Source organism: Paenibacillus rhizolycopersici, from assembly GCF_014947195.2.
GTDB classification, from domain to species: Bacteria; Bacillota; Bacilli; order Paenibacillales; family Paenibacillaceae; genus Fontibacillus; species Fontibacillus rhizolycopersici.
The window spans coordinates 1-57671 of sequence record NZ_JADCNN020000026.1; the positions used below are offsets into that span (position 1 = coordinate 1).

The 57671-nt window shown below is 53.8% G+C and carries 53 protein-coding genes and 1 pseudogene (1 of these 54 running past the window's edge); 16 read left to right on the forward strand and 38 right to left on the reverse strand.

The window, feature by feature from the left end:
* Positions 1-107 precede the first annotated feature (107 nt).
* The 5 genes from IM700_RS20165 to IM700_RS20185 all read left to right on the forward strand — a co-directional run bounded on the left by IM700_RS20165 (position 108) and on the right by IM700_RS20185 (position 3587).
* Positions 108-788 carry a DNA-3-methyladenine glycosylase family protein gene (locus tag IM700_RS20165; protein ID WP_193417068.1) on the forward strand — a complete coding sequence of 227 codons (681 nt, stop codon included), beginning with the start codon at positions 108-110 and terminating at the stop codon, positions 786-788.
* A 96-nt stretch (positions 789-884) separates the two neighbouring features.
* The gene (locus IM700_RS20170; RefSeq protein WP_193417067.1) at positions 885-2183 is read left to right on the forward strand and encodes a glycosyltransferase family 39 protein; all 1299 of its coding nucleotides are present in this window, start codon (positions 885-887) and stop codon (positions 2181-2183) included.
* Entirely contained in the window at positions 2180-2905 is a 726-nt protein-coding gene (locus tag IM700_RS20175) for a glycosyltransferase family 2 protein (RefSeq protein WP_193417066.1), read from the forward strand. The genes IM700_RS20170 and IM700_RS20175 overlap by 4 nt, the downstream gene beginning before the upstream one ends.
* Positions 2906-3259, forward strand: coding sequence for a DUF2304 domain-containing protein (locus IM700_RS20180; protein ID WP_193417065.1), 354 nt, complete (start codon positions 2906-2908; stop codon positions 3257-3259).
* The gene (locus IM700_RS20185; RefSeq protein ID WP_155604896.1) at positions 3243-3587 is read left to right on the forward strand and encodes an EamA family transporter; all 345 of its coding nucleotides are present in this window, start codon (positions 3243-3245) and stop codon (positions 3585-3587) included. The genes IM700_RS20180 and IM700_RS20185 overlap by 17 nt, the downstream gene beginning before the upstream one ends.
* A gap of 269 nt (positions 3588-3856) precedes the next feature.
* On the opposite strand, the pseudogene IM700_RS20190 reads toward IM700_RS20185, so the two are convergent.
* Positions 3857-5146, reverse strand: a pseudogene (locus IM700_RS20190) (methyl-accepting chemotaxis protein); the annotation flags it as partial.
* A 115-nt stretch (positions 5147-5261) separates the two neighbouring features.
* Positions 5262-5714 carry a V4R domain-containing protein gene (locus tag IM700_RS20195; protein ID WP_193417063.1) on the reverse strand — a complete coding sequence of 151 codons (453 nt, stop codon included), beginning with the start codon at positions 5712-5714 and terminating at the stop codon, positions 5262-5264.
* A gap of 195 nt (positions 5715-5909) precedes the next feature.
* Here IM700_RS20195 and IM700_RS20200 point away from each other — a divergent pair, with 195 nt between their 5' ends.
* Positions 5910-6620 (forward strand): Crp/Fnr family transcriptional regulator, encoded by a 711-nt coding sequence (locus IM700_RS20200; RefSeq protein ID WP_193417062.1) that lies wholly within the window; start codon positions 5910-5912, stop codon positions 6618-6620.
* 271 nt (positions 6621-6891) lie between these two features.
* Here IM700_RS20200 and IM700_RS20205 read toward each other — a convergent pair whose 3' ends face one another.
* The 6 genes from IM700_RS20205 to cidR all read right to left on the reverse strand — a co-directional run bounded on the left by IM700_RS20205 (position 6892) and on the right by cidR (position 14495).
* Positions 6892-8793, reverse strand: a complete 1902-nt coding sequence (locus IM700_RS20205) for an ABC transporter ATP-binding protein (protein WP_272491493.1) — start codon at positions 8791-8793, stop codon at positions 6892-6894.
* On the reverse strand, positions 8790-10517 hold the full coding sequence (locus IM700_RS20210) for an ABC transporter ATP-binding protein (RefSeq protein ID WP_193417061.1): 1728 nt from the start codon (positions 10515-10517) through the stop codon (positions 8790-8792). Before IM700_RS20210 ends, IM700_RS20205 begins: the two co-directional genes overlap by 4 nt.
* 33 nt (positions 10518-10550) lie before the next feature.
* Positions 10551-11018 (reverse strand): MarR family winged helix-turn-helix transcriptional regulator, encoded by a 468-nt coding sequence (locus IM700_RS20215; RefSeq protein ID WP_193417060.1) that lies wholly within the window; start codon positions 11016-11018, stop codon positions 10551-10553.
* A 178-nt stretch (positions 11019-11196) separates the two neighbouring features.
* Positions 11197-11982 carry a delta-lactam-biosynthetic de-N-acetylase gene (gene pdaA / locus IM700_RS20220; protein ID WP_193417059.1) on the reverse strand — a complete coding sequence of 262 codons (786 nt, stop codon included), beginning with the start codon at positions 11980-11982 and terminating at the stop codon, positions 11197-11199.
* Between the two features lie 100 nt (positions 11983-12082).
* Positions 12083-13480: an amino acid permease gene (locus IM700_RS20225; protein WP_193417058.1), complete on the reverse strand. Its 1398-nt coding sequence runs from the start codon at positions 13478-13480 to the stop codon at positions 12083-12085.
* 121 nt (positions 13481-13601) lie between these two features.
* Positions 13602-14495 carry a cidABC operon transcriptional activator CidR gene (gene cidR, locus IM700_RS20230; RefSeq protein ID WP_155604888.1) on the reverse strand — a complete coding sequence of 298 codons (894 nt, stop codon included), beginning with the start codon at positions 14493-14495 and terminating at the stop codon, positions 13602-13604.
* Between the two features lie 141 nt (positions 14496-14636).
* On the opposite strand from cidR, the gene IM700_RS20235 reads away from it, so the two are divergent.
* The 4 genes from IM700_RS20235 (at position 14637) to IM700_RS20250 (ending at position 18699) form a co-directional block, all read left to right on the forward strand.
* Positions 14637-15008, forward strand: a complete 372-nt coding sequence (locus tag IM700_RS20235) for a CidA/LrgA family protein (protein WP_418888799.1) — start codon at positions 14637-14639, stop codon at positions 15006-15008.
* Positions 15005-15688: a CidB/LrgB family autolysis modulator gene (locus tag IM700_RS20240; RefSeq protein WP_155604886.1), complete on the forward strand. Its 684-nt coding sequence runs from the start codon at positions 15005-15007 to the stop codon at positions 15686-15688. Before IM700_RS20235 ends, IM700_RS20240 begins: the two co-directional genes overlap by 4 nt.
* A gap of 173 nt (positions 15689-15861) precedes the next feature.
* On the forward strand, positions 15862-17250 hold the full coding sequence (locus IM700_RS20245) for an MBOAT family O-acyltransferase (protein WP_193417056.1): 1389 nt from the start codon (positions 15862-15864) through the stop codon (positions 17248-17250).
* Positions 17251-17280: 30 nt separating this feature from the next.
* The gene (locus IM700_RS20250) at positions 17281-18699 is read left to right on the forward strand and encodes a copper amine oxidase N-terminal domain-containing protein (RefSeq protein WP_193417055.1); all 1419 of its coding nucleotides are present in this window, start codon (positions 17281-17283) and stop codon (positions 18697-18699) included.
* Positions 18700-19010: 311 nt separating this feature from the next.
* On the opposite strand, the gene IM700_RS20255 is transcribed toward IM700_RS20250, so the two are convergent.
* The 3 genes from IM700_RS20255 to IM700_RS20265 form a co-directional block, all read right to left on the reverse strand.
* Positions 19011-19745: a Crp/Fnr family transcriptional regulator gene (locus IM700_RS20255; RefSeq protein ID WP_193417054.1), complete on the reverse strand. Its 735-nt coding sequence runs from the start codon at positions 19743-19745 to the stop codon at positions 19011-19013.
* A 12-nt stretch (positions 19746-19757) separates the two neighbouring features.
* Positions 19758-22067, reverse strand: coding sequence for a nitric-oxide reductase large subunit (locus tag IM700_RS20260; RefSeq protein ID WP_193417053.1), 2310 nt, complete (start codon positions 22065-22067; stop codon positions 19758-19760).
* Between the two features lie 136 nt (positions 22068-22203).
* Entirely contained in the window at positions 22204-23181 is a 978-nt protein-coding gene (locus IM700_RS20265; protein ID WP_193417052.1) for a Gfo/Idh/MocA family protein, read from the reverse strand.
* 180 nt (positions 23182-23361) lie between these two features.
* Here IM700_RS20265 and IM700_RS20270 point away from each other — a divergent pair, with 180 nt between their 5' ends.
* Both IM700_RS20270 and gdhA read left to right on the forward strand, forming a co-directional pair.
* Positions 23362-24012: a nitroreductase family protein gene (locus tag IM700_RS20270; RefSeq protein WP_193417051.1), complete on the forward strand. Its 651-nt coding sequence runs from the start codon at positions 23362-23364 to the stop codon at positions 24010-24012.
* A 272-nt stretch (positions 24013-24284) separates the two neighbouring features.
* On the forward strand, positions 24285-25661 hold the full coding sequence (gdhA, locus tag IM700_RS20275) for an NADP-specific glutamate dehydrogenase (protein ID WP_193417050.1): 1377 nt from the start codon (positions 24285-24287) through the stop codon (positions 25659-25661).
* 73 nt (positions 25662-25734) lie between these two features.
* Here the strand turns inward: gdhA and IM700_RS20280 are convergent, their stop codons facing one another.
* From IM700_RS20280 to IM700_RS20330, 11 genes are all read right to left on the reverse strand, one after another.
* A complete protein-coding gene (locus IM700_RS20280) occupies positions 25735-26913 on the reverse strand; it encodes an NAD(P)/FAD-dependent oxidoreductase (RefSeq protein ID WP_193417049.1) in 1179 nt (392 codons plus the stop codon).
* Positions 26914-26928: 15 nt separating this feature from the next.
* Entirely contained in the window at positions 26929-27369 is a 441-nt protein-coding gene (locus IM700_RS20285) for a DUF1641 domain-containing protein (RefSeq protein WP_155604877.1), read from the reverse strand.
* A 218-nt stretch (positions 27370-27587) separates the two neighbouring features.
* Positions 27588-28487, reverse strand: a complete 900-nt coding sequence (locus tag IM700_RS20290) for a LysR family transcriptional regulator (RefSeq protein WP_155604876.1) — start codon at positions 28485-28487, stop codon at positions 27588-27590.
* A 342-nt stretch (positions 28488-28829) separates the two neighbouring features.
* Positions 28830-30575 (reverse strand): thiol reductant ABC exporter subunit CydC, encoded by a 1746-nt coding sequence (cydC, locus tag IM700_RS20295; protein ID WP_193417048.1) that lies wholly within the window; start codon positions 30573-30575, stop codon positions 28830-28832.
* Positions 30572-32308 (reverse strand): thiol reductant ABC exporter subunit CydD, encoded by a 1737-nt coding sequence (gene cydD / locus IM700_RS20300; protein ID WP_193417047.1) that lies wholly within the window; start codon positions 32306-32308, stop codon positions 30572-30574. Before cydD ends, cydC begins: the two co-directional genes overlap by 4 nt.
* Positions 32308-33324, reverse strand: a complete 1017-nt coding sequence (gene cydB / locus IM700_RS20305) for a cytochrome d ubiquinol oxidase subunit II (protein WP_193417046.1) — start codon at positions 33322-33324, stop codon at positions 32308-32310. Before cydB ends, cydD begins: the two co-directional genes overlap by 1 nt.
* Entirely contained in the window at positions 33311-34720 is a 1410-nt protein-coding gene (locus tag IM700_RS20310) for a cytochrome ubiquinol oxidase subunit I (RefSeq protein WP_418888798.1), read from the reverse strand. Before IM700_RS20310 ends, cydB begins: the two co-directional genes overlap by 14 nt.
* 148 nt (positions 34721-34868) lie before the next feature.
* Positions 34869-35282: a nitrous oxide-stimulated promoter family protein gene (locus IM700_RS20315; RefSeq protein ID WP_193417045.1), complete on the reverse strand. Its 414-nt coding sequence runs from the start codon at positions 35280-35282 to the stop codon at positions 34869-34871.
* Positions 35272-36939 carry a hypothetical protein gene (locus IM700_RS20320; protein WP_193417044.1) on the reverse strand — a complete coding sequence of 556 codons (1668 nt, stop codon included), beginning with the start codon at positions 36937-36939 and terminating at the stop codon, positions 35272-35274. The genes IM700_RS20315 and IM700_RS20320 overlap by 11 nt, the downstream gene beginning before the upstream one ends.
* Before the next feature lie 3 nt (positions 36940-36942).
* Positions 36943-37731 (reverse strand): ABC transporter ATP-binding protein, encoded by a 789-nt coding sequence (locus IM700_RS20325; RefSeq protein ID WP_193417043.1) that lies wholly within the window; start codon positions 37729-37731, stop codon positions 36943-36945.
* A gap of 132 nt (positions 37732-37863) precedes the next feature.
* Positions 37864-39327, reverse strand: coding sequence for a catalase (locus tag IM700_RS20330; RefSeq protein WP_193417042.1), 1464 nt, complete (start codon positions 39325-39327; stop codon positions 37864-37866).
* Between the two features lie 219 nt (positions 39328-39546).
* Between IM700_RS20330 and IM700_RS20335 the strand changes: the two genes are divergently transcribed.
* On the forward strand, positions 39547-40371 hold the full coding sequence (locus IM700_RS20335) for an aldo/keto reductase (RefSeq protein ID WP_193417041.1): 825 nt from the start codon (positions 39547-39549) through the stop codon (positions 40369-40371).
* Between the two features lie 160 nt (positions 40372-40531).
* Here the strand turns inward: IM700_RS20335 and IM700_RS20340 are convergent, their stop codons facing one another.
* The 5 genes from IM700_RS20340 to IM700_RS20360 all read right to left on the reverse strand — a co-directional run bounded on the left by IM700_RS20340 (position 40532) and on the right by IM700_RS20360 (position 45481).
* Entirely contained in the window at positions 40532-41527 is a 996-nt protein-coding gene (locus IM700_RS20340) for a siderophore ABC transporter substrate-binding protein (protein ID WP_193417148.1), read from the reverse strand.
* Positions 41528-41574: 47 nt separating this feature from the next.
* On the reverse strand, positions 41575-42339 hold the full coding sequence (locus IM700_RS20345; protein ID WP_193417040.1) for an ATP-binding cassette domain-containing protein: 765 nt from the start codon (positions 42337-42339) through the stop codon (positions 41575-41577).
* A complete protein-coding gene (locus IM700_RS20350) occupies positions 42333-43283 on the reverse strand; it encodes an iron chelate uptake ABC transporter family permease subunit (RefSeq protein ID WP_193417039.1) in 951 nt (316 codons plus the stop codon). The genes IM700_RS20345 and IM700_RS20350 overlap by 7 nt, the downstream gene beginning before the upstream one ends.
* Entirely contained in the window at positions 43273-44226 is a 954-nt protein-coding gene (locus IM700_RS20355) for an ABC transporter permease (protein ID WP_193417038.1), read from the reverse strand. The genes IM700_RS20350 and IM700_RS20355 overlap by 11 nt, the downstream gene beginning before the upstream one ends.
* 247 nt (positions 44227-44473) lie before the next feature.
* Positions 44474-45481 carry a Gfo/Idh/MocA family protein gene (locus IM700_RS20360; RefSeq protein WP_193417037.1) on the reverse strand — a complete coding sequence of 336 codons (1008 nt, stop codon included), beginning with the start codon at positions 45479-45481 and terminating at the stop codon, positions 44474-44476.
* 159 nt (positions 45482-45640) lie between these two features.
* Between IM700_RS20360 and IM700_RS20365 the strand changes: the two genes are divergently transcribed.
* Complete coding sequence (locus IM700_RS20365) at positions 45641-45769, forward strand: DUF4023 family protein (protein ID WP_155604938.1); 129 nt, start codon at positions 45641-45643, stop codon at positions 45767-45769.
* A gap of 57 nt (positions 45770-45826) precedes the next feature.
* On the opposite strand, the gene IM700_RS20370 is transcribed toward IM700_RS20365, so the two are convergent.
* Positions 45827-46012 (reverse strand): hypothetical protein, encoded by a 186-nt coding sequence (locus IM700_RS20370; protein WP_155604864.1) that lies wholly within the window; start codon positions 46010-46012, stop codon positions 45827-45829.
* Positions 46013-46222: 210 nt separating this feature from the next.
* Between IM700_RS20370 and IM700_RS20375 the strand changes: the two genes are divergently transcribed.
* The gene (locus IM700_RS20375; RefSeq protein WP_193417036.1) at positions 46223-46732 is read left to right on the forward strand and encodes a hypothetical protein; all 510 of its coding nucleotides are present in this window, start codon (positions 46223-46225) and stop codon (positions 46730-46732) included.
* Positions 46733-46800: 68 nt separating this feature from the next.
* On the opposite strand, the gene IM700_RS20380 is transcribed toward IM700_RS20375, so the two are convergent.
* Complete coding sequence (locus IM700_RS20380; protein ID WP_193417035.1) at positions 46801-47883, reverse strand: Gfo/Idh/MocA family protein; 1083 nt, start codon at positions 47881-47883, stop codon at positions 46801-46803.
* A gap of 82 nt (positions 47884-47965) precedes the next feature.
* Positions 47966-48913 (reverse strand): 1,4-dihydroxy-2-naphthoate polyprenyltransferase, encoded by a 948-nt coding sequence (gene menA, locus IM700_RS20385; protein ID WP_155604862.1) that lies wholly within the window; start codon positions 48911-48913, stop codon positions 47966-47968.
* 189 nt (positions 48914-49102) lie between these two features.
* Between menA and IM700_RS20390 the strand changes: the two genes are divergently transcribed.
* On the forward strand, positions 49103-49402 hold the full coding sequence (locus IM700_RS20390; protein ID WP_193417034.1) for a hypothetical protein: 300 nt from the start codon (positions 49103-49105) through the stop codon (positions 49400-49402).
* A 1-nt stretch (position 49403) separates the two neighbouring features.
* Here the strand turns inward: IM700_RS20390 and IM700_RS20395 are convergent, their stop codons facing one another.
* From IM700_RS20395 to IM700_RS20430, 8 genes are all read right to left on the reverse strand, one after another.
* Positions 49404-50795 carry a sensor domain-containing diguanylate cyclase gene (locus IM700_RS20395; protein WP_193417033.1) on the reverse strand — a complete coding sequence of 464 codons (1392 nt, stop codon included), beginning with the start codon at positions 50793-50795 and terminating at the stop codon, positions 49404-49406.
* Positions 50796-50998: 203 nt separating this feature from the next.
* The gene (locus IM700_RS20400) at positions 50999-51550 is read right to left on the reverse strand and encodes a hypothetical protein (protein WP_193417032.1); all 552 of its coding nucleotides are present in this window, start codon (positions 51548-51550) and stop codon (positions 50999-51001) included.
* A gap of 149 nt (positions 51551-51699) precedes the next feature.
* The gene (locus tag IM700_RS20405) at positions 51700-52989 is read right to left on the reverse strand and encodes an NCS2 family permease (protein WP_193417031.1); all 1290 of its coding nucleotides are present in this window, start codon (positions 52987-52989) and stop codon (positions 51700-51702) included.
* Between the two features lie 98 nt (positions 52990-53087).
* On the reverse strand, positions 53088-54125 hold the full coding sequence (gene hemH / locus IM700_RS20410; RefSeq protein ID WP_193417030.1) for a ferrochelatase: 1038 nt from the start codon (positions 54123-54125) through the stop codon (positions 53088-53090).
* Positions 54126-54319: 194 nt separating this feature from the next.
* Positions 54320-55831: an MDR family MFS transporter gene (locus IM700_RS20415; protein ID WP_193417029.1), complete on the reverse strand. Its 1512-nt coding sequence runs from the start codon at positions 55829-55831 to the stop codon at positions 54320-54322.
* A 188-nt stretch (positions 55832-56019) separates the two neighbouring features.
* Positions 56020-56589, reverse strand: coding sequence for a TetR/AcrR family transcriptional regulator (locus tag IM700_RS20420; RefSeq protein ID WP_193417028.1), 570 nt, complete (start codon positions 56587-56589; stop codon positions 56020-56022).
* 102 nt (positions 56590-56691) lie between these two features.
* Positions 56692-57549 (reverse strand): GNAT family N-acetyltransferase, encoded by an 858-nt coding sequence (locus IM700_RS20425; RefSeq protein WP_193417027.1) that lies wholly within the window; start codon positions 57547-57549, stop codon positions 56692-56694.
* A gap of 22 nt (positions 57550-57571) precedes the next feature.
* Positions 57572-57671: the 3' portion of an aldo/keto reductase gene (locus IM700_RS20430; RefSeq protein ID WP_193417026.1), read on the reverse strand. It continues 881 nt past the right edge of the window; only the last 100 of its 981 coding nucleotides appear in the window; the start codon falls outside the window, past its right edge; the stop codon is at positions 57572-57574.

The following is a 57671-nucleotide window of genomic DNA, read 5'->3' on the forward strand; positions in this document are numbered from 1 at the left end:
GGGGGGGGGGGCCCCCGGCCCCCCCCCCCCCCCCCCCCGCGCCGACGAACTCCTCCAGCAGTACGTGACGCTGCTGGAGGAGAATCCAAACTGAAGGAGGTTATCCCATGAACCACGGGAAACCCGTATTCGAGCTGCACCCGAACGAACGCCGGGTCCAGGCGCTAGCCAGCGCCGATCCCCGGATGGGCCGGCTGATCGCCCTGATCGGAAGCCTTGCAACCAAACCGCAAGGCCCCTTGTTCACGGAGCTGGCTCGATCCATCATCAGCCAGCAGATCTCGGTCAAGGCCGCTTCCACCATTCGCGGCCGCGTCATCGAGCTGGCCGGGGAGCTATCCCCGGCCGCCCTGTTGGCCCAAAGCGACACCGACCTGCGGGCGGCCGGGTTGTCCGCTTCAAAGGTCGCCTACCTGAAGGATTTAAGCGATAAAGTACGATCCGGGCAAATTGACCTCGACAGGTTGCAGGAGCATGACGATGAGGAGGTCATTGAGAAGCTTGTCTCCATCAAAGGCATCGGTCGCTGGTCGGCCGAAATGTTCCTCATCTTCGCCCTGGGCCGGGAGCATGTTGTGTCCTACGGGGATGCCGGTCTACAGAGGGCTGCCAAATGGGTGTACGACATGGAAGAGCGCGCTGACCGTAAATACTTGCAGCAAGCCGCCACGCGGTGGCCGTCTTACGGTTCCATTGCCTCGCTCTATTTGTGGGAATCCATTAATCGGGGCCACGTCGATTCGGGGGAGACCTTCAGCGAGCGGCTAAATGGCGTCCAAATAGATTGAGCTTGTCACAGGAAGATATTGGATATATTATAAATTAGAAGGGGATCATGCCTGTTTTTAGAGATAAAATAAAAATTAAAGTGGGGTTGAATCGCTGTGTTCTCGTTATCCGAAGTCCATCGCCCGGTCAAGTGGTATCTGTTCGGTCTGATGGCATTTGTGGGAATTGTATCGTGTCTTGTCGTCCTGGTGTACAACGATTACTTCCTATTAGGCGACCCGGTTCGCCCGAACAACGATGACGTGAAGTACATTCAGACCTCCCGCCTTCTGCTGAACGAAGGTGTACTTGCTTACAATACCAAAGAGGCGCCTTCCGCCTTCATCATGCCCGGGCTGCCGCTCATGCTGTCCGGGTTCATGGCCGTTTTCGGCCAGGATCAGGGCGGCATTATTGCCTTTCGCCTGTTCCAATGTCTTCAGCAAACACTGTGTATTTACCTCATCTTCTGGATAGGCCGGCGGATCTTCAACACCCGTGCGGCTTTGATCGCCTGCACGGTGTCTGCTTTGTATCCACCGGATTACTTCTCTTCCGGGGTCATTCTCTCGGAAACGACTTTCCGCACCTTACTGCTGCTCCTCGTCTGTTGCACGATCCTGGCCAAGGACCGCGGCGGATCTGCCCTATACATCCTCATCGGCGGCCTTACTGCCACGGCGGCCTATTTGAAGCCTCACGCTTCTCTGTACCCTGCCGTTCTTCTGGTCTTATGGCTACGAGTGAAGCTTCCTTGGCGGACGATGTTGAAATACACGCTGCTAATGGGAAGTACCTATGCATTGTTGCTGACGCCTTGGTGGATTCGCAACTGGGTGACGTTTCATGAATTCATCCTGTTTACAAATTCCGGCGGAAGCCCGTTCCTGTTGGGCACGCGAATCCGTTGGCAGTTGCCTCCGGCCGGCTTCTTCGAGGCCTACCCCCAGTATGATCCCAAAACGATATTCGAAGGCGCCGATTCCGCGGCGATCCGCAAAGGTTTGGACATCCTCCGTTACGGTTTTGCGCATGAGCCGATGAAATACTTGTATTGGTATACCCTGGGGCGATGGGTAGAGCTCTATGTCCATCCGTTTTATTCCCGGCCGTTTTGGCCGGTGAGCCGTCCCGTGATGAACGTTGTCCAAGAAGTGCTGATGTACGTGAACACGGCTGGCATCCTGTGGGCCGTAACAACGCATCGCTTGAAGCTGGACCGCTTGCTGCCGCTCTTGTTGGCTTTAGCTTACTTCACGTTAATTTACATACCGTTCGTTGCGTTTAACCGCTACGGTTATCCTAATATGACCATGCTGATTCTATTCGGATCTTTTCTTCTCGGCGACCTAACCTCCCGATTCAAGCGCCGCTCTCATCATCGGCCGGAACGAAAGGAGGCCGTCGCCTCATGAACTTGGACTCACAGCACATTCTCGTTATCATCCCCGCATACAACGAGGAAGCCAGCATCGGCTCAGTGATCCGGGAAGTCCGGAAGCACGTACCGGAGGCCGATATCCTCGTGGTAAACGATGGTTCCTCCGACCGCACGGAATGCTGCGCCCGAGAAGCCGGAGCCAAGGTGCTGACGCTTCCTTACAACGTGGGAATCGGCGGGGGGATGCAAACCGGTTATCTTTACGCCAAACAAAGGGGCTATGACATCGCCGTGCAAATGGACGCCGATGGCCAGCATCCAGCCGGAGAATTGCGAAGATTGATTGCCGGAGTTAAGGAGCATGACCTCGTCATTGGCTCCCGATTCCTGGGGGCCGCGTCCTTCCGGTCATCTGCGGCAAGACGGGTGGGCATCGTCTTCTTCTCCCGGCTTGTCTCCTGGGTTACCGGCGAACGCTTCACCGATACGACCAGCGGGTTCCGCGCCGCCGGACGCAAGGTCATCGAGTTGTATGCCGGGTATTATCCAACCGATTATCCCGAAGTGGAGTCGATCGTGTATTTGAAACGCCAAGGCTGCAGGATAGCGGAAATCCCAGTCGAAATGCGTCCCCGAACAACCGGGAGATCGTCCATTACGCCGTTGCGTTCCGCATATTACATGGTGAAGGTGACCTTATCCGTACTCATGAGCGCACTGCGTCGCCCGCTCCAGCGAACGACGGTGACCGAATAAATGGCGATTTATATCCTCTCGGTTTTTGTTGCCGCGTTGTTTCTCCTATTCGTCCTGGAACTGGTCCGTCGGCAAAAGCTGCGGGAGCAATATTCCCTGCTCTGGATCCTGTTCAGCGCGATCCTGCTGATCTGCTCGATGAACGTCCCTCTCATCGAATGGATCGCTAAACAGTTAGGTGTTAAGTATGCACCGGCCGTGCTGTTTCTGTTCGGCTTGCTCTTCTGTTTTGCGTTTATCCTGCACCTAACGATCGTCATAACCCGGCTGACGACCCAAGTACTGCGCTTAACTCAAGAAATCGTCATCCTTAAAGAACGTGAGGCGGTCCACGAACATGGACAAAACCATTAGTTACATCCTGCTATTAGGCAATATTCTGCTCCTCGTGACCGGGCAAATCCTGTTCAAAATCGGTTTAGGGCGTTCTGGCGGCCTTCACTGGGGGAAGCTTGCGACCTCCCCGGCGGTCATCGGAGGGGTTGCGTTGTACGGCATAGCTACGTTGTTATGGTTCGCGGTGTTGTCCCGCCTTCCGCTAAGCGTCGCCTACCCGCTTCAAGCACTCGCTTACGTCCTAGCGTTGATTCCGGCCTATTTCCTGTTCCACGAATCGATCACCCTAACCAAACTGGCCGGTGTGGCTGTCATATTACTTGGCGTGTATTTGCTGGCAAAGTAACAAACACAAACGGCCTGATCCCTTGGATCAAGCCGTTTATTTCTAAGCATATCCTTTTATGATTACGCCTGCGATTTCATTGCGACCAACTGTTTGACAGCCTGGTCGGTTTCCTCGATCCGGCGAACCATCGGCAGGTTTTGCGAAGTCAACGTATCGACGGTGGCTAATAGTTCTTGCAGGGTAGCTGAGGACTGTTCCACCACGGCCACAAAGTCGTTGACCGCCTGCTCGATCTCGTCAGTTTTCTCATGCACCGAACTGGCAACGCTGCTGATGTCGGCCGCTCCCTGCGCGAGATCCTCCACATTAGCGTTGATCGACATAAACGCGCCTTCCGTTTTTCTGACCAATGCCAAGCTTTGTTCCATGTCGTTGACGTTTTCCTCCAGCCGCACCTGGGACAAATCGGCCTGACGAGTAGCTTGCCCCACGTTGTCCGTAATCTGTTTCGCGGATTCGTTCGTTAAATCGGCCAGCTTGCGAATTTCATTCGCCACCACTTCAAACCCGCGACCCTGCTCACCCGCTCGAGCCGCCTCGATGCTCGCATTTAAAGACAGCAGCCCCGTCTGTTCTGCAATTTCACGGATGGAGGCAGTGAGCTCGGCAATCAGGTGGATATTTCCGATCAGCGCTCCGATATCTTCCTTCATGCCATTCATGTTTGTGTGGAAACGATCGATGGTGCCTGTCAATTGCCCGATCACTGCCGCCCCTTCGTCGGAAGCCGTTTTCGTTTCCGACACCGTTTCGACCAGTTCGCCCAGGGCAGTCGTCATCCGGTTGATATACCCGTTAGAGGTGACGATATTCTCCGAAATCCCCCCGATAGTCTCCGTTTGTACCGCCGCACCCGAAGCCATCTCTTGAAATGCCGTAGCCATCTCTTGAAACGCCTGGTAGTTATCCTGACTGTTCCCCCGAATCTCTCCGATGCTGGCCGCGATCGTCTGGGTAGCCTCGGAAGTCACTTTCTCCCGTTCCAATTCACGTGCTAAGAGTTCCGAAGTTTCCTTGAACATACTTGCCGAGTGTGCGTGCATTTTGCGTCCCAGCGAGGATTGGGCCAACAATACCCAAGCGGTCACGATGAAGAAATACATCAGCACCGCAATATTGGAACCTTCCCCTGCCGGTTCATGGAACACTGTATATTTGACCAGGATGACCACCAATGCCGCGACTAAACCCGTCATGGTTACCTTAAAATCATGGTACATGATACCAACGCTTAGGACGAAGAATGCGGATACTGCTCCAAGCGGGCCTCCGCCTCCTTGAAAAACGGTGATCATCGCAGTAATGAATATGCCCACGATAGAGATATACGGGATCCAATGTTCCTTCTTCCGGGTCACGTGCCCCCCCCAAACCAGCAACAATATCAACAAGTTCGGGATAACGATCAATGTGATAATCTTTGCGCTCGTATGTAGTCCCAAAAGGATGGCGAGGCTGAGAATTACCGTCGTCGTTAAAGTCGAACAGATCAACAGGTTCCTCTTTCGTAAATCTTTGTACAGAAAATCGTTGACATCTTGACCTGTCATTTCCATAACCTCCTGCGCTTCTCTTTAGAAGTATTGACGTATGAAATCAATATCGGCAGGAGGTGTCGGATTATGTAGAATAATTTACTTTATTTAGTGTTATATTCGACATAATTCGATTTTATTCATAGATCCGGACTTCGTACTCGCAGTGTTCGTCCCCGCAAACATTACATTTCGTTTCCCGTACGCTAACCTTCCGGTTTAACATTTTGCCGAGCGCCCCTTCCAGAATCGCACCCTCCAGATCGCATACCTTCTTCTCCTCAATCAAAGGCAATCCCTTGCAAAAGCAATCGTCTATGGCGATCCGAATCAATCGTTCACCCTGTTCCAAAACCCGCGGCAATCCGATACGCAGTTCTGCGAATAAGGCAAGCAGCTCATCCAACGATTCCACGGGTAGGCTTTCGCCGATTTTGCGTCCGATCGAAGCGGTTGTCCCTTTCCCTTCCAAAGGTAGCCCTTGTTGCATACCGATCAGGCGGATCGCCCGAAACAACTCCAGCGGCACCTCACCTCCCAGCCGAGAACGGTCGATTTGTTTCAATTCATTAAACGTAAATCCTCTCATTGTACTTCCCCCTATCCTTGGATAACCGGCGAATGCCGTTGATAGGTTTAATTTGCCATATCTACCCTCAATACACCTTGATTTGGATCAAGAATTCGACAGAAATATTGTGATAATGATCACTATACCTTGACCGACAGACTGTTAAGTTATAGGTAAAATACGCTGTCATTTTAAGAAAGGAAGGGGTCACGAATGAGTTCCTGCGCTTGCCACGCCCAAAATGCAGCCAACGCTCCATCCTGTCTGGCACACGTTCCCGTCTTTGCGCAGCTGCGCGAAGCGGAGGTCGAGTTGCTCCATTCCGTGATGCGTACCTCGCAGTACCACAAGGGCGAGACCATCTTTCGAGAAGGCGACCTCTCGGATGCGCTGTTCGTGGTCAATCGCGGAATCATTAAGCTGACCAAGCTGGAGGATAACGGCAAAGAGCATATCATTCGACTGCTGTTCCCCGGAGATTTCTTCGGCCAGTTTGCCTTACTGCAGGAGAAGCCCCATTACGCCAGCGCCATCGCAGCCGATTCAACTGGCGTCTGCCGGATTCACCGCAGCGATTTCCTCGATATCTTACGACGCGATCCAGATACGGCGGCCCGATTCATGACCGCACTCAGCACGCAGCTGGAGGAAGCCGATGCTTGGGCGGCCGTATTGACCTTGCTTGAGGCCGATCGGCGTTTAGCCAAAATGCTGTTATATTTCCATCGCAAAGCCGCTCCGGATTCTCAGGAATTCGCGCTCCCTGTGTCCAAAAAAGAACTCGCCGGCCTGATCGGCGCCACGCCGGAAACGCTAAGCCGCAAGCTGCGTCAATTGAGCGATGACGGTGTGCTTACCGTCTCGGGACGGCAGTTGCTCCTCCGTGATGAGGCGGCGCTACGCCACCTGGCCGGGGAAGCCTGAACACAGTTGTAACTAGGACGGTTCGCGAGCAGATGATATCCTCTGTCCGGGCCTTTGCACGATTATCCCGATGGATCAGCTCGCTGCGAACTGAACCGGATAGGGTAAAGACGACACCCCACACTCCATGTTCCCTTAACAAAAGGGATAATGATGCAAAGGGGCCATAAAGGCACACCCGGCCCCGGCCCACGGCCCCTGCGCGAAGAGTGCACGTCCAATAGCAAACGCCCCCGCATATGCGGGGGCGTTTTTTTGTGAATCGACAGCTTTATACCGCTTCTGGCTCGAAGTCGCCTTTGGTGAATTGGCTGTTGTACAAATCGGCATAGAAGCCGCCAAGTGCCAGCAGTTCTTCGTGCGAGCCCTTCTCGATCACGGTACCATGGTTCATCACGAGAATGAGATCGGCGTCCCGAATCGTCGACAACCGGTGGGCGATGACAAAGCTTGTTCTACCTCTCATCAGCTCGTTCATCGCTTTCTGGATATGCACCTCGGTCCGGGTATCGACACTGCTTGTTGCTTCGTCGAGAATTAAGATCGCCGGATCGGCAAGGATGGCGCGAGCAATCGTCAGTAATTGCTTCTGCCCTTGCGAGATGTTCGACGCTTCCTCATTCAGGACCGTGTTATACCCGCCCGGCAACGTACGGATAAAGTGGTCGGCGTACGCCGTTTTGGCGGCACGCACGACTTCCTCCTCCGTTGCACCTTCGCGGCCGTAGGCGATGTTATCGCGGATCGTACCGTTAAACAGCCACGTATCCTGCAGGACCATCCCGAACAGGCTGCGCAAATCGCCGCGTTTCATCTCGGCAATGTTGACCCCATCCACCGTGATCGATCCGCCGTTCACCTCATAGAAGCGCATCAGCAGGTTGATCAGCGTTGTTTTGCCGGCGCCGGTTGGCCCGACGATGGCGATCGTTTGGCCCTGTTTCACGTCGATGTTCATATCTTCGATCAACAGATGTTCCGGATCGTAACCGAACTGGATATGATTGAACGCCACATCGCCGCGAGGCTGTTCCAATACAGTGGGATTCGCTGTTTCCGGTACCTGTTCTTCCTCATCCAGGATTTCAAACACCCGCTCCGCTGAAGCTACGGTCGACTGGATGATGTTGGCGATGTTCGCCGTTTGCGTGATCGGCATCGTAAATTGGCGGGAGTACTGGATAAACGCCTGCACATCGCCGATTTCGATCGTTCTCTTAGTCACGAGAATCCCGCCGACCACAGAAACGAGTACATATCCGATGTTCCCGATAAAACTCATAATCGGCATGATGACGCCGGAGATGAACTGAGCCTTCCAGCCCGCCTCATACAGGCGTTCATTAATGTTGTCGAACTGCTCCAATGACTTGGTCTCGCGGCCAAACGCTTTGATAATCTTGTGACCGGTATACATTTCCTCCACATGACCGTTCAGCTGTCCGAGTTCTTTTTGCTGGCGGACGAACTGTTTCTGCGACCGCTTGGCAATTGAGGTGATCGCCACGACGCTCAGCGGTAGTGTCAGGACCGCAATCAAGGTCATCAGCGGACTAATGGACAGCATCATCGCGATAACGCCAATGATCGTCAGGATCGACGTGATTAACTGCGTCAAGCTTTGCTGCAAAGTACCGGCGATGTTGTCGACGTCATTGGTGACCCGGCTTAAAATCTCCCCATGCGTCCGGGCGTCGAAATATTTCAGCGGCAGCTTGTTCAGCTTGGCATTGACGTCCTTCCGCAGGTCGTAAACCGTCTTCTGGGCGACGCCGGCCATTAAATACTGTTGGACATAGCCAAATAGCGCGCTCAGTACATATAAACCAATTAGGATCATAATAATTTGCCAGACGTACTGGAAGTCGATCTCCGCACCGGGAACGCCTTGAGACTTAGCTACGATGCCTTCGAATAACTTGGTGGTCGCCTTCCCCATCACCTTCGGGCTGAAGATGCTGAACACGGTACTCAAAATGGCCATGACCAGTACCGCGGCCAACTGAACCTTATGCGGTCTTAAGTATCGGATCAACCGTTTTAAGGTTCCTTTGAAATCCTTCGCTTTCTCCACTGGCATTCCCATACCAGGACCCCCGTGTCCGCCGGGTCCACCGTGCCCGCGGCGAGGGCCGCCGAATCCGCGTTTTTTCTCAGTTTGCTCTTGACTCATGCGATCTCCTCCTCCGAAAGCTGTGAATAGACGATTTCTTTATAGACGTCGCAAGTTTCCATCAATTCTTGATGCGTACCGACTCCGGCGATTTGGCTATCGTTCATCACGATAATTTGATCGGCATCAAGCACGGTACTGACGCGTTGTGCGACGATGATGACGGTAGATTCCTTCGTTTCCTGTTTCAAGGCGGCCCGCAGCTTCGCATCGGTCTTGAAGTCGAGCGCCGAGAAGCTGTCGTCAAAGATATAAATTTCCGCAGGCCGCACCAAAGCGCGGGCAATCGATAGCCGTTGCTTCTGTCCGCCAGACACGTTGGTGCCGCCTTGGGCGATGGGCGACTCGAAGCCTTGTTCCATTTTGCCAATGAAATCTCTCGCCTGAGCAATTTCCGCAGCGCGCCACACTTCCTCGTCGGTCGCATCTTCCTTGCCATAGCGGATGTTCTCGCTGATCGTTCCCGAGAAGAGCACCGCCATTTGCGGGACAAAGCCGATTTTGCTGCGCAGTTCCTCCTGCGTCATATCGCGGACGTCTACACCGTCAACCCTTACGCTGCCCGCCTGCACGTCGTAGAACCGCGGAATCAAGCTGATCATCGTGGATTTCCCGGAACCCGTCCCGCCGATGATGGCCGTCACTTGGCCCGGCTTAGCGGTAAACGTAATGTCCTGAACCGCCGGTTGTTCCGCCCCGGGATAGCTGAAGGAGACGTTTTGGAACTCGACGAGTCCCTTCGCTTCCGTCGGCCGGCTGCTAGCTGCCGAATCCTTGATCACCGGCACCATGTCCAGCACCTCGTTGATCCGGATGGCCGAAGCCGAAGCCCGCGGAATCATCACGAACATCATCGACACCATGACAAGGGAGAACATGATTTGCATGGCGTATTGCAGGAACGCCATCAGATCGCCGACCTGCATATCTCCAGCGTCAATCCGCAGCCCTCCATACCAAATGATCGCCACGGAAGACAAGTTCATGACCAACATCATAATCGGCATCATAAAGGCCATGATTTTGTTGACCTTGATCGATGTATCCGTCAAATCGAGGTTCGCCGCGTCGAAACGCTTGCTTTCGTAGTCGGTCCGGTTAAAAGAACGAATGACGCGAATCCCGGTCAGGCTTTCGCGCATAACGAGATTCAATTTGTCGATTTTCTTCTGGATCGCCTTAAATAAAGGCAACCCTTTGCGGGCGATCAGGAAAATTGCCCCGGCCAGCACCGGCAAGATAACCACCAGCACCAGCGACAGCGTCGCGTCTTTGGAAACGGCCATAATGATCCCGCCCAAACACATCATCGGCGCCATAACCATCATGCGCAGGATCATGATCAATACCTGCTGCACTTGAGTAATGTCGTTGGTCGTGCGTGTAATCAGCGAGGCGGTGCCAATTGTGTCAAACTCCTCCAGCGAGAAGTTCGAGACATGCTTGAATACCTTGCCCCGAAGCAGCTTCCCGAAGCCGGTTGCGGCTCTAGACGAGAAATAGCTGGCTGCGATCGAACAGGCCATCCCTCCGAGCGCAACCACCAGCATGAGCCCGCCGATTCGCCAGATATACGGCGTATCTCCGTTCACTACCCCTTTATCTACGATGTCCGCCATCAGCGTTGGTAAGTACAGCTCTGATAACGTCTGGAAGAAGACGAAGATAAGCACCGCGGCCACAAGCCAGCGGTATGGTTTCAAATTGCGGAATAGTTTAATCAATTCCCATCAACTCCACTTATTCTATTCATTGAATTACTCTTGGCTTTTATCTGTATTAAGTTTCATATCCACATAATCGTACACCTGCTCCAACAGCTCGATGAGCTGCCGGCTCTTCTCTTCGCCTAGAAACTCTACCAACCCTTGGATTTGGGCCGAACGTTTCTTGGCCGTCTCCTTGACATGGTCCAGCCCTTGCTCCGTCAGCTTAACTCGAACCGCCCGGCGATCCTCCTTGTCGTTGTAACGCAGGACCAGTCCTCGCTCCTCTAAACTGCGAACGAGCGGCGTGACGGTCGGAGAAGCAACCTCCATCATCGCGCTGAGCTCTGACACGGTTACCCCACGTTCATCCTTCTCCATGCCATGTAAGATGTAAAACATCAATCTGACTTCGCTAGGTTTAAACTCCGACGGCGTCAGTTTGCTGAGATCGAGCCTCCGAAAGCGGTGAAAAGCCTTCAGTAGCCTATGCGCCTGCGGGTTATCACCGGTGAACAAACCAATCCCCCCTTATTTATTTTCATTGTTTAATAATTAGTGCGACTATTAATTTGCATGCCTAATTATAAGAGCCTGCAAATGTGAAGTCAAGCGCCGTCAAAATTCAGACAAATAAGGCAAAAAAAGACCGTACCACGTGGCTGATCGCCCGCCTGTAACGGTCTGGAATTTAGGATTATGGACGTGCTTGTTCCGGCTTCATCTCGTCCAGGCTTTTGAACTCATACCCTTGCCGGCGGGCTTCGTCAATGATCGCACCCAAGGCTGCCGCATTGTCCTTGGAGACGGAGTGCAGAAGGATCACCGCGCCGGGATGCAGCTGCGATACGACCTTCTGGTAGGCATAATCCGCCCCGTGCTGGTCGTTCACATCCCAATCCTTATAAGCGACAGACCAAAAAACGTTCGTATACCCGAGCGTCCTCGTCACGCGCAGCGTCCGGTCGCTGAAAATGCCGCGTGGCGGGCGCAGGTACTCCATCTTGGACTGCCCCGTCACCTGGGCGGTTGCGCTTTTTACCTTCTCCAGCTCCTCCCGGATTTGCGCGTCGGAAATCGTCGTCATGTCCGGGTGGCTCCAAGAGTGATTGCCGATCAAATGGCCCTCTGCAGCCATGCGCTTCAGCAGCTCTGGCTGGTCCTTAATGTAGTGGCCGGTCACAAAGAAGATCGCCGGGACCTTCTTCGCCTTCAGCGTGTCGAGGATTGGGGCGGTATAACCGTTCTCATAACCGTTGTCGAACGTTAAGAACAATTCTTTGCGCGAAGGATCTGCGAGGAAAATCGCGCCGTTCTTATCGATAATATCTTTGAACCCTTCCTCGTTAATCGAGGGAAGCTGGCCGCCAACGCTTTTTTTGAATCCGAAATGGTGGGTAACGTCCGCTTGGGCTGATGCAACGGGTAATCCCGTTCCGAACAGCAGGCTGACCAGCAATGAACAGATTAAGGCATACTTCACGGCTGTCTCTCCTTCGTAGCTTTAGGGCTATGCAAATTTCGACATGCCCCTTTACTATCTGCTAAATTCCCGGGAAATATGCAGCCGCGATGCCGCTGTGTTACTTCGAGAGCTCGCTATGTTTGTAGCCGTAGGCAAAGTAGACAATGAGTCCGATAACCATCCAAATCAGGAAAGCGATCCAAGTCACCGCCGGCAGGCTGATCAGCAGATAACCGCAGGTCAGCACGGCCAGCACCGGAATCCATGGTACCAATGGAACTTTAAACGACCGTTCTAGATCCGGACGAGACTTGCGCAAAATAATGATGCCCAGCGACACCGAAATAAACGCGAACAAGGTCCCGATGCTGACGAGATCAGCCAGCTTGCGCAACGGAATCAAACCCGCAAAAATCGCAACGATAACTCCCGTCGCCCAGGTGCTGTTCGCCGGGACGCCGGTCTTCGGATTCAATCGAGCCAGCGGCTTCGGCAGCAGGCCGTCGCGTCCGATGGCGTAGAGCAGTCGCGTCTGTCCAAACAGGAGCACGAACAAAACGGTTGTGATTCCGACGATCGCCCCCAGGGAAATAAAGCCGGCAACCCAATTCTGGTTGATATATTGCAACGCAAAAGCCACCGGGTTTTTCACATTTAATTCGGCATAAGGAACAATCCCTGTCAGCACACCCGTCACGAGAACGTACAGGAGGGAGCACACGACCAAGGACCACATAATGCCGCGTGGCAGATCTTTTTGCGGATTCTTCACTTCTTCCGCGGCGGTGGCCACCGCATCGAACCCGATGTAGGATAGGAACGCCGTCGCCGCCCCGGTCACAACTCCGCTGAAGCCAAAAGGCATGAAGGGCGTCCAATTGCCCAGTTTGACGTAGAACGCACCCACCACGATAAAGAGGAGGATCACGGCGATTTTCACGATAACCATGATCGAATTCAACCGCGAAGACTCCTTGGAGCCGCGGGAGACGATAAATGTCAACACCAGCACGATCAAGATCGCCGGGACGTCAACATAGGTGCCGTTCGCCGGATCAAAGGCGCTGCTGAGCGCCGTCGGCAACGTGATTCCCATGCCAGAGATCAAGCCTTGGAAATATCCCGACCATCCGCTCGCCACCATCGAAGCGGCAAAGCCGTATTCCAGGATCAGGTCCCACCCGAGGATCCAGGCGATCAGCTCGCCAAAGGTGGCGTAACTGTAAGTGTAGGCACTCCCTGACACGGGGACCATGGAGGCAAATTCGGCATAACACAACGCGCAGAACGCACAGACGATACCGGCCAGAATAAAGGATAAGATTAGGCCTGGACCGGCGTGTTGGGCGGCAGCCACTCCGGTAAGCACGAAGATTCCCGTACCGACGATACAGCCGATCCCCAGCATAGCCAGGTCAAAAACGCCCAACTCTTTTTTCATCCCCCCCGGACTGGAGCCGGCCATCTGTTTCTCTTGCAACATGAAAGAAATCGATTTTTTTCGCAGCAAACTCATTTATGCTTTATCCCCTAATCAACAATTTGTGAATCATTTCGCTATTATAGGCAGGCTCTACAGGTTGCACAAGTAGTCTAGTGTCCCATTGTTTGTCAGAACTCAGACAATTCGGGTATTTTTACCCAATATGAGGCGCCAACACTTCCTGAGCAAACCGAATCCATTCCCGAGTGGCAAAAGACTGATATCGATCGTCACGCCATACGATGCCAAGCTTCCAAGGTATCACCGGCTTCACGAGTGGGATGATCCGTACACCCTCGTCGTCGATCTCGCGGCAGATCGTTTCCGGCAGCAGCGTGATGCCGAGGCCAACGGCCACCATCTCGCTGATCAGGTCCCACTGCGAGCTCTCGTAGATGACATGCGGCTGAAACCCGGCTTTCGCGCATTCCCCGATGATGCGGTCATGCAGCGTAAAGTCCTCGCGGAACAACACGAAGCCGTCCTGGGACAGCTCGGACAATTCCGCCGATTCCTGCTCCGCCAGCGGATGCGAGGGATGTACGACCAGATTCAGCTTCTCCTCGACAAAAGGAAAACAGCTAAGCTCCGCTTCCACCGTCGGCAACACGACAACCCCCACATCCAGCAATCCGCCGGCGACGTCCTGTTCTACTTTTTTGGCCCCGTCCTCAAAAAGCTGGATCGTTATATCGGGATAGCGTTGATGAAACTCCCCAATCACCTTCGGAAAAAAGCTCGCCCCCACCATCGGCGGAAGCCCGATGCGGAGATGTCCTTTCTTCAAATTACGCAAATCGTCGAGCTCGGCCATCAGGTTCTGGAAGGAGGTCACGATTTGCTGGGCCTGCGTAGCGATAATCCGTCCGGCGTCGGTCAGCTCGATTTTTTTGCCGACCCGATCGAACAGCACGACCCCGAGTTCCTCTTCCATGGCTTTGATGGTTTTACTGATGGTCGGTTGGGTAATGTACATCGCTTCGGCTGCCTTGGTAAAGCTTCGTTGCCGAGCGACTTCAATTAAAACCTGCATTTGTCGGATATCCAACAGCCTGCGCTCCTTTAATTCATTTTATCTATAACCAAATGGAATGCTTCTCATTCAGTATATTCATTTTACTCATGAAAACAATCGGTGTAAGATTTCATTACCAACCAAAAACAGAAGGGAGCTGCTCATATGAACAAGATGAAAGAGATCGGCATGGGGATCCTTCAGATCGCCATCCTGTTCTTCGTCTCATTGGCCCTGAACAAGGTCGCGGAGCTGCTCCATTTACCGATTCCAGGATCAATTCTGGGTATTGCCGTCTTGTTTACCCTATTGAAAACAGGCGTCGTTAAACTGCAATGGATAGAACGAGGCGCGAACTGGCTGCTAGCCGAGCTGCTCCTGTTCTTTGTTCCTTCCGCTGTCGGCGTCATGCAATATATTCCCTTGCTCGAAAGCGAAGGCGTTCGGATCTTGATCGTCGTGATCCTCAGTACCGTTATCGTCATGGCTTGTTCCGGGCTGATCGCCTCGCGTATCGAAAAACGAAAGGAGGGCCGAATCTCATGATTGTAGGCATATTTTGTTTAGCTTCTACCCTGATCATCTACGGTTTATCGAAACGGTTGTATCGGATTCGGCCGAAGGTCTATTTGTCCCCTCTGCTGATCACCCCGTTGGTTCTCGTCATCGGCTTGCTGTGGGCACAAATTCCCTATGAAACCTATCATTCCGGCGGTAAGTGGCTGAGCAGCATGCTGCAGCCGGCCACGATCGCGTTTGCGATTCCCTTGTACAAATACTACAATGTGCTGAAAAAACATGCTGTGGAAATTCTCATTAGCGTGCTAAGCGGCTCCGTGGTCGCCATGTTCTCCTCGGCGTTCTTGGCCGAATGGCTGCATCTGGACGACCAGCTGATTACCAGCTTGATTCCCCGTTCCGTCACGACGCCGATTGCCATGAACGTATCGCAGGTGATCGGCGGCGTACCGAATATAACCGCCGTATTCGTTATTCTGACCGGCTTGCTGGGCGCCATGCTGGGACCATTGGTCATGAAGTTGTTCCGCATCGAAGGCGAAGTTGCCCGTGGCGTACTGTTCGGCACCAGTGCTCACGGCACGGGGACATCCAAAGCGTTCGAGCTAAGCTCCTTGACTGGAACCATTTCCAGCATCTCCATGATCTTAGCCGCCCTGTTTACGTTAGGGGTTGCTCCAATGCTTATCGCCGTTCTGCACTTTTAAGCTTTATTCCTATGTGGTTCCTCCTAATTTTTCATATCTTGTTTCTTTGGGCTCCGCCTTGGCGGAGCCGTTTTTTTTGTCGACTTCTGGGCGGAAATGTCATTGCCGCCCCTCATGATCTATTATATGATTAATTAGTTATGATTCTCGCATTGAGAGAGGTGCCGGTAGTCTTGCTTTTTAATTCCTACGAATTCATTTTTGCGTTTTGGCCGATCTCGTTTATCGTTTACTTTCTGTTGAACCGGCTATGCCCGCCCGTATTCGGCAAGCTCTGGCTCGCCGCGGCTTCCCTGTTCTTCTACAGCTATTGGAGCATCAAGTCGCTGCCGCTCATTCTGGCGTCGATCGCCTTCAACTACGTGATGGGGCGCTCGATTAACCATTCCGCCGACAAGCCGATCCGGCTGCGGAAACTGCTGCTTACGCTGGGTATCACCGGCAACGTACTGTTGCTGGGCTATTACAAGTATGCCGATTTTTTCATTACAAATATCAATTCGCTGTTTGCCTCGCATATCAAGCTGCTGGAGCTGGCATTGCCGCTTGGGATCAGCTTCTTCACCTTTACGCAAATCGCTTACCTTGTCGATGCCTACCGAGGGAAGGCGAAAGAATACAGTATTGTCAGCTACGTGCTGTTCGTTACGTTTTATCCGCACCTGATCGCCGGCCCTATCTTGCACCACAAGGAAATGATGCCCCAATTCGATCGGCCTCGGAGCAAACGGATCATTCCGGGCAATGTGGCTCGCGGGTTCTTTATTTTCTGTGTCGGGCTATTCAAGAAGGTCGTCATCGCCGATACGTTGGCACCTATTGCCACCCAGGGCTTTGATGTTTCGAACCATTTGGGATTTGTTGAAGCCTGGATCACTTCGTTGTCCTATACCTTCCAGCTGTATTTTGATTTCAGCGGCTATTCGGATATGGCCATCGGGATCGCGTTGCTGTTCAACATTAAGCTGCCAATCAACTTCAATTCGCCTTATAAAGCCTTGAGCATTAAGGATTTCTGGAGCCGTTGGCATATGACCTTAAGCCGTTTCCTGAAGGATTACATCTATATCCCGCTTGGCGGAAACCGCAAAGGGACGTTCCGCACTTATTTTAACCTGGTGGCGACCTTCCTGATCGGCGGTTTCTGGCACGGCGCAGGTTGGACATTTATCGTCTGGGGCTTGATGCACGGCATCGCTCAGGTCATTCAGCGGTTATGGCAAAAGACAGGCGTCGTCCTGCCGCGCTGGTGCGCCTGGCTGATCACCTTCTTGTTCATCAACTTCACCTGGGTATTCTTCCGAGCTACCTCTTGGGATGATGCGCTTAAGGTATTGCGCGGCATGTTTCGTGTCGGAGACATTAACGTGTCCCTCACTTTGGCCAGCCAAGCACTGTTGGTCCTCGCGGCTTTTGCCCTGGCGTTGTTCGCGCGGAATTCGATGGAGCTCAAGCTGAAGTTCAAGCCGAACTTGCGTTATGCCGCCTTTATCGCCGGACTGTTTGTGTTTTCAATTCTGTATTTCAACCAGGTCAGCGAATTCTTGTATTTTACGTTCTAATTTTTGACGTTGGTTAAAGGAGAATCTCCCTTGAAAAATATTCGTTTCGTCGTCTGGTTCATGGCTTTTGTCCTGTTGTTCGCAGTGCTGGTCGGCTCATTCGTGTATGCCGTCGATCCGTTGCAGCTCTACCGAAAGGCTTCCTATTCGCCGCTGTTCACCAAGCAGCAACGATATCAAAACCCGGGTCTGGCCAAAAATTACGCCTATGACACCATCATCCTCGGAAGCTCCATGACCGAGAACTTTGTTCCTTCGGAAGTCGGCGCACGGCTTGGCGGCCAGGTCATGAAGTTGTCGATGGAGGGCTCTACCGCCAAGGAACAGCGGATGATCGCCGATGTCGCGGTCGGAACCGGTCAGGTGAAGAAGGTGTTGTGGGGGATCGACTATTTCTCGTTCCGGGACAATGCGGTGCGGGACGAGGCCAATTTCCCGTTTTATTTATACGACGATAAGATCTGGAACGATTATAAATATCTGCTCAACGTGTCCGATGTTAAGCACGCCCTCGGCGCATTGTTTCTGCCAAAAAGTCAAATGCCCCAATTGCGCAATCTCGACCTGCTGAACAATTGGGACGTCTCTACCAGCTACGGTCCAACCCAGGTGTTTGCCAAATGGCAGGAAGCTAAGCTGTCAGAGCAGTTGACGGCAGATTACGAGCCCGCTTTGGAGGTCGTAAAGCAAAATTTCGAGGACAATACGATGAGCTTCATTGAGGCGCATCCGGATATCGAGTTCATCATCTACTATCCGCCTTACTCCGTATTACGCCAGCAAATGTGGTACAGTCTGAACCCGGATCGTTTCGAAAACCAGCTCGAAATGAAGAAATACATGTATGAGCGATTTAGCGCCTTTGCCAATGTCCGTGTGTATGATTTCCAAAGTGACAGTACCCTAACTTATGATCTGGACGAATACAAAGACTTGTCGCATCACTCCGCCGCTATCAATCGCCGGATCATCGAGGAAATCGCTGCCGGCACCCATCAGGTCACCGCAGCAAACGTGGAGTTGAACAACAAGTTGCTGCAGGAGCAGGTGCAAAGCCTCGTAATCAACGAGGATGGCCCGGTGTATTCTGTAGTCGTCAATGTGAACGGCCAGGAGATCACCTTCGATGAGCTGCCGCCAGCCGATGACGATCAGGTTCGCGTTCCGCTCAAGGACTTCGCTTTGGCCGCCGGCATCGAATTCAACTACAACGCCGCCGACAAGACGGCCAGTTTGACCCGAGGCGAACGTGAGGTCAAGGTTGCTGTCGGTGCCGATACGGCCACCGTGAACGGCACGGAGACGCCTATAGAGGCGCCTACGAAGATTTACAACGGCCGCCTGACCGGTCCGCTGCTCCAAATCATTCACCTGCTGCAAGGGGATGTAGAGGTGGACCAATCGGAACAGGAGTCCTACATCGTAACGTATAACATCACGTTGGAATAAATAAATGAAACCCCTCGCCAGTTAGCGAGGGGTTTTATTTTGTGCGTAAAGTTGGACACAGGGGCCTGCTTCCTACGCCGGCTGTAACGCTTATGAGCATCGTTATTTGCCGCAAAACCCCATCTAAAAAGATGTAACGCTTGTCACAACGCTTATTCAACCATTTTTATGCTAAAACGGCTGGTTTCGCACCCATTAAGACTCCCGATCAGCGTTAGAAATAGATCCACCCTGATTTCGCCCAAATAAGGCTTCTGGCAGGCGTTAGCGCTCACCCAACTTGCGAAGCAAGTGCATAACGACTCGATACCTCACCCTTGCTCGAGACGCTTCAGTTCCCGGCAATGGGGGCAATTCTCCTTGACGCACACCTTTTCCTTCAAAGCCTGCAAATCTCGAACGACGAACCCTTTGCGGCTGACCTGAACGATGCCTTCCCTGCGCAGGCTAGTCAACAGACGGCTCACCGTCTCCCGGGCAAATCCAATCGTACTGGCCAACTCCTGGTGCGTTACAGGGATCGGTACGACGACTTCTCCTCCCCGCTCTATGCCAAAATGCTCCGCGAGGTAAATCAGAAACGAGATCCCCCGATCTTCTACGCTCCGCTGATTAAAATTCAGCAGTTTGCCTTGCAGTTCGCGGATTTTACCGCTCATCAGCCCCATCATTTTAAATGCCAGCTCAGGCGAGCCCGCCAGAAGCTGCTCGAAGGAGCGGAGTGGGATCGCGAGCAGGCTGGTCTCAACGACGGTCGAGGCCGTCACCGGCGAGGCTTCCGCATCGAATCGGCCGGTGAGCGGGAACATGTCGCCGTGCTTCAGAAACGAGAAGATTTGCTCATTGCCCTTCTCGTCCGTCCGGCTCGTCTTAATGAGCCCGTTCACCACAAAATAAACCGCCTCTACCTCGTCTCCTTCCCGGAATACGGCCACACGCCGTCCTAGCAGCCTAGGAACAGTAAGCGCTCCGATCCGAGCCACCTCGTCCAGGGACAGCCCCTGAAATAAGGGGAAGGAGCGCAACATAGGGGTTGAATGCTCCATACTCCCCGCCCCCTACTCAAATACTTCTTCTTCAGCGACGTTCGGTTTGCGCAGGTGGAACATGGAACGTACAACCACATAAACCAGCGGCAGAATTCCCACTACAATAAAGATCGTATCCGGAATCATCCGCAGCCACAGCAGCAGGCTTACCGTATCCTGCTGATAGAACGAGAAGTCTCGCGCCGACCAGAAGCCAAAATCAAACGAATGCTTCAGCTGGATGAAACCCACTGGCAACAGGGTAATCACGATCATCCCCGTTAGACCGATATTCAGCCCCCAGCAGGAGATACGCAGCAACTTGTCGTTCCACTGCTCAGGTTTCACGATATTCCGCATTGTATACAGCAGTACAGCGATCGCAAACATCCCGTATACGCCCATCATCGAACCGTGGGCATGAGCCGTCGTCAACGTAGAGCCGTGCATGAAGTAGTTCACCGCCGGCAGGTTGATTAAGTAACCGAGTACCCCTGCGCCAACCAAGTTCCAAATGGCCGTCGATACCAGGAACCGGAAAGCAGAAGTGTACGGGAACGTCTGACCACCGTCTTTCATCATTTTGTATTGGTCGTAAGCCTCCAGAATTAACAGCGTCAGCGGAATCACTTCCAGCGCCGAGAATACGGCACCCAAGGCAATCCAGATTTCGGCCGAGCCATTGTAGTAATAGTGATGGCCGATCCCAATCACGCCGCTGCCCAGCAGCAAAATTAACTGGAACAACAAGGAGCGCACCGTAGATTCCTTAGTAACCAGCTTCATTCGCACCATGAGGAAGCCGATGACAACGACGGCGAACACTTCGAAAATCCCTTCCACCCACAAATGGATGATCCACCAGCGCCAATAGTCCGCATAGGTGAAGGACGTCGACGGATTAAAGAAGAACGCAAAGATATAGAAGAATGGAACGGCGATCGCCGAATAGAACAGCAAGTGCGTTAAGCCACCCTTATCGGTTTCCTTCCGCAAAGCGCTTCGAATGGCGCGATACACAATGAACAGCCAGATCCCCATCCCGATAACAAGCAGGACCTGCCAGAAACGGCCCAACTCCAGGTACTCCCAGCCTTGATGACCCAGCCAGAACCACAGGTTGCCGAGATAGCCTTTCGCTCCGAGCCATTCGCCGATTGTACTCCCCGCTGTGAGCACTACCAGCGCCCAGAACAGGATATCCACCAGTAACCCCTGATGTTTCGGTTCCTTGCCGCCAACGAGCGGTGCTACATAAATCCCCATCCCCAGCCAAGCCGTCGCTACCCAAAGGATGACCAACTGCAAATGATAGGATTTAGCGATATTGAACGGGAATAGTTTGACGATCCAGTCCAACCCGAAGAAGCTGTTGGGTTCAACGTAATAATGCGCCAGCAGCGCGCCGAAACCAACTTGAATCAGAAATAGCAGCACGACAACGAGAAAATATTTTGCCGTCTTCACCTGGCTAGCCGTCACCGGCATGCGGTTCAGGTCCAACACCGGGAATTTGCCCGGTTCATAGGCTTCATGCATGTGCAGCTTATAACGGTTGTAGAAATACAACACCAATCCGAGCACCAAAACGAAAAGCGTCATACTGATGCCACTCCAAAGAACGGCTGAATAACTCATCGTATTGCCCGCATCTTCGAAATATGGCCAGTTATTCGTATACGTAATCGTGTCGCCCGGCCGCTCTGTACCGGATAACCAAGCGGTCCAGAAGAAGAAGTCGGCGATTTGCTTGCGCATATCCCCCGGCGCCACATAAGCGCGCCCTTCCTCCGGCATCGTTTCGTTTTCGAACAAATTCGGCTGGATGCCGCGTCCGTCACCTTCCGTGAAGACCTGGTCATAATAGGCGCGGACTCGCTCCAACCCTTCGGCCTGGCCATCGGTCAACACCAAGGTCTTGGCGTTCTTGTCGTAGCGGTTCTGCTTCATCTCCGCCTTAACCTTCTCAAAAATCAACGATTGCTGCTCCGGATCCAGTTCGGCGTAAGTCGTACCGTACTCCGCTTGCGCATGTTGATCGTGCATGGCGTCCGTGACCATTTTCAGCGATTGGGCCGTGTAATCCGGTCCCAAATACGAACCGTGTCCTAGCACGGTGGCGTAATCCATCAGGCCATACTTCTGAAATACCGCTTGCCCGCCGGTTATCTGCTCCTGGGTCGTCAATACCTCGCCTGCGGTATTCACGACTTTAAGCGGCGTAGGCGCTTGCGATTTAAAAATCCAATATCCTCCGGCAATGAGCACCGTGAAGCTTAGTAAAAGGACACAGATCAGAATCCCTTTCAAAAATGAGTTTTGGGCTTGATTTCTCTTCATCCCCTCGTCTCTCCTTTCCTTCTAGACAGACTCAGGATAAGATTTTGGCACGAGGGGAATTGTGATTCGGATTACAATTGCGTAATTCTTTATCTTTCCACAACGAAAAAAATCACATTTAGTTCAAATTTTCTTTTTACTCGTGAATAGATACGGGATTCCCCGTCCGAGCCGACTCCAAGGCGGCGCAGGTGATCCGCTGAGTTTTCACGGCATCGGCATAATCAGACAAGATCCGCGAGGTGTCGCCGGTACGCAGGCCATGGATAAACGCCTCGGTCTCAGCTACATAGGGATTATCCTGTCCGGTGTAGGCCGTCTTGGTTCCCGGGAGATGGATCTCCAACCGCTCCGGGCTCCAGGCCAGAATGCCAGAATCCGTATATAGATGCAGCCCTACTTCGGATACGCCCCCCGGTAAGATGCAGGTATTGGAGATCGTGGCCACCGCCCCGCTTTGAAGTTTCATCGTGACGGTACCGACGTCCGGCACGGTCACGTTATCAAAGTGTTCCTGTACAACGCGATTCCCATAGGCGGCATAAACCTCCGTAACCTCTCCAGCTGTATAGCGAAGCAGGTCAACGATATGGGTCGTCTGCTCCACGAACTGCCCTCCTGAGCCCTCTTGGCTTCGCCACCAGGCCACCTGCGGCATATCGCCCATCCATGCTCCCAGCGCCATACCAATCGTCCGGCCCTCCAGCGATTCCTTTAACCTGCGTATCGATTCTTTATAACGAAAATGATAGCCTACCGCGTGGACGAGCGGCTTTTGCTCTAAACGCGCAAGAATTCCCTGAGGTGTGGACAGGTCCGCAGCAAGCGGCTTTTCCACGAAGAAGGGAATGCCTCGTTCGATCAACTCGGCTTCGATGTCTCCGTGCGCCATAGGCGGGATACAAAGATAGACGGCATCCAGCTTCTGCGAGTCCAGCATATCCGTTAAACTGCCAAATCCGATCGCCCCCGGATAACGGTCGGCGAGGGCCTGCGCTTTGGCTGCCGTCGTTCCGGTAACGGCCGTCACCCGGACGCCGTCCATTCCTGCCAATATGTCACCATGCACCTTGCTAAACCAACCCGTACCTACGATTCCGATCTGCAATGTCATGTGAAACCTCCCTGGAAATAAATTTCGAAGTCGATGAACTACCTCTTTAAGATAATGGTTATCCTAACTAACCACAAGTTTCGAATCCTTCATTCACTTCTAACTGTACTTGTATTTATAACAGTTGAGAATTATACTGATCACATGAAGAATGAAATATAGAAAGGGTGGAGCCTGAAAATGAGCACGCTCAATCAAGTTGATTTAAATGATTTTTATACCGTACTGCAGGAAAGACATTCCGTTCGCGTTTACGACCCATCCGTGAAAATTTCCAAGGAAGAGCTGAAGGAAATCGTAGAGCTATCCTTGTCCGCTCCGTCCTCATCCAATCTGCAACCTTGGCGTTTTCTGATTATCGATGAGCCTGAGCTGAAGCAAAAGCTGCTCCCGATCGCCAACAATCAGCAGCAGGTCGTTGATTCCGCGGCCGTGATTGCCGTACTGGGCGATCTCCAATCCTACGAGCGCGCCGAGGAAATCTACGCCGAGGCCGTTAAGTTTGGCGCCATGACGGAAGAGATCAAAACCAATTTTGTCGAGCGTCTGCACAAAGGTTATGGCGGCATGGGCCCGGAACGATTGCACCAAATCAACTTACTGGACGCCGGATTGGTGTCGATGCAGTTGATGCTGATCGCCAAAGCCAAAGGCTACGATACGGTTCCAATGGGCGGATATAACGCCGAAAAATTCGTTGAAGCTTTCGAGGTCCCGGAAACCTTGAAACCGATCCTGCTGATCGCGATCGGCAAAGCGGCAAAAGCGGCTCATCCAACGCCACGCCTTTCGGTAGATCAAGTCGTGAATTGGAACTCTTTCCAGAAATAATCAGGATGACCCAAAACGGCCAGTACCGCATCCATCGACCTTGCGGAACCGGCCGTTTTTTCGTCTGAACCCCCGCTTCCCCGGGCATAATACTCCTGGATCATCTGGCCGCAAGGCCGTCCATCCGCTCCAGTTCATCTCATGCGATCATCAACTTGATCTCAAATTAGCTTTGTTAATAGCTTACATCAATATTACAATAGAGGTCATAAATATCGTGAAATGGTGAACGTACTCATTCGATAATACACACAAGAAAGGTGGAGTGGACAATGGCTTTAACACAGCAGCGCGAAGCAGGCCTGGAGGCAGCTCGCAATTATGTAAATCAGGTATATGAAACCGTCCAACAACGGAATCCGGGGGAGCTTGAGTTTCACCAAGCCGTCAAAGAAATCCTCGACTCCTTGGTACCCGTATTCGCTAAACATCCGAAATATCAGGAGCAAGGGATTCTCGAGCGGATCGTCGAACCGGAGAGAATGGTCAGCTTCCGCGTACCTTGGGTTGATGATCAAGGCAAAGTACAGGTAAACCGCGGTTTCCGGGTACAGTTCAACAGTGCAATTGGTCCGTACAAAGGAGGCCTCCGCTTCCATCCGTCCGTGAATGCCAGCATTATCAAATTCCTCGGGTTCGAGCAAATTTTCAAGAACTCCTTGACGGGTCAGCCGATTGGCGGCGGTAAAGGCGGATCCGACTTCGATCCGAAAGGCAAATCCGACCTTGAAGTGATGCGTTTTACCCAAAGCTTCATGACGGAGTTGTCCAAATACATCGGCCCAGACACCGACGTACCGGCTGGTGATATCGGCGTTGGTGCCCGCGAGATCGGCTACATGTTCGGCCAATACAAACGGTTGTACGGCAATGAAACCGGCGTATTGACCGGTAAGGGCCTCACCTACGGAGGCAGCTTGACGCGGACCGAAGCTACGGGCTACGGGCTGGTCTATTTCACGAGTGAGATGCTGGCGAGTCGGGGCGATAGCTTCGCAGGGAAAACGGTCGTCGTTTCCGGTTCCGGTAACGTATCGATTTATGCCATCGAGAAAGCCCAGCAGCTTGGCGCCAAAGTCGTCGCCTGCAGCGATTCGAACGGCTATGTGTACGACAAGAACGGCATTGATCTCGAAACGGTGAAACGCTTGAAAGAAGTGGAACGGAAACGGATCAGCGAATACGTAAACGAGCATCCATCTGCGGAGTATGTAGAAGGCTGCCAGAAGATTTGGAGCCTCCCTTGCGACATTGCCCTGCCTTGCGCGACCCAAAACGAAATAAATGAAGCTGCAGCGAAACAGCTTGTCGCAAATGGCGTCAAATATGTGGCTGAAGGGGCGAACATGCCGTCCACGCTGGAGGCCATCGAGGTTTATCTGAACAACGGCGTATACTTTGGACCAGCCAAAGCTGCCAATGCCGGCGGGGTTGCCGTCTCTGCGTTGGAAATGGCGCAGAACAGCGCTAGACTCGCCTGGACCTTCGAAGAAGTGGATGCCAAGCTCAAGGACATTATGCGCAATATCTACCAAAGCAGCGTGAACGCGGCTGAGGAATTTGGCCATACCGACAACCTGGTTGTAGGATCCAATATCGCCGGCTTCTTGAAGGTCGCTAATGCGATGCTGGCTCACGGTATCGTATAAGGAATCAATTAAACATAAAGAGTCGCCTGGAGGATTCGTTCTCCAGGCGACTCTTTTGTTTACTAGGTTGTATTTAGTAAGCCAAAGCGTCCAGTGCTTTGATATGAGACAAATACCGGATGTTGCTCGCTTCCTTCATCATCGTTGCTGGCAACCCGCGCAGCTGGGTATTGCTCGCGCCGATCGTCGCCACGGCGTCTTTGCGTCCCAGAGAGGCCAGCGTACCGGAGTTAACCGGGCTAAACCCGTTCATTTGCTTGCCGTACAGGTACGCGAACAAGTTGTAGCCGATCAGCTCGCCCATTTGCCAAGCGATTTGCGCCGTTGGCGGGTAAGGGCGGCCATCCGCGCCCATGTAAACGGCGCTGTCGCCGGCAACGAACACGTCCGAATGCGAGACGGACTGCAAGAAATCATTGACCGAAGCACGGCCACGGTTCACTTCAAGCCCCGATTCGCCAACGAGCGGATTCCCTTGCACGCCGCCCGTCCAAACGAAGGTGTTTGCCACGATTTTTTGCCCGTCTTTCAAATCGATCGTGTTGCCCTCCACATTGGTTACCGGCAGACCCGTCAAGAACTTCACGCCTCGTTTCTCAAGGCTGGCTGTGGCGCGTTCAATCAATACGTCCGGCAGTACCGGCAAAATCTTCGGTCCCGCCTCCACGAGCATTAGCTTAATGTCGCTTTGATTCACGCCATATTTCTTCGTCAATTCTGGCAGCTTGTCAGCGATTTCCCCAACAAGCTCAACGCCGGTCAATCCGCCGCCGCCGATTACGATAGACGCGTCCGCTTCATTACCGGAAGCAGCATATTCACGAATGCGCGATTCAATATGCTCGTGAATCCGTCTGGCGTCGTCCGCCGATTTCAGAACCATGCTGTACTTCTCCAAGCCCGGAATGCCGAAATAAGCGGTAATGCTGCCCAGACCCACGACAAGAGCGTCATAGGACAAGACGGTGCCGTCGGAGAGTTTCACTTCTTTCTTATCGACCGAAAAATTCTCTACCTTGGCGATCCGCAAATCAATGTCTTTCCCCTTGAACAGCTTCTCCAGCGGCAAAGATACTGCGCGTTCGGAAATACTGCCCGCCGCAAGGCGATGCAGTTCGGTGATGATCTGATGCGTCGGAAATTGGTTGACCACCGTGATCCGAGCTTGTGATTTATCCATGAACTTACGGGCCGACAATGCGCTGAGTACGCCGCCGTAGCCGGCGCCCAAAATTACAATATGTTTTGACATAATCGTATTCCTCCGTTAGTTTTGATGACGGTCCCGTTCACCGGAGACTTGAAGATAAGCGTTCATGAAACGAAGCAGCTTTTGGGTTTGCGGATCCTTCAGCATTTTCATCAACCCAAACACGCCGATCACTTCTTGACTGTCCTCGGCGCGATCCTTCGCTTCGATCACGTTCGCCGCCAGGTGCTTCACTTTACCAACGACCGGCCCGGCAATTTCCGAAATCGCACCGACGGTGTCGCTCTTCAGGACATCATCCGCAGCCACCCCTTTGGCAAAATCATACGATTTCGTCAAAACCCCTACGAGTTCATTCAATTTCGGAAGCTGCTCTACCAGAGCCGTCAACGATTGCTGTACCTCCGGCTTCAAGAGCTGCTCCAGGAGCTCCTGCTGTCCGCTTGCGTTCGGGGCTGCAGATTGCTCCGCTTTCGTTTCAGTAACTGTTTCTGACATACTCGATTCTCCTTTGCGATAATCTGAGGACTCCCTGCCGAACTTCAGTTCATGCATAGTGTTCCTCCTTTGGATGCCTCTAACCCGTTTCGAGTTAGTGAAAATTTGCACATCTCAACCTTGAACAATCCGAATAAATTGTAACATATTTTCAATAAAAAAGGACCGTGTAAGTGATAAAATTCACGGCCCTTATTGATATCAATTTTCGATGAATTCTAAACTCCATAAGTAGAAGGTAATGTCTCTTTCAAAAAATCGCAAAATAGCTTTTCGGTCGGCGCAAGCTCCCGATTCGCCGGAATGATTACCCCGACGTCCCGGGTCACTTGCGGCTCCATCATTGGCAGCGACACCATCGTGGAGGGAATATGCTCCCCTAATGCGATTTCCGGAAGCAATGTCAAACCTAGCCCGGCGGCCACCAGTCCCTTGATCGCGTCCAGATCGTCCCCTTCAAACGAAACCTTCGGTTGAAAACCCATTTTGTCGCAAGCGTCGACCACGATTTCCCGCAGGATAAATCCTTTAGGAAATAAGACGAACACATCCTCCCGCAGGTCATCCAGCCCTACCGAGTCGCGGCCGGCCAATCGATGCCCAGCGGGCAACAGCACCTTGAAATTTTCGCGGAATAACGCCTCGCCTGTCACTTGCTGTTCCCCTTGGGGGACCGGGCCGATCATGGCCAGATTCATCACGCCGCCGCCGACCCAGTCCAGGAGTTCTCGATACGATCCATGCTGCAGTTGAAAATGGACCTCCGGATACCGGCGTCGGAAAGCCGATACAACCGTTGGTACCAGGTTTGCAGCGAGGCTGCTCGGAAAGCCGATTCGCACCGTCCCGCGCTCCGGATCGAGATATTCGTGAATCTCCTGCTGCGCCTGCTCGATTACTTTCATCATCTGTTCCATATGCTGCAGGAACTGCCGGCCAATCGGCGTCAACTTCACCTTGCGGCCTTCATGGACAAACAGATCGACGCCCAGCTCTGCTTCCAGCTTAAAGATCTGCCGGCTGACCGCCGACTGCGACACATGCAGCGCATACGACGCTTCCGTCACATGCTCCAGCTTGGCCGCCTCCATAAAGTATTGGATTTGCCTGAGCTCCATCCCCTCACCCCGTCCGCTGCATTTTGGTTTCTATCCGATAGAGTGCGTGTAAAGCTTACACCTTGTGAAATATATTAAACACCATTATATCGACTCCCCTTCGAAAACGGAAGCACAAAAGGCATATCCGTAAGGAAAATAGGAGGTTTACTGCGTTCTTTTCAGCGATTCAGGCCGTACTAGGTCGATTAGGTTGAAATCAACTGCACATTTGCATCTCAATAGGCTCATATGGAGAATTTCACGGAAATGAAATGCACTTTTGCAGTTCAGCCAACCTTGCTGCATAAAAAACGGCGACGCCGGTTTCCCTAGCATCGCCGCCTACTCTCAGTATGTGTCTTACTCCTCCGGACAATCCAACCGGTACAGATTGCGGTACCGCGGCTCACGAGCCAGCAGCTCCGCATGGCTGCCGCGCATGACGACCCGTCCATGCTCCATGAACACGATCTCGTCCATCCGTTCAGCGCCGACGAGGTGATGCGTTACCCAGATCAGCGACTTGCCTTGCGTCGTGCGGAAGATCGTCGCCAGCAGCTCGCGTTCGGTGCGCGGATCGAGACCGACCGTCGGCTCATCGAGGATGAGCACCGGCGTATCCTGCAGGAGGATCCGCGCCAGGGCCACGCGCTGCCGTTCGCCGCCGGAGAACCGCCGACCCGTTTCACGCATCGGCGTGTTCATCCCCCGCGGCAGCGATGCAACCAGCGGGCCGAGCTGCGCCGCCTGCGCGGCCCGGCCGATCTCCTCGTCCGTCGCCTCCGGACGGCCGAGCCGAATGTTGTTCGCCACCGTCGTGTCGAACAGGTGGGGGCTTTGGTTCAGGACGGAGATCACCTCCGGCATCCGGTCGCCGTAGGCGGCGTCTGGGATACCGTTGATCTGCACCGTCCCGTGGCTAGGGGCAAGCGCGCCTTGGATCAGCTTCAGCAGCGTCGACTTGCCGGCGCCGCTGCGGCCGATCACCATCACCCGCTTGCCCTGCGGAAGATCCAGCGAGACGCCGTCTACCGAATCGGCGTCTTCCGCCGCGTAGGCGAAGCGGACGTCTCGCAGCCGCACGTCAGCGGTGCGCGAGACGGCATCGCCCGCCGCAGCGGGCACCGCATCGCCAGGTGCGCTGACGCTGGCACCCTCGCCCGAGATCCGGGCGAGCCGGTCGAGCGACACGCGGTACTGCGGCGTGCGCTCCACCGCTTCGGACACGGGCAGAAACGCGTCCGACAGCGGGAACACGATCAACACGAACGCCGCGATCAGCGTGGCGTCGATCCGTCCGGCTGCCGTTTCGCCGCCGGCCCAGTATACCATCGAGATCACGACGAGGCCGACGACGAGATGACCGATGAAGCTGCGCCAGCGGGCCCAAGCCCGCAGTTTACGGTCCTTGCGAGCCACCGCAGCCTCATCTTGCTCATACGACGCGAGGAATTCCGCCGTCCGACCGCTGATCACCCAATCGCCGATCCCCATCACGGCATCGGTCAACTTCTGGTACAGCCCGTTCCGCTCGCGCTTAACCTCCTCGTTTGTCCGCCGCGTTAACCGCAATGAGAGGTAAGGAAGCACCGCGACAAGCACGAAAATGTACGCTGCCAACAACAGCGCAAACGCGACGTCGAACACGCCCATGGCAATCACTGCTGCGGCATACAAGATCAGCGCCACAACGCTAGGGAACACAGTGCGGATATACACGTTTTGCAGCTGCTCGATATCATCGGCAAGGGCGCCAAGAATATCCCCCGTCCGAAAACGGGAGCGGATGAACAACGCTTGCGGTTCCAGCACGCGATAGAGGCGCACGCGCATTTTCGCCAAGATTCGCAGCACGGTATCATGACCAACCAGCCGTTCGACATAATGGATCACTGCCCGACTGATTCCGAACGTGCGCACGCCGACGATCGGTACATATACAAGCAATATATTATAAGGCTGCATCGCCGACTTGGAGATCAAGAAGCCGGAAGTAAACATCAGCATCCCGGCAGAAAGCAGCGTGAGCACGCCGAGAATCAGATATAAGCTAAACCTACCGCTATACCATCGAAAATAGGGCCGAATCCAGGATTCCTGCTTCATACGATCTCCCCCCGCTGCGCCGATGCCAACCGATAATACGCTCCCCGCTTGGCCATCAGCTCGGTATGCGTCCCCGCTTCCGCCACTCGGCCCTGCTCCATCACCACGATGCGGTCCATTTCACGCATCCAGTGCAGCCGATGGGTCGCGAGGAGGACCAACTTCCCCTCAAACAGAGGCAGCATCGTATTCTTAAGTTCATATTCCGTCTCGATATCCAAATGCGCCGTAGGTTCGTCGAGCAGAATGATAGGCCGCCGGCTGAGCAAAGCCCGGGCGAGCGCCACGCGCTGTTCCTGGCCGCCGCTCAACGGCCGGCCGCCGCCGCCAATAAGCTCGTTGAGCCCGCCCGGCAAGCCGCGAATGAGCCCGTCCAATCCGGCCGCCGCCGCCGCGCGCTCCACCTCTTCCCGCGTCGCTTCCGGCGCGTTAAAGCGGATATTGTCCGCCAATGATCCGCTGAAAATATACGGGTTCTGAGGGATATAAGTGATCTGCTCCCGCCAGCCCGACGACGTCAAATCGCCCAGCTCCGTTCCGTTCAGCGCGAACCGGCCCGAGGTCGGCCGCAAGAAGCCGCCGAGCACGTCGATCAACGTTGATTTACCGGCACCACTTTCGCCGATAATCCCAATGGTGCCCATGCCGCCCAGCGTCAGGTTCACCTCCGTCAACGACGGATGGGCTTCCTCCACGTGGATCACCCCAACCCCACGCAAACTCAGCGTGCTCTCCGGTGTCCAGGTCCAGTCCGTTTCCGCCGGAACCGGCGCGGCTTTGGCTGCCTCCTCGTCCGCTGCAGCGATGATCTCATTCATCGCTGCGCCGGCGGCTTTGCCGTCCTGAGTCGCGTGGAAATCGGCGCCGACCATCCGCACCGGCAAGAAATATTCCGGCGCCAGAATCAGCACGGTTAATGCCGGAAGCAGCACCATATCGCCATCAACCAACCGCAGCCCCAAGCTGACTGCCACCGAAGCGACCGATAACATCGTAATGAAATCCAGAGCAAACGAGGACAAGAATGCTACCCGGAGCGTTCGCATCGTTGCCGACCGATAAGAGTCGCTGACCCGCTCGATCGAAGTCACATGCGCTTTGCTGCGCCCCAAGAATTTTAACGTTTCCAGCCCGCGCAGCGAATCAACGAAATGATTCGATAAGGTGCGGTAGGATTTCAACTGACGTTCGGTCTGCTTGCGCGCCGCAAGCCCGATCAGGATCATAAAGGCGATTAGGATCGGCATTGTCAGCGTCAGAATAATCCCGGAAGCCAGATCCAACTTGTAAACATAGGCCAAAATCAGAACCGGCGTTAAACCCGTTGCCAGCATGCGCGGAATAAACAACTCCAGATAATTACGATATTTCGTCACGCCTTCCAAGACGAGAGTGACCAAATTTCCGGTTCCTTCCGTTCCGGCAAACCGCGGCCCCAACTGGAACAACTTCTCCAGTACCCGCTCCCGCAGGGTACGACCCGTCTCCTCGGCAAAAGCGTACGCCGTTCTCTGCTGCAGCATGCCACAGACCTGCCGCACGATAAAAGCAAGCAGGAACAAACCGGCCCCGCCGGCTTGTTCCTGCAGCTTGGCCCCGGCAAACAGAGCGGAGACGATCTCCGCCAACCATTTGGCCTGCCAGATGATTGCAAAGCTTTGAACCAGGGTCAGCAAGGCCATGAACCCCATGACCTGCTTGATCCCCGTGATTTTCATTAATCCTCGTCCCATTAATATTCCAAATGCTCCTTCTCGTGTACGCGTTTATGGAAGACGAAATAACTCCAAATTTGATAACCCAGCACGAACGGCAGCAGGCTTAACGCCACGATGGTCATGACTTTCAGGGAGTAGTGCCCGGAGGCCGCGTTATCGATCGTTAAGGAGAAGGCCTCGCTGATCGAGCTGACCATGACCCGTGGGAACAAGCCGACAAATACCGCAGCGATCGACAACACGATCATCGCGCCCGTCATCCCAAACGCCCAGCCGTCTCTTTGTTTACGGATGAACCAGCCAGCCAGCACGAAGGCGGCGACGCCCAGGACCGCTACTAAGCTGATCAACACACCGCGCACTTCAAACACGTCGGTTTCGAAGTACGTCATCACGCCGAAGATCACAAACAGGGCAGCGAGCGGAATGAGCAGCTTATGAGCTAGCTTGCGGGCCCGTTCCTGCAAGCTCCCGGTTGTCCGCAAGGAAGCGAATAGCAGCCCATGCACGAGGCAAAGCATCACGACCGTAATGCCGCCAACCAAGGTATACAGGTTAACCATATCGAACAATCCGGCTTTCATTTCCATGTCTTCGCCGATCGGTAACCCTTTCAGCAAGCCGGAGAATACGACGCCCAGCAGGAACGGAGGCAGCAGGCTGCCGATGAAAACCGCCCAGTCCCAAGTCCCCTTCCATTTCCCGCTATCCACTTTACCGCGGAACTCAAAGGCAACGCCCCGCGCAATCAAAGCAAGCAGCAATACGACCAGCGGAGTATAATATCCGCTAAACAACGTGGCGTACCAGTTCGGGAAAGCGGCAAACATTGCGCCGCCGGCCGTCAACAGCCAAACCTCGTTCGCATCCCAGAACGGTCCGATCGAATTGATCAGGACACGTCGTTCCATATCATTTTTAGCCAAAAACTTGGTACTCATCCCCACCCCGAAGTCAAAACCTTCCAGGAAGAAGAAACCGATAAACAACACCGCGACAAGGACAAACCAGAGCTCATTAAGAGACAGCATGATATCCCTCCTTACCGAATGGATCCGCCGAATGATCCGCGCCGTCTCCCGTTTCGTCATTCGGTCCCTTCTTGATGACTTTCACGAACAGGTAAACCAACACGGCACCGAGCACCGAATAGATCGCTGTAAAGGCAATCAGCGAGAACAGGATCTGTCCGCCCGTTACGCTTGGCGAAACGCTGTCTTTCGTCTGCATTAGCCCAAATACCGTCCACGGCTGACGTCCGAATTCCGTCATGATCCAGCCGGAAGTGTTCGCGATAAACGGCAATGAAATCGACCACAACATAAAGCGGTAAAACCAGGTGTTCGGATTATCGAGCTTTTTGCGCCAAGCCAGATACGCGCCGTACAACCCAAGCACGATCATCAAGCAGCCGGCGGCGATCATGATCCGGAAGCTCCAGAAGGTCGTCCGAACAGGGGGAATGTAGTCCCCAGGACCGTAAGCTTGCTCGTATTCGGCTTGCAGCTCGTGCATGCCTTTGACCTCGCCGGAGAACTTGCTGTAGGACAGGAAGCTCAGCAGGTAAGGAATTTTGATTTCAAAATTGTTCTTGCCATCGTTCGAATCGATATGGGCATACAACGTCCAAGGCGCAGGGTCGCCCGACTTGCCCCAAAGGCCTTCAGAGGCGGCCATTTTCATCGGCTGCGTCTTGACCAAATATTGCGCTTGTTGGTGACCGAACAACGCCGTCCCAAACGAAGCGATCAATGCGACGATGATGCCAATCGTAAACGATTTTTTGAAGAAGGCGGTATCCTGACGTCTTAACATTTTATACGCACTGACCCCGGCGATCAGGAAAGCCCCGGTGGCAAAAGCACCCAGAACCGTGTGCGGGAACTCCACCAGCAATTGTCCATTGGTGACCAAAGCGAAGAAATCGTTCATCTCCGCACGTCCATTATTCACCTCAAAACCGACCGGATGCTGCATAAACGAGTTGGCGGCCAGAATCCAAAGCGCCGAAACCGTCGTTCCCAAAGCGACCAGCCAGATGCACAGCAGATGGACCTTCTTGGATAAACGGTCCCAACCGAAAATCCAAAGTCCGATAAACGTCGATTCCATAAAGAAAGCAAACAGCGCTTCGATCGCCAGCGGCGCACCGAAAACGTCCCCGACGAACCGGGAATAATCCGACCAGTTCATGCCGAACTGGAATTCCTGAAGAATCCCCGTCACGACCCCTACCGCAAAATTGATAAGGAACAGTTTCCCCCAGAACTTCGCCATCCGTTTGTATTCTTCTTTCCCCTTGGTAACGTACATGGTTTCCATGATCGCGATGAGCAGCACCAGACCGATGGATACCGGGACGAAGAAGAAATGGAAAATCGTTGTCACTGCAAACTGAAGGCGAGCAAGCACAATCGGATCCAGCATTTCTTTTCCCTACTTTCTAATGATTATTATCTAATGTGAATTCTATCACCGGATGATGAAAACGAACGGACAAAAAATAATAATTTTGTGACAGAAATCACATGAGAAATGTCACAAAATCTAATTTTGCTCATAAAACCGCATCAGATCAACGTTTTTTCGTAGTCGCTGAATTTTGACATTCCTGTGAAATGGCTTTCTTTTGCCCATCGAGCAGGTGTCTCACCGCTAAAATCGGGTGATGCCATAACATCCGCGGTCCGGCAAAAGCCATCACCCTGCGGATTTGCTCCCGCTGGATGGCCGCATAGCAGTGCACGGGGCATGCCAAGCAGGTTGTCTTGCCTTCCCCGAACCGGCAACGGTCCAGCCGCTGCTCGGCATATCGGTGAAGCTCGGCGCATTCAGCGCATAAAGAGGTTGCTTCAACAAGGGCCGCACGCGGTTGCCGCAGGTCGGCCTGCCCGTTGGCACCGTGCATTTTACGGCAATACAACGCCATCATCAGGGCCACGGTTGTCTTTTCGCGACGAATCCGCGGCCCGCTGGCGTTAGTTGCCATTTGGCGCTCCCTCCTTTTCCGTAACACGCATCCGGAAGGCCATCCTCCAACCCAACCATGCCCCTGCGATCATCAGGACGCCATAGGCAACAACCCCAAATGGAATGATCGTTGCCAGCCAGTGCAGCAAGCCGAACCCGCCCAGCAGCAGCATGAGCCCCATGATGACGAAAGTTTGATTTTGTTGCCCCGCCGCTTCGAACGGCTCCGAGAAAGGGAGACCCTTGCGTAGGGATAGAAAACAAAGGATGGCGAAACATTGCATCGCCAGTCCTGCTACGATCAGGTCCGGCAGAATGGAAACTCCGAACAACACTGCGAATATCGCAGCCTCCACCAAGTACAAGGGCAACATCAACCGGACCAGGCAGGCCTTCAAAGCCCCCTTGTAGATCGGCGCTTCACCGGAAATCGGGGCCGTCTGGTAGATCCAGGCCGCCTTATATCGGCTTGAGTAGCGCAGCATCATGATGATCGTGGGCAGCATGATACCGCTAAAATAAATGAACAAATACATCCGGGTGCCCGATATCCCCTCCAACCCTTGATCCAGCCCATTCGAGAACAAGAAGATAAAGGGAAACACGATCGCAAAGCCCAAGGAAGGGTATACCTTCAACTTAAATTCCCGCTCTGTGCCCATCAATGACCAGGCAAATCGAAAAAATGCGCTTTCCTGCGGCGTAGAGCAAAGAAGATCCGCTATTCGGCGCAGCGCCTTCCCCGAACCCTTCGTGACCTTGGCACTAGGCTCCGCCAGCTTCTGCAGGTTTCGCTCCAGCGCCGGCATCAGCTTCAGGTACAGCAGAAAGGCCGCCAACGGAACAAGGATGGACAATCCCGCCAGCCCGGCATAGCTTAAACCTCCCCCCGGATGCAGCACCGTTTGAAAGGAGGCACCGACCCATACCGGAGGCAGCAGGTACTGCCACCACGCCGGCTTAAAGACAACATCCATAGCCGTAAAATCAAATAGTCGGACCAACACCTGATACCCCACCGCAATGGTGATTGTCATGCCGATCTGCACGTAATTGATCATATCTTTCAGCTTCTCGCCGTCAAAAAAGCGCAAGACAACCAAATATAGCAGCGCGGTCAGCACCACGATCAGCAAGTCCATCAGGATCAGTTCCAGCAGCATCAAGGCAAAGAAACCGATCCCCTGCCGAAACAGTCCGACCGCCAGCGGAATAATTGCGATCGCTCCGGTCAGAAAAAACAAATAAATAAAAATATGTACTGTCTTCGCCATCGTAATCGTGCGGCGGTTTACCGGCTTGGTCGCCAGGATACTCCGATCCCGGATGTCCAGCAGCACCGAGGAGAAATCGGAAATCATCGCGGTCATGACCATAAACATCATAATGCCGAACAGGATGCTCATCTGAAACAGCAAATTGTCCCCCATCAATACAAACATCGAGCTGAGTCCGCCAAAAATAACGTATAACCAAAGCGAACGCAAGAACTGATTCCCGTCCTCGGCTTCGGCTTGCTGCTTCTTCCTCGATTTATTCACCATCGTTGGCACTCTTCTAGCGTCCATCGTCAGCTTGACCTGAAGAATTCGTCGCATCACGGGGTAGTCCACGCCCATTTTCACGAATAATCCGCGGAATCGGTCCAACACTCGCAAGCTCTTCATCTCTTCCATAAGCTACACCTCTTGCACGATAGACACGAGACGTCCGGCGATATCCTGATGCTCGTTGAACCCGGTCAATTGGTTGAAAATCTGTTCCAACGACCCTTCGTGGTTTTGTTCCTTCAACTCGTCAAAGCTGCCGTCGGCCACAATGCGGCCTCCATCTAACAGGACGATTCGGCTGCTAATCTTCTCGACCACGTCCATAATATGAGACGAATAAAAAATGGCTTTGCCTTGAGCAGCCAGTAGAGCAAGCATTTCCTTAACAACCATGACACTGTTGGCGTCAAGGCCGCTCAGCGGCTCGTCCAGAAACAGCACGTCCGGATTGTGCAGCAGACTGGAAATGAGCAGCACCTTTTGCTTCATCCCTTTGGAGAACGTCGTAACCCGGGAGTTAAACACGTCCCCCAAACTAAACTCCGTCATCATTCGCCTAGCTTTCATCTCTGCGTCATCGGCGGATAACCCGTACAGCTCGCCAATGAAGGTCAAATATTCTCTTGCCGTCAGCGTATCGTAAAGTTCGGCGATTTCCGGCACGTATCCGATTCGCTTCTTGTAATCGATGCCGCCGTCTCCGGGATGCTGCCCAAAGACTTGCACCTCCCCCTGATAACCTTCAACCAGGCCAAGCATAATCTTGACCGTCGTGCTCTTACCCGCTCCGTTTGGCCCGATGTAACCGATAATCTGCCCCGGATACACCTCCAAATCAACGCCGTTCAGAACTTGGCGTCCTCCGTAGCTCATACGTAAATCCGTCAGTCTAATCACCGGATCCTTTGTTGTAGTCATCGATTCATCCCCTTTCCACTGCCCCCAGTTTACCATAGATTTCCTAATGAAAGCGGAAGATTCCTCACACAAGAAGGCATTCCCCGAACCTTATGGGTCCGGAAAATGCCTTCTATATTTAAAAGGGATTCGTTATCCCTGGGAATTGGACGGAATAAAGCTGCTGATATCCACGCCGAGCCCTTGCGCAAGACGCATACCGTATTCCCTGTCCCCGCGGAAGAAGTTGCACACGGCACGCAATTGGACTTGCTCCGGCGTCTGCTTCAGATCGTTCACCAGGTTGGCGATAAGGTGATCCTTCTCTTCGGCCGTGAAACTCCGGTACAGCTCGCCTGCTTGGGTGAAATCGTCGGTTTTCGCAATTTTCTCGCGACCGATATGTCCGCTGACCGGTACCACGCTATCTCGGTAGGCCGGATCTTCCTTGGGACTGCTGTCGAAGCTGTTGGGTTCATAGTTGATCGGCGACGGATCTTGCTTGATATTCATGAGGCCGTCCCGCTGATGGTTACGTACGGAAGCATACGGGCAGTTAACCGGAATTTGCAGGTAGTTAGCGCCGAGCCGATAACGCTGGGTGTCCGGATAAGAGAATAACCGGCCCTGCAGCAACTTATCCTCGGAGGATTCGATCCCGGGAACGAGCACGCTTGGCGAGAAGGCCGACTGCTCCACCTCCGCGAAGAAGTTATCGGGGTTACGGTTCAGCGTCATCGTACCGATCTTCACCAGCGGATAATGATCCTCCGGCCATACCTTCGTTGGATCAAGCGGGTCGAAGCTCCAGAGGTCCAAATCCTCCACCGGCATCAATTGCACGTTCAATTCCCATTGCGGGAATTCTCCGTTCGCGATATGTTCGTGCAGGTCACGTGTCGCATGATTAAAATCACGGCCTTGCACTTCTTGAACTTCGGCTGCCGAGAGAGTTTTCACACCCTGCTTCGATTTCCAGGTGTATTTTACATACGTAATCTTGGCTTCGGCATTGATCCATTTAAATGCGTGGACGCCAAAGCCATCCATTTGGCGGTAATTCGCCGGCGTCCCATGGTCCGAAAATACCCAAGTCATCATATGAGTGGATTCGGTCGACAGGGTCATAAAATCCCAATACCGCGCCGGGTCCTGGATGTTCGTATCCGGTGCAGGCTTCAGCGAGTGAACCATATCCGGGAATTTGATCGCATCACGGATAAAGAAGACCGGAATATGGTTGCCCACCAAATCGTAATTGCCCTCCTCCGTATAAAATTTCACCGCAAACCCTCGCGGATCTCGGGCCGTCTCTGGAGAACCTTGACCGTGAATGACCGTAGAGAAGCGGACAAACACCGGAGTTTCACGACCGGCCTCCTGCAGAAAATGGGCTTTCGTGTACGCTGCCATGCTGCGATCCGCCACGAATACGCCATGAGCACCCGCCCCACGTGCATGTACGACGCGTTCTGGAATCCGTTCGCGGTCAAAGTGACCCAGCTTCTCGAGCAGATGGTAATCCTCCAGCAACGTGGGGCCGCGTCCACCTGCCGTACGTGAATTTTGATTATCGCCTACCGGGGCTCCTTGATTCGTTGTCAACCGGTTATCCATTCAATCTATCATCCCTTCAATTTGTTATTGCACTTAGACTTATTCTAAAATCTATAATAAATAGTAACATGTCCCCTTCCGGGCTGCATGAAGGTTCCATGAGGGCTCGATGAAGAATCTACCGCCGTCTCCCTTTATCCTCCGCCATTTGAAAACCAGATCCGAGAATGCTATACTCACCCTGAAATTAAGTAAGCAGACAGAGAAGGAGCGACGCCGATGGATTTCGTTACTTTAAATAATGGATTGCAAATGCCCCAGCTGGGGTTTGGAGTTTGGCAGGTGCCGGACGAAGGAGCTACAGCCGCAGTGGCCAAGGCGTTGGAGGTAGGCTATACCTCGATCGATACAGCGATGATTTACCGCAACGAGGTTGGCGTCGGCAAAGCGATCAAGCAAGCCGGCATTGCTCGCGAGAAGCTATTCATTACTACGAAGGTGTGGAACAGCGATCAAGGCTACAATAATACGCTGCGCGCTTATGACGAAAGCCTGGCGAGACTTGGGCTTGATTATGTTGATTTGTACCTGATTCACTGGCCGATGCCGCAAGTGGATCAATATATAGAGACATACAAAGCGCTTGAGAAGCTGTACCGTGACGGACGCGTCAAAGCGATTGGGGTATGTAACTTCGAGATCGAGCATCTGGAGCGCCTGCTGAAGGAAACGGAAATCAAGCCGGTGTTGAACCAGGTGGAATGCCATCCGCATCTGGCTCAGAACGAGCTGAAAGCTTTCTGTGCCACACACGACATCTTCGTTGAAGCCTGGAGTCCGCTGGAGCAAGGCGGCGAGGTGCTCTCTGATACGGTGGTCAAATCCATCGCTGAAGCTCACGGGAAGACGCCGGCCCAGGTCGTGCTCCGCTGGCATCTGCAGAATAACACGATCGTCATTCCGAAATCGGTCACCCCAACGCGGATCGAAGAGAACTTCAACGTATTTGACTTCAACCTTACGGATGCCGAAATGGAGCGGATTAGCGGCTTGAACCTCAACCGCCGCAAAGGCTCGCATCCGAACGAGATGCACATGCGCTAACATCTCACTCGTCGAGTTCTCTGCTAACGGACCCCAAAGCCCTTATTGGGTCCTTTTAAGAGTTAATTGACTGTTGCTGGCCGGAATAAGGGCTCCTGAGTCCGTTAGCGAACAAAAACGCGGGTTGCAATGGGTATTCCCATGCAGCCCGCGTTTTGATTTACTGAATCCCTTCCTGCACTTCCTTAATCATTTCCGGCACAGAGATCAACCCGCCGCCGGAGAGGTACCAATAACTCGGGTCAAGATACACGATCTTGCCGTCTTTATAAGCATTCGTCTTCTTGACGAGGTCGTTCTCAACGATTTCCTTGGCAGGTGTCGCCTGTTTGCCTTCCTCCGTGACGACTGCATCGCGGTCTACGACAAACAGGTAATCCGGGTTCTTCTCGGCCACGAATTCGAACGAGATCGAGTTCCCGTGGGTATCGACCTTAATGCTCTCATCCACCGGCGTGACACCCAATACATCATGAATAATGCCAAAGCGCGAACCTGGACCAAACGCGCTGACCTTACCGCCGGTCGTCAGGATGATCAGCCCCTTCTTGCCGCCAGCCGAAGCTAGCTCATTCACCGCTGTAACCGAATCATTGATGGCTGCCAACTCCTTCTCGGCTTCCGCTTCTTTGCCGAAGAGTTCACCGATCGTCTTCACGTTCTCCGTGAAGGACTCCATATAGCGCTGCGTATCCACGCCCAAGAAGATCGTCGGTGCGATCTTGTTCAACTCCTCGTAAGCTTCGGAAGACCGTCCGGAGATGAAAATCACGTCCGGCTTCAACGCATTCAGCTTCTCGAAATCCGGCTCGAACAACGTACCCGCGTTGGTGTATTTGCTGTCGTTATATTTCTCCAGATGGCTTGGCAAATTCCCCTGAGGTACGGCCGCAATCTCTACGCCAAGCTTATCGAGCGTTTCGAGCGTACCGTAGTCGAATACGACGACCTTCGCCGGATTCTTCTTCAAGGTCGCTTCCCCGAGTTGATGCTTGATCGTCATTTCCTCATTCTCCGCAGGCGCTGCCGTTACCGGCTCCGCCGTATTGGTGCCGGACGCCGTTTCATTACCGCCGCCCTTATTCCCACCATTACTGCTATTGTTGTTCGCGCCGCATGCCGCAAGCGCAAATACCAACGTTAATGTAGCAAGCATAAACGTAATTTTCTTCGCCTTCACTTTTCAAACTCCCCCTAATCTAGTCATATGGAATGAAAATACACGCATATTTTGTTGCCGCCGATCTCCTGAACCGGAATGTCCATATCGTAAACCTCCCGAAGCACGGACGGTTCGATAATTTCATCTGTCGGGCCTTCCTTGACCACCTTGCCCTCTTTCAGCGCCACGATGTAATCGGAGTAGCAGGAGGCAAAGTTGATGTCGTGGATGACCAATATCACCGTTTTCCCTAATTCGTCCACCAATCGGCGCAACACCTTCATGATTTGCACCGAATGGTTCATATCCAGATTGTTTAAAGGTTCGTCGAGCAGCACATATTCGGTGTTCTGCGCGATGACCATGGCAATGAACGCCCGTTGCTTCTGCCCGCCGCTTAATTCGTCCAGAAACTTGTGCTGCATCGATTCCAAATGCATGTAACGGAGCGCTTCGTCGACATAGGCTTCGTCTTCCTTCGTCAGGCGCCCCTGCGAATACGGGAATCTCCCGAAATTGACGAGATCCCGCACCGTAAGCCGAATGTTGATATGGTTGGACTGCTTGAGAATCGAAATTTTCTTGGCAAGCTCCCCGCTTTTCCACTTGCCGATTTCCCGGCCCTCGATCTGGATCTCTCCCGCGTCCTTGGCAATGAGCCGGCTGATTATGGACAGTAGGGTGCTTTTCCCCGCTCCGTTGGGTCCGATAAAGGAAGTGATCTTGCCCTTGGCAATCTCCAGCGACACGTTGTCGACGACTTTTTTGCCGCCATAATGTTTGGTTAATCCACTGACCTTTACCACGATTTATTCTCCTTTAGCAGCAGATAGATGAAGTACACCCCGCCGGCAAAGTTGATGATGACACTAAGCGAAGTGGAGAAGGTAAACACCCTCTCAACGATCAGTTGCCCGCCAACCAGAGCGATAAAGCCGATCAGGGAAGCGCCGAGAATCAACGTCTTATGGCGGTAGGTGTTCAGGAACTGGTACGCCACATTGGCAACCAATAGGCCAAGGAACGTAATCGGTCCGACCAACGCCGTCGAAATTGAAATCAGAACCGCCACGACGATCAGCATCCGCTTGACGACATACTCATAGCTGACGCCGAGGTTTACCGCATGATCCCGTCCCAAGGACAGCACATCCAAATATTTCGCGAATCTCGTAAAATAGAGCGCCACCAACAGCACCCCTGCCAGCGAAATCAACAATAAATCGCAATTGACGTTGTTAAAGCTGGCGAACATTTTGTCCTGGATGACCAGGAATTCATTCGGGTCGATCAGCTTCTGCAGAAAGGAAGTTACGCTGGAGAAGAACGTCCCGAAGATAATCCCGATCAACAGAAGGTGGTAAATGTTGCGCCCTTCCCTACGAAACAGCATGCGGTAGAGCAGCATCGCAAACACAACCATCAATCCAACCGCCATGACAAAACGCAAATTTTTGCTCATCATCGTCAAAGCCGTGCCGCCGATCAGGAAGACGATCACCGTCTGCAACAGCATGTAAAGCGAATCCAGCCCAATGATACTCGGCGTCAAGATCCGGTTGTTCGTAATCGTCTGGAACACGACCGTGGAAAAGGCAATGGCGGTACCCGTGAGAAGGATGGCAAATAGTTTCTTACCCCGCCGCGGTAATATGTAGTCCCACTGTCCTCCCGCATCGATCGTCATAAAAACGATCGCAAGCAGAACGGCGATGCCGACAAGGGTCCATAGTTTGGCGTTATGACTCATAGGTCCTTCTCCTCATCAGCAGATACAGGAAGATCCCGCTTCCGACCACCCCGACGGTCAGGCCGATCGAGATTTCGTACGGATAGATGATGACTCGACCCAAGATGTCGCAGGCCAGCACGAAGACTGCGCCCAGCAAAGCTGTATGGGTCAAATTATCTTTCAGGTTGTCTCCGCGGAACATCGTTACCAGGTTTGGAATGATGAGTCCAAGAAAAGGAATCGACCCCACCGTCAGCACGACAACAGCCGTCACCAGCGCCACCAGGCCCAATCCGATATTGACGACCTGTTTGTAGTTCAATCCGAGATTGACGGAAAACTCCTCACCCATGCCTGCCACCGTAAATTTATTGGCGTAAACGTAGGAGAGCACCACAAGCGGGACACTGATATACAGCAACTCGTATCGGCCCTGCATGATCATGGAGAAATCTCCGTACAGCCAAGCGGACATGCTCTGAATCAAATTGTATTTGTAAGCGAAAAAGGTCGTTGCCGATTCCACGATGCCGCCGAACATCAGCCCGACCAGCGGGATGAAGATGGCATCCTTGTATTTCACCCGATTGAGAATCGCCATAAAAAGATACGTACCCAGCAAAGCAAACCCAAAGGCGACGGACATCTTGACGAGCGGCCCTGCGGTCGTAAAGACAAGCAGCGATACCATAATGCCAAAGCTCGCCGAGTCCATCGTTCCCGCCGTCGTCGGGGATACGAATTTGTTGCGGGTCAGCTGCTGCATAATCAAACCAACGATGCTCATGCTGACTCCGGCGATGAGAATACTGATTAACCGGGGAATCCGGCTGATGCGCAAGAGTTCCCATTGTTCCGGATCGAAACGCAGCAGGGCGGCTAGGGACAGCTCCCCAACTCCGATAAACAAAGAGACAAGGGATAGAGCAACCAGCAGCACTGCCATATAAGTTTTCTTCATAATCTTCGTCCTTACTGTCCTTCCTCTGGCCATGAGGAAGTTCAAGTTTCTCGCTGCCGGCAGGACAGACGATTTATGATAATGATATTCATTATCAATTAGTTTGAATTATACCGTCTCGTTTTTGGCACTGTCAACCATTTTAAAATTGAAATGCTACATGACAAAAAGGCATTCCCTCGAGCCCAGCCCCCTACGGGAGTGTCCTGAGCCGAGCGAATGCCCGGTGTTCCTTCACTCAAATCATCTACAACTCGACCCGCCGTCTCTCTCTCGCCGAATTCAGGCAGGCTTCCAGCACGGCCATACCCTTGACGGCGTCGGCCGGGGCGAAGCGCTGCGGACGTTCGCCAAACACAGCGGCGGCGAAATCATCCAGCTCGGCCACGTAGGGATTGACCGCCTCCGGCTTCTCCGTACGTTTCTCCCCGCGCACGGTAACGGTAAACGCGGCGTCCTCTCCGCCGGCGGTGAAAGCCAACGGCAGCTCGATCGTCCCTTCTGAGCCGACGATTTCCAGGAGCTGACGGTGTTCCGTCCACATGCCGCAGTCGAACGTCAGCCCAACGCCGCCGGGGAATTCCGCGAGCCCGGAAGCCATCATGTCGACGCCGCCGTGCCGGTCGGAGAACTGGGCCAACACCGTGACCGCTTCCGGCTCTTGGCCGAGTAGGAACCGCGCCGCGCTGAGCGGGTAGCAGCCGACATCGTACAACGAGCCGCCGCCCCATTCCGGCTTCAACCGGATGTTGGCTAGATCCTCGGCGTTGTTGAACGTAAATGCCCCGCGGATCGCGCGGAGTTCGCCGATCTCGCCGCTGTCCAGGATGGCGCGAATTCGACTCCAACGCGGATGATGGCGGTACATAAACGCTTCCGCCAGCATAACGCCAGCTTTGGCGGCGGCTGCCGCCATTTCTTCGGCCTCGGCGGCCGTCAGCGCGATCGGCTTCTCGCATAACACATGCTTGCCGGCCTCGATCGCGCGAATCGCCCATTCTTTATGTAAATGGTTAGGGAGCGGGATATACACGGCGTCGATATCCTTATCCGTAAGCAGCTCTTCATAGCTGCCATATGCTTTAGAGATGCCGAATCGATCGGCAACCTCCCGGCTTTTGTCCAGGTTGCGACTGGCGACCGCAGCAAGGCTACCCGTGGCAGACTGCTGAATCGCCGGCATCACTGCATTGATCGCGATGCCTGCGCCGCCGACGATCCCCCATCGCAGTTGACGATTGTTGCTATGTTCCATGGTTTGCACCCTCTTTTCCCGTAGTTGTCCCCTTCATTGTACCTGTCCGGCGATAGCAAGTATAGAGTCCGTCGCCTGATGAAAAACGCGGGAACGGGGAATAGTAACCAATGAAAATGGGATCACAACTACACTTCAGCCAAGGAGACGATCGACCTCATGGAAAATCTGCACGAATTCGTCGAGAAGGTTCAGGATCAGCAACAGAAGCAAGCCAAGAATAAAAAGCGCGGCCACGGTAACCCCGCCGGTCAGCTTTCGACCAAGCAGCATAGCACGCAAAAATAACCTGCGCAAGAAAGCCGCTCACAGGACCCTGTGCAGCGGCTTTCGGCTTTTTTCCACTTATCCCTCGTACTTATCTTCGCCGGAAATAAATTCGTTTAACGTCTCTCCGCCTTCGGTACGGTGGTTCTTGATCGTGGCCAAGCGGCCGTTATCCGCTTCTCCTCCATTACCGGTCGTTTGGTTCTGCCCGTTGCTGCTGCCGTTTCCGGTGCCGGGTTTCCGTTGTTGCTTGTTATTTTCCATGTCGTTCTAACCTCCTGAGCGTTTGATAATGGATGGGAAAGGTCGCTCTGCCTATTCCTTAGGTTAGCGTTTCTTCCCCGGGCCGTTTTTATTCTCGGCAGTTAGACTGGACTTAGGTCCAGTTTCTCGGCTCCCCTAGAGACTGAAGTCATCCTTGCGCTTTTGTAGTATGCTGTTATCAGTTAAGTACATAGGCAAAGGAGATTGGATATGAATTTGAATAAAAAATCATGGATCGGTCCCGCGCTCATCTTGCTCGGTATCTACCTCCTCTTCTTCCGCAAGGAAGCGATCAGCGCGGGAACGCTATTCGGTAACTTCTGGCCCACCTTATTTGTTCTTCCGCTCGGCTTGTTCTTCCACTGGATGTATTTCTCGGTGACCGATCGCAAGGCAACGGGACTCCTCATCCCCGGAGGAATCCTGTTTACCGTGGGTCTCGTCTGCCAACTAGCTACGTTGTTCAACAGCTGGGAGTATTTGTGGCCAGGCTTCATTCTGGCCCCGGCCGTCGGTTTGTTCGAGTTCTATTGGTTCGGTAACCGCAACCGGTACCTGCTGATCCCGATCAACATTTTGACGGTGCTGTCGCTGTTGTTTTTCGCCGTGTTCTCGCTAGGTTCGCTGTACAATCGGCTGATCTTCGGTCAGCCCGTTCTGGCCATCGCCTTGATCGCCATCGGCGCAGGCGTCATGATCGCCCCGAGGAAACGACACTAACCGTTTCGTCAAAACGCAGAAAGAGCCGTCCGGCATCAACCGGGCGGCTCTTTGTTTGCGTTTAGGGTTTAGGGTTGCCTTGTTGCCCAAGGCTGGCGTTCGGTTCGCACCGTCTGACCGGATCGAACGGCTTCCTCAAGCATCAGCGAGAGGTATTGGTCCTGTGCGGCCTCCGCCAGGCTATAGAAAGAGGGGCCTCCCTGCACGTAACGTCCCATCTGGCCCAGGCTAGTGGCGATGGCGATCTCTTCGTCGCTGAGCCGCCCGGGACGGAACGGATTCTCGTAGACCCAGTCCGGGCCGGCCAACACACCTTCGTGGTAATAACCCAAGAGGCTGCCGTCTTGGCCGGCATCCACCCGGCGCAGCTGCAGCTCGACCGGGGTGCGATAGTCACGGAGGTAACGCAGCTCCGTGCCCTCCATTTCACCCCGGTCTCCGCGCACCAGCACGCGATGGCGTCGGATCGGCGAGAAATATTGATCGTAGGTGAAATCGAACAAGGCCGTCCGCTCGCCGAAACGCAGCAGCGCGATCGTCTGGGCTGAGGAGACGATCCGCTCCTCCTCCGGCCATCCGCCTCGGCCGGGGCCTTGCACCAGCGGGGAAGTAATCTGCTCCCCGCGAATCTCCGCTTCCTCGAATCCCACTCCGAGCAGCTGCCGGATCAAGCTGATGCCGTGGTAGCCATGCCCCGCGGAGACCTGCACATGCGACACCTCGCCCAGCAGGCCGGAACGTGCAATGGCTAAGCGGGCCGCATGCATCGGCTGGAACAGGAACTGCTCGGCCACCTGAATTTGTGCTGCGGGGCCCACCGCTTCATAGAGCCGGTGCAGCCCGTCCAAATCGGCCGCCGGCGGCGTCTCCGTCAAGACGGGGATGCCCGCCTCGCTGAGCCGGATCAGGAAGTCCGGCGTGACTGCGCGGGGCAGCGACAACACGGCGAAATCGAAGTTGCGCCGCTCCAGGAACGCCTCGAGACGCGAAGTAACCGGGACGCCCCAGATTTGGGCGGCTTCCCGGCCTTTCGCTTCGTCCCGCATATAGATCTCGCTGACTTCAAAACGCTCCGGCAGCGCGCGGGCAATCCGCAAATAAAACTCTGCCCGCCAGCCTCCGCCGATTAGGCCAAACCGAATCTTGTCCATCTCGTCCTTCGCCTCCGCCTCATGTTAAGCTAACGCAAGCGAAGGCAGGGATCGCGAGGTTGCGCCGCCATCGTTCAAAGAGTCAGAAGGTGAGAACGACGGCGATGCCCAGCGCGACAATGCGCGCCGCATTGGTCAGCAGGAAATTTTGCACCGACAAGCCAAACGTAAACTGCTTGGTAGGCTGTGCGGTAAACGTTTTGATATTTTTCGACACCGGCACCACGGTAATAAGCACCAGCAGCAGGATGAACGGGTTAACCCCCAGGATGGCTAGTACAACCACATCCACGTAGGCCGCATAATAGAGCAGTTTAAACAGGATCAGCGCCGGTCCTTTCCCGATGTACACCGGCAAGGTGTAGCGTTTATTTTCGATATCCTCTTCCATATCGCAAATGTTGTTGGCCAGCATGATGTTCGCGATCCCTAGGATCGCTGGGATGGAGATCAGGAATACCAACAGTGTCTCAACTAAATGGACCTGCAGCGTCACCGTGCCGCCCTCCAGCGTCAACGACGCCAAACGGTCGCCCGCATGGACGTAAGCCGATACAAATATAATAACAAATCCCATGAACAAGCCGGAAAATATTTCGCCCAGCGGCATTCGGGAAATCGGAATCGGCCCGAATGAATACAAGATGCCCACCGCAAACGACAATCCGCCGAGCAACAGCAGCAGCCACCCGGTTTGAAGGAACAGGATCACCCCAGCAGTCACCGCGATGAGAAACATTAAAATAATCAAGGTCAGCACCGCCGCCGGATTCATGTTGTATTTCACGATCGCGTTGTGCGTTTCGTACCCGTAGCCATGCTTGCGAGCAGCTTTTTTGTAATCGTAATAATTGTTGATCGCTGTCGTGGTCATGTCAAAGCTTAACAGGGAAATCAGCATGAGCACAAAATGCCAAGTTTCGAATACATGGAACCGGTAGACGGCGTAAATCGTGCCGAACAACAGCGGAATCATGCTTGCCGCCTTGGTCTGGATTTCGACCAGCTTGAGAAATTTGGTGATCGCCATTCTCCATCATCCTCTTTTTTGTCTAGTTAAAAAGAAGATATCTTATTTTTAAAATAATGGCTGTTGGATATGTCCTTGACAAACGCGCATGCCCAAGGCTTGAACTCCCGCCGGTTTGCCAGACCCGATTGGTTAAGCTAAAATGCAAAGTAAGTCGTACCTACAACCGATTGAAGAGGGGTTCGCATATTGTCTATATTTTCTAGAGAAGATTGGATCGGATCATTGATTTTTCTCCTCGTTCTGGGCGTCGTCGCCGTATGGAATCTACGGAAAATGAGTTCCGGGAAGTACGACCTCAAGGCGCTGCGTAAACGTGGCCTGATGTGGACCGAGGTGGCGGTTGCCCTGTTCCTTCTGCAACTGCTGCTGCGCAAAGGGGACAACCGTTTTCTGCTGATCCTCGGTATGGTAGTGCTGTTTGCCGCAAGCCAGTGGCTGGGGGCTGTTTATTTAGAACGAAAAGAAAACAGAGGCACGAAGAAGTAGGTCAGCTGGGCAGCGGCATGTTCCGTTCGGCGGTAAGCCGGATGGAGTCGCCGCCCCGTTTAACGTCATACATCGTGGCATCGGCAAGTCGGAGCATGTCCTCCAAGCTGGCATCCCCGTCCGGCGACATACTAATGCCTATACTTGCCGAAACGCCAACTTGGATTCCGCGGTACATATAACCTTCAGCCAGGCTTGTCCGAATGCGTTCCATGACTTTTAAGACTCCGTCCTCACTCAAGTCCACTAATAAAATGACGAATTCATCCCCGCCCAAGCGGCACACCATATCCTCGGACCGCACCAAAGAAACAAGCCGGCCAGCGATATGCTTTAGCAATTCATCCCCGGCTTCATGCCCAAATGTGTCGTTCACTTCCTTAAAATTGTCCAGGTCCAGAAACATCAACGCCACCGGCTCGCCCTGCCCCTTCACTTCTGCAAATCTTGAGGCAAACTTCGTCCGGTTCGCTAGTCCGGTCAGCTCATCGTGAAACGCCAAGAAATGAATCGTCTCCTCCAGATGCTTCCGCTCGGTAATTTCGATGACAACTCCTTCCAGGCGCACGAGGTTCCCAAGCGAGTTGAAATGGGGTCGCCCTCGGCCCTGAATCCATTTAATCTCCCCGTCCGGCCGAACGATCCGGCACTCGATCACCGAGCTGGACCTTTGGATAATCAATTCCTGCTGGACCTCGTAGAACAAGCCTAGGTCCTCGGGGTGGATCATCGCCTGCAAACGGGTGACCTGACCCTTCAAGCTTTGGTTCGAATACCCGGTAATTTGCTCAAAACCGTCGGAGACCTCAAGTTCCATTGTACTGAAATCATAGGTCCAGATTCCAACGGATACGCTTTCAAGGATATCGCGCAAACGCCGCTCGCTGTCTTCGGCGCGTTGGGACAATTTCTTGGTTACCAGGATATAGATGGCCGTGAACAAAAGGATAAACAATCCGTAAACCAAGAAATACATAGCGTCGTTCAGATTCAATTGTCCGCTGAATAATAGCTCCCTGTGGGCAAAAACATAATATAGACCCGATCCCAAGTGAAGCGTGCCTGCCAAGACAACCGCCGCATAATTGAGATAAATCAAGCTGAGGAGCGGCAGCAATCCCAAAAATATATAACTCGTCACGGTCATGTCCTTCATGACCATCACGTTGAGATAAACGGACAGCATGACGATGGTCAGTACCATCGTAAAACGCGGCCATTTGCGGCTGCCGACCATTCCGCCCAGCACCAAGAGCATCGAACCGCCCAGAAGCGGGATTTCCGCATCGAGGTTCCGGTTGACGATCATGAGGAGCAAACTGGAAATGGCAAAAAAGCCAGCGAGCAGCCTCAGCATCCAGACGTTCTTGTTATGAATTTGATGGGTATCCATCCATACTTTACCCCCTTGATGTGAGGCTATACCACAACCCTAATGGCTGGAAAACTTTAGGTACAAAGCACTACGTCTAAGGAAATATTATACTACAATCACAAAATAGTGCTACACGTTTTTGTTGACAAACATTGACATAAAAAAAGCCGGAATCGATCTCCGGCTTTGGGCTTCTTAATTTTGGCGAGGGAAGTTTCGCGTTAAGGAACGTATTGCTGCACGATCCGCACGACTTGGCCGTCCTTAAGAGTCAGATGATAAGGAAATTGGCTAAGGTCGAGCAGATCCGTATTCCGGAACAACTCGCTGAATTTCTGCAAGGATACCGCTTCATCCCCCACGATCTCGATATCCTCCGGCTGACCGGTGCGGTCATAAATCTGCAGCCGAACCTCGGCATTCGGAGAAACGGGGTACGCGATCGCTTCCTCGGTGTCATTCACGATATAATAGCCGTCCGGCGGTCCATCGATCCCGGCATCCGGTTCGCGTTCAGCGAAGATGGCCGATGCTTCTTCCCCCTGATACCACAAGATCGGATCTCCGGTCAGCGTTCCACCGCCGGTTCCAAGATCGACTGCGCTCAAATAGACCGAGATCGCCTCCGGGACCCGGATCTCCGCCGTCCCGACAGCTGTTGTTTGGTTCCCCGCTCCAGCAAGGAATCCTGCCGATGCCGGTGCCTTGGCGTCAAACGCAGGCAACATCACAACCAGCGCTAATGGAAGCAGCGCTGCAAACCAGTTTTTCATCTCAGGTCCGCCTTTCCATGTTCAGCACATCAGGCGATCGAATCGCCTCAGGATATCCATTGTATGGCTTACACGTTCATTATATGACGGCCCGCCGAAAAAAGGGTCTCACCCAGGTTAAAACGGGTAACAAAATCTTCTTCATTTCCTTAGTGCGCCGGGAAAAAGGCCAGCTGGATCACGAAGATCACGCCAAATACGTAAAGCAGCGGATGAACCTCCCGCCCTTTGCCGCTGACCAGCTTCATCACGGGATACGTAATGAACCCGACGGCGATGCCGGTGGCGATGCTCGCGGTGAGCGGCATCATCAAGAGAATGGCAAAGGCCGGAAACGCCTCGTCGAACGATTTCCATTGAATCCGGGCCAGCCCTTCCATCATGAAACATCCGACGATGATCAGCGCGGGGGCGGTGATGGCCGGCAAACCCGAGATCGCTCCGACCAGCGGCGAGATGAACATCGACAACAGAAACAGAACCGCTACGACGAGCGACGTCAGCCCTGTGCGGCCGCCTGCAGCCACGCCGGTCGTCGATTCAATGAAGGCGGTCGTCGGGCTTGTGCCGAACATCGAGCCGACGGTGGTTGCCGTCGCATCCGCAAGCAGCGCGGCCTTGGCCCGCGGAAGCTCTCCGTTCTTCATTGCGCCGGTTTGCTCGGTGACGCCGATCAGCGTGCCGGTCGTATCGAACAACGTCACGAGCAAAAACGCGAATACGGTCGTATACAACCCTTGGCTAAAGACGCCGGACAAATCCAGGTCGAAGAACACTGGGGCCGGAGGTACAGAGACAAAGCCGTCCAATTTCAGCTGGCCGGTGAAATAGCCGAGCACCGCGGTCAGCGCCATACCGATGAACAACGCGCCGGGAATGCGGCGGGCCATTAGGACAAGCGTGACAAATACACCAAACAAGGTCAATAAAGTCACCGAACGGTGCAAATCGCCGAAAGTGACCAGATTGTCTGGATTGGCCACAACGATACCGGACATTTTTAGGCCTAGAAAAGCTATGAATAACCCGATTCCCGCGGTAATCCCGAACTTTAACGAATCGGGAATCGCGCGAATTAGCGCTTCCCGCAGCTGGGTCAAGCTCAACAGCAGAAACAGCACGCCGGCAAAAAACACCGTTCCGAGCACGGTCTGATAAGACAAACCAGTGCTGGCCACTACGCTGGTAAAATAGGCGTTTAACCCCATGCCGGGCGCAATGGCGATCGGATGACCGGCGAACAGCGCCATAAACAGCGTGCCTGTTACGGCAGCAATGACCGTCGCCATGAAAACTTGATCAAACGGAACACCCGCGGCGCTAAGCACCGCGGGGTTGACCACCAGGATGTAAGCCATCGCCAAAAAGGTGGTTAACCCGGCGAGCAGCTCGGTTCTGATGGTTGTTCCGTGTTCTTTTAGTTTAAAAAACCGTTCCATAAAAACAGATACCCCTTTTCCTTATGTACTCTCTTGTTGACAGTATAGCCATTCCGTTCGCATGTCTTCCCTTTAAAGTCCTATTGTTTCCGACTTGCTCAGGTGTCCGTCCAACCCTTCGCGTTGTTGCGCACGACCTCCGCTAGGAGATCCAGCCATTCCTGCCGATCGTTCAGGCAAGGGGCGACCGTTAAACCGTCGCCACCCGCAGCGCCTTCGGTTCGGGCAGCGAAGTCCTCCCTCGCTTCGACCCCCAGTTCATGCAGCGTCTCCAGGCAGTCGGTCACAAACCCGGGCGCGTAGACCAGCGGGCGTTTCGCCCCGCTGTCGGCCAAACGCTGCAGTTGTTCTCCCGTGGAGGGGCCCAGCCAGGTTTCCGGACCAAACCGCGATTGGTACGCAAGGTCCCATTGCTCCGACGTCCAGCCCATGGCCTCCGCCAAAAGGCGCGCGGTTTCCCGGCACTGCTCCGGGTACGGGTCGCCGCCATTCGCATAACGCTGCGGAATGCCGTGAAAGCTGAGCAGGAACCGGTCCGGCGGTTGGGGAAGGCGCTGCAGCAGCGACGTTAGATGCATTTGCATTGCGCGAATGTAGCCGGGGTGGTCGAAGAACGCACCCGCCAGGCGCAGCTCCGGTACGAACCGCTTCGCGGAGGGCCCCGTGCGCCGATCCTTGCCGAGGGCAGCGAAGCAAGCCGCATCATAGATAGCGGCGGTGGTCGTTGACGAGTACTGCGGGTACAGCGGCAGGACGAGGATGCGGTCCGCCCCCGCCGCTTCCAGGCGGCTCATCGCCTGGGCGATGTCCGGTTCGCTGTAGGCGAAGCCCAGCTCGACCTTATAACGGTCGCCGAGCCGCTGCTGCAGGCCGGCTTGCTGGAGGCGCGAGATCGAAAGCAAGGGCGACCCTTCGTCCCCCCAAATGCTAGCGTACAATCTGGCCGAGCGCTTCGGGCGGACGGCCAGGATCACGCCGCGCAGCAGCGGCTGCCACAGCAACGGCGGGTAATCGATGACGCGCCGATCGGATAGAAAACGGCGCAAAAAGGGCCGTACCGCCTTGGCGGTCGGCTCAGACGGCGTGCCGACTTGCGCCAGCAACACGCCGATCATGCGGGAAGATGTGGATATCATCGACTCACTCCCGTTCAGAATGGATCTTGTTCCTATGCCATCATCCCTGTTCGCCGCCCGATGTTCAATCGAAATCCGCAAGTTTTCCAGAATGTTCACATTTAGGAGGGGCAAAAAAACCGGCTCGGCGGAAATCTCTCCACCGATCCGGTCTCTGCCAGCCTGAAGCAACCCAGACTGTTATTCCCTAGATGTTAACGCACTTCCGGTTGAACCTCCGGCTTGAATTCCGGATGGCCGGCTGCCGCTTCTTGCGCTTCATCCGGCGCGTAGGTACGCCGCAGGAACAAGCCGATCAACAGCGCCACCACGCCGACGTACATGGAAATCGTAAAGGCATTTTGCATCCCGGACACCAGCGCGTTTCCAAGCTCCGCCGGATCCTGCGGATTGGCCGCTGCTTTCAGGTAACGCTCCTGGCCGTGCGAGAAAATGCTGATGAACAGCGCGGTGCCGATCGCGCCGGACACCTGCTGCAGCGTGTTCATGATCGCGGTGCCATGCGGATACAAGCTGCGCGGCAGCTGATTCAGCCCTGTGGTTTGCCCGGGCATCATGACCAGCGAAATACCGATCAGCAGCGTGATATGCAGAGTAATAACCTCGCCGGTCGAGCTGCCCGTCGTCAGTCCGCGCATGAACCACAGCGTGGCAATAACGATGATAAGTCCCGGCGCGATCAACGCGCGTGGGCCGAATTTATCAAACAGTCTGCCCGCCACCGGCGACATCAGGCCGTTGATGACCCCGCCGGGAAGCAGCACGAGTCCGGCCGCAAACGGCGCCAGCAGCAATGCTCCTTGCAAGTACATCGGCAGGATAATCAGCGTCGAGAATAAGGTCATCATCATGACCATCAGCAGCACCGCCGATAAGGCGAACATCGGATATTTAAAGACGCGAACATCCAAGGTTGGCTCGGAGACTTTCAATTGCCGCCAGACGAATAAAACCAAAGCGATAAATCCAACAATCAGGCAGGCATAGACGACCGGACTTGACCAGCCCTCCCCTTCCCCTGCATGGCTAAAGCCATACACGATACCGCCGAAGCCGACCGTCGACAGCAGAATAGACAGCAGATCCACCCGCGGCTTCGTCAGTTCCGAGACGTTCCGCAAATAAAGCGCGCCGTAGACGATGGATAGCACCGCTAAAGGGATGACCAGATAAAACAGCCAGCGCCAATCCAATGCGTCCAAGATGAGACCGGACAAGGTAGGGCCGATCGCTGGACCAAACATGATGACCAGGCCGATGGTGCCCATGGCCGCGCCTCTTTTTTCAGGAGGATAGATCGTCAGAATGGTGTTCATCATCACCGGGAGCAGCAGCCCCGTCCCGATCGCCTGAATGATCCGCCCTAACAGCAGCACGGCAAACGAAGGCGCGATCCCGCAGACGACGGTTCCGATCAGGAACAGGATCATCGCCGACAGGAACATCTGCCTAGTCGTAAACCATTGGATCAACAGCGCCGTAATGGGCACCAGAATCCCGATCACTAACATATAAGAAGTAGAAAGCCATTGTATGGTTGAAGCCCCCACCTTCAGCTCCTGCATGAGGTCGGTGTAGGCTACGTTCAGCAAAGTTTCGTTCAAAATGGACACAAAGGCCCCAATGACCAGGGCAATCGTAATCGGCAGACGCCTGATCCCTTCCACACCGGATCCTTGACCCGATGTCAGCGTTGACGTATTCATTTGTAGGGTTACCTCCACATCTTCCTATTTTGGACTTTTTGTCTCTAGTAAGGTTTATATATGAACAAGGCAAGGCTTGCCTTGGAGTTTGACTCGCTTTCCTATTAGACCATTCTATATATAAAATTTAAAATATAACACCGCGAAACTCCTTCCTCCTCCACCCGAAGGTCCTAGAACCGAAAGGTTCAGGATGGAAAGAGTCGCGGAATCAGTCGGGCTGCCGTACGCAGGGGCTGGCTGCTCTTCTGCGTCAGACACATGATGATCGAGCCTTCCACGATCCCGTTGATGAGGAGCGCAAGGTCGGCCGATTCTTCCGCGCTATAGCCGGAGGCGGTAAACTTCTTCTCGAATTCGGCAATCCAGGCGTTATATACGCCGCAGCAGGCTTGACGTATATTCTCATTACTGCGGGCGGTCTCATGAGCGACGATGCCAATCGGCACCCCCAGCTCCGCATCCTCGCGGTCGTAGTTATCCGCAATGAGGGTCAGCAAGGATTGCACGGCCCCGACTGCATCCGGTATCGCGTCCAGTACCGCGCGAAGACTCGCTAACGTTACGTTCTTCGTATAACCTACGGCTTCACACGCAAGCTGTTCTTTGCCTTCAGGGAAATGGTAATACAATGACCCTTTAGGCGCACCGCTCATTTGGGTGATTTGATTCAGGCCCGTTGCGTTATAGCCTTGGTTCTGCAACAGCTTTGCCGTCGTTTCGATCAGCAGCTGCCGGGTTGGGTTCTGATTGGACATGCGCACCGGTACCTTTCCGCATAGATTAGACCGATCGGTCTACATGATGATAAACGATATCCGAGTCTGGTGTCAACACTTCAGGTCCGGTACGCCCATTTTTTATAAGCGAAGGTACATCTCATGCAGGCGAATCTTATCGCGCACGAATCCATGCCGATCCAGGAATCCTTCTAGCAACGCATTGTCGGGAGTGGAGGCGGTGAATTTCACAAAACCCAGCTCCTCGCGGGCGGCGTTTAGCAGCCGGGTGGCAATGCCCTTCCCTCGATACCGGTGGCTAACGATCAGCAGGTTGATCTTGCCGCTCGAACTGATGGAGAGCCCCCCTACCCATTCGCCGTTCACCCGGAAACCATAATATGCGTTGGAAGAACTCAGTTGCTGGTATTCCAAGTCGTTCTGCCAGTTAATGTGAAAATACTTCCAAGCATCCACCATGTCGGCAAACGCCTCAAACTCGATCCGCTCTACCGATCCTCCCGCGGAAACCCCAAGCGGGGCCTCCAATCGGGATGCATCGGGAAGCGTGTAGAACGAGACGTCGTAAACGCGGCGGTATCCTCGCTTCAGATAAAAGGCGATCGCCCGATCGTTTCCGGCGATGACTTCCAGAAACAACTGTTTGCATCCGGCCCGCTGCGCTTCTTCTTGGTGTAGATCCATCAGCCCCGCGCTTACGCCTTTGCCCCGGTATTCCGGGCTTACGGCCAGCGCACCGCAGCGAAGGGTCTGGACGGATTCATAAACCTTGTTGCCGCCTAGGACAACACCTACAGGTTCTTCTCCATCAAGAGCCACGAAGGAATGCTCCAGCGCGTTGCCTTCCGGACCGAAAAACCGCTCCGCAAACTCCGCTTCGGTCAGGTTAAATTGGATGATGTAATCGGCAAATCCACGCAGAAACGCCTGATAGATCGCCCCCATTTCCAGCTCCGTGCCTCGTTCGTATCGAATCATCACCAAATTCTCCTTCGTCGTATTACCATGCATAGGCTTTAGGCGCTTCTCCGCCCGGACCCGGGAAGATCTCGTCAATCGCCTTCAGCGTCTCCTCGTTCAGCTCAACGTCAACAACCCGC

Bases quoted from the DNA above. Each gene is read 5' to 3' on its own strand.
- IM700_RS20165 (WP_193417068.1), top strand. From the start codon at position 108: ATGAACCACGGGAAACCCGTATTCGAGCTGCACCCGAACGAACGCCGG.
- IM700_RS20175 (WP_193417066.1), top strand. From the start codon at position 2,180: ATGAACTTGGACTCACAGCACATTCTCGTTATCATCCCCGCATACAAC.
- IM700_RS20180 (WP_193417065.1), top strand. From the start codon at position 2,906: ATGGCGATTTATATCCTCTCGGTTTTTGTTGCCGCGTTGTTTCTCCTA.
- IM700_RS20185 (WP_155604896.1), top strand. From the start codon at position 3,243: ATGGACAAAACCATTAGTTACATCCTGCTATTAGGCAATATTCTGCTC.
- IM700_RS20195 (WP_193417063.1), bottom strand. From the start codon at position 5,714: ATGAGAGGATTTACGTTTAATGAATTGAAACAAATCGACCGTTCTCGG.
- IM700_RS20200 (WP_193417062.1), top strand. From the start codon at position 5,910: ATGAGTTCCTGCGCTTGCCACGCCCAAAATGCAGCCAACGCTCCATCC.
- IM700_RS20205 (WP_272491493.1), bottom strand. From the start codon at position 8,793: ATGAGTCAAGAGCAAACTGAGAAAAAACGCGGATTCGGCGGCCCTCGC.
- IM700_RS20225 (WP_193417058.1), bottom strand. From the start codon at position 13,480: ATGAGTTTGCTGCGAAAAAAATCGATTTCTTTCATGTTGCAAGAGAAA.
- IM700_RS20235 (WP_418888799.1), top strand. From the start codon at position 14,637: ATGAAAGAGATCGGCATGGGGATCCTTCAGATCGCCATCCTGTTCTTC.
- IM700_RS20240 (WP_155604886.1), top strand. From the start codon at position 15,005: ATGATTGTAGGCATATTTTGTTTAGCTTCTACCCTGATCATCTACGGT.
- IM700_RS20255 (WP_193417054.1), bottom strand. From the start codon at position 19,745: ATGGAGCATTCAACCCCTATGTTGCGCTCCTTCCCCTTATTTCAGGGG.
- IM700_RS20260 (WP_193417053.1), bottom strand. From the start codon at position 22,067: ATGAAGAGAAATCAAGCCCAAAACTCATTTTTGAAAGGGATTCTGATC.
- IM700_RS20265 (WP_193417052.1), bottom strand. From the start codon at position 23,181: ATGACATTGCAGATCGGAATCGTAGGTACGGGTTGGTTTAGCAAGGTG.
- IM700_RS20270 (WP_193417051.1), top strand. From the start codon at position 23,362: ATGAGCACGCTCAATCAAGTTGATTTAAATGATTTTTATACCGTACTG.
- gdhA (WP_193417050.1), top strand. From the start codon at position 24,285: ATGGCTTTAACACAGCAGCGCGAAGCAGGCCTGGAGGCAGCTCGCAAT.
- IM700_RS20280 (WP_193417049.1), bottom strand. From the start codon at position 26,913: ATGTCAAAACATATTGTAATTTTGGGCGCCGGCTACGGCGGCGTACTC.
- IM700_RS20285 (WP_155604877.1), bottom strand. From the start codon at position 27,369: ATGTCAGAAACAGTTACTGAAACGAAAGCGGAGCAATCTGCAGCCCCG.
- IM700_RS20290 (WP_155604876.1), bottom strand. From the start codon at position 28,487: ATGGAGCTCAGGCAAATCCAATACTTTATGGAGGCGGCCAAGCTGGAG.
- cydC (WP_193417048.1), bottom strand. From the start codon at position 30,575: ATGAAGCAGGAATCCTGGATTCGGCCCTATTTTCGATGGTATAGCGGT.
- cydD (WP_193417047.1), bottom strand. From the start codon at position 32,308: ATGGGACGAGGATTAATGAAAATCACGGGGATCAAGCAGGTCATGGGG.
- cydB (WP_193417046.1), bottom strand. From the start codon at position 33,324: ATGCTGTCTCTTAATGAGCTCTGGTTTGTCCTTGTCGCGGTGTTGTTT.
- IM700_RS20310 (WP_418888798.1), bottom strand. From the start codon at position 34,720: ATGCTGGATCCGATTGTGCTTGCTCGCCTTCAGTTTGCAGTGACAACG.
- IM700_RS20315 (WP_193417045.1), bottom strand. From the start codon at position 35,282: ATGGCAACTAACGCCAGCGGGCCGCGGATTCGTCGCGAAAAGACAACC.
- IM700_RS20320 (WP_193417044.1), bottom strand. From the start codon at position 36,939: ATGGAAGAGATGAAGAGCTTGCGAGTGTTGGACCGATTCCGCGGATTA.
- IM700_RS20325 (WP_193417043.1), bottom strand. From the start codon at position 37,731: ATGACTACAACAAAGGATCCGGTGATTAGACTGACGGATTTACGTATG.
- IM700_RS20330 (WP_193417042.1), bottom strand. From the start codon at position 39,327: ATGGATAACCGGTTGACAACGAATCAAGGAGCCCCGGTAGGCGATAAT.
- IM700_RS20335 (WP_193417041.1), top strand. From the start codon at position 39,547: ATGGATTTCGTTACTTTAAATAATGGATTGCAAATGCCCCAGCTGGGG.
- IM700_RS20340 (WP_193417148.1), bottom strand. From the start codon at position 41,527: ATGCTTGCTACATTAACGTTGGTATTTGCGCTTGCGGCATGCGGCGCG.
- IM700_RS20350 (WP_193417039.1), bottom strand. From the start codon at position 43,283: ATGAGTCATAACGCCAAACTATGGACCCTTGTCGGCATCGCCGTTCTG.
- IM700_RS20355 (WP_193417038.1), bottom strand. From the start codon at position 44,226: ATGAAGAAAACTTATATGGCAGTGCTGCTGGTTGCTCTATCCCTTGTC.
- IM700_RS20360 (WP_193417037.1), bottom strand. From the start codon at position 45,481: ATGGAACATAGCAACAATCGTCAACTGCGATGGGGGATCGTCGGCGGC.
- IM700_RS20365 (WP_155604938.1), top strand. From the start codon at position 45,641: ATGGAAAATCTGCACGAATTCGTCGAGAAGGTTCAGGATCAGCAACAG.
- IM700_RS20370 (WP_155604864.1), bottom strand. From the start codon at position 46,012: ATGGAAAATAACAAGCAACAACGGAAACCCGGCACCGGAAACGGCAGC.
- IM700_RS20375 (WP_193417036.1), top strand. From the start codon at position 46,223: ATGAATTTGAATAAAAAATCATGGATCGGTCCCGCGCTCATCTTGCTC.
- IM700_RS20380 (WP_193417035.1), bottom strand. From the start codon at position 47,883: ATGGACAAGATTCGGTTTGGCCTAATCGGCGGAGGCTGGCGGGCAGAG.
- menA (WP_155604862.1), bottom strand. From the start codon at position 48,913: ATGGCGATCACCAAATTTCTCAAGCTGGTCGAAATCCAGACCAAGGCG.
- IM700_RS20395 (WP_193417033.1), bottom strand. From the start codon at position 50,795: ATGGATACCCATCAAATTCATAACAAGAACGTCTGGATGCTGAGGCTG.
- IM700_RS20400 (WP_193417032.1), bottom strand. From the start codon at position 51,550: ATGAAAAACTGGTTTGCAGCGCTGCTTCCATTAGCGCTGGTTGTGATG.
- IM700_RS20405 (WP_193417031.1), bottom strand. From the start codon at position 52,989: ATGGAACGGTTTTTTAAACTAAAAGAACACGGAACAACCATCAGAACC.
- hemH (WP_193417030.1), bottom strand. From the start codon at position 54,125: ATGATATCCACATCTTCCCGCATGATCGGCGTGTTGCTGGCGCAAGTC.
- IM700_RS20415 (WP_193417029.1), bottom strand. From the start codon at position 55,831: ATGAATACGTCAACGCTGACATCGGGTCAAGGATCCGGTGTGGAAGGG.
- IM700_RS20420 (WP_193417028.1), bottom strand. From the start codon at position 56,589: ATGTCCAATCAGAACCCAACCCGGCAGCTGCTGATCGAAACGACGGCA.
- IM700_RS20425 (WP_193417027.1), bottom strand. From the start codon at position 57,549: ATGATTCGATACGAACGAGGCACGGAGCTGGAAATGGGGGCGATCTAT.